The sequence below is a fragment of the Pseudomonas syringae pv. cilantro genome, assembly GCF_001293775.1.
In the GTDB taxonomy this organism is placed as follows: Bacteria; Pseudomonadota; Gammaproteobacteria; order Pseudomonadales; family Pseudomonadaceae; genus Aquipseudomonas; species Aquipseudomonas syringae_P.
Genome location: NZ_LGLN01000081.1, coordinates 1 through 57,671, shown reverse-complemented (window position 1 = coordinate 57,671; position 57,671 = coordinate 1). Strand labels below are relative to the sequence as shown.

Here is a 57,671-nt window from a genome sequence, read left to right as displayed (position 1 = left end):
GAAACTTACGGCAAGGACTGGACCAAACAATTCACCCCTGCGCCGCTGGCCATCGTGTTTCCCAAGACCACCGAACAGGTCCAGGCCATCGTGCACTGGGCCAACCAGCGGCGGGTTGCGCTGGTGCCATCTGGCGGGCGGACCGGGCTTTCAGCGGCAGCGGTGGCCGCCAATGGCGAAGTGGTCGTGTCATTCGATTACATGAACCAGGTGCTGGAGCTGAATATCACCGACCGCACGGCGGTCTGTCAGCCGGGTGTCATCACTCGCCAGTTGCAGGCACTGGCTGAAGAAAATGGCCTTTATTACCCGGTCGATTTCGCCTCTTCGGGTTCAAGTCAGATTGGCGGTAATATCGGCACCAATGCCGGCGGGATCAAGGTCATTCGCTACGGCATGACCCGCAACTGGGTGGCGGGACTCAAAGTGGTGACCGGCAAGGGCGACCTGCTTGAACTGAACAAGGACCTGATCAAGAACGCCACCGGCTACGATTTGCGACAGCTGTTCATCGGCGCCGAGGGTACGCTGGGGTTTGTGGTCGAAGCCACCATGCGCCTTGACCGCGCGCCGAAAAACCTCACCGCGATGGTGCTGGGCACTTCTGACTTCAACTCGATCATGCCGGTGCTGCATGCCTTTCATGGCAGGCTCGACCTCACAGCCTTTGAATTCTTCTCGGACAAATCCTTTGCACGGGTCATGGCGCGCGGTGATGTGCCGTCGCCTTTCGGCACACCGTGCCCGTTTTACGTGCTGCTGGAGTTCGAAGCGACCACCGAAGACGTCGCCGACCAGGCGCTGGCGACCTTCGAGCATTGCGTCGAGCAAGGTTGGGTGCTCGACGGCGTGATGAGCCAGAGCGAGCAGCAACTGCGCAACCTGTGGAAGCTGCGCGAATACATTTCCGAGACCATCTCGCATTTCACGCCCTACAAGAACGACATCTCGGTCACAGTCTCGAAAGTGCCGGAGTTTCTGGCCGAAATCGACGCGATTGTCGCCGAGCACTACCCGGACTTCGAAGTGCTGTGGTACGGCCACATCGGCGACGGCAACCTGCACCTGAACATCCTTAAGCCCGAAAGCCTCGACAAGGACGAGTTCTTCGTCAAATGTGCGCGGGTCAACAAGTGGGTGTTCGAGACGGTAGAAAAGTACAACGGCTCGATTTCCGCCGAACACGGGGTCGGGATGACCAAACGTGACTATTTGACGTACAGTCGCTCGCCAGTCGAAATCGAATACATGAAGGCACTGAAGGCGGTGTTCGACCCCAACGGGATCATGAATCCCGGGAAAATATTCGCCGTTTGATTCGCCACAATGACAAGCAGGCCACATCTATCAGCCTAAGGAGACGTCATGAGCTACCAGCACAAATATGTCGATGGAACGAGCATTCACTTCCCGCTGGGCAAAGTGGTGTGTATCGGCCGTAACTACGCCGAACACGCCAAGGAACTGGGCAACCCGGTGCCTACCGAGCCGCTGTTGTTCATGAAGCCTGGCAGCGCCGTGGTTGCGCCGGAAGACTGTTTCACCATCCCGGCCGACCGTGGCTCAGTACATTACGAAGCCGAAATCGTGGTGCTGATCGGCAAGCCGCTGAGCAAGAATCCTTCCCGCGAGGAAGTGCTCGACGCAATCAGCGGGTTTGCGCCCGGGCTGGACTTGACCCTGCGCGACGTTCAGTCGCGTCTGCGCGAAAAAGGCCTGCCGTGGGAACTGGCGAAGTGCTTCGACGGCGCAGCTGTCATCCCGCCGTTCGTTCCGGCCAGCACCTTTCCTGACCTGACCGACATCGGCATCCGCCTGACCATCAACGACAAAATTGTGCAGGATGGCAACAGCAGCCTGATGCTCAACCCGATCGTACCGATGATCCAGCACATGGCCGCCAACTTTTCGTTGCAGGCCGGCGACCTGATCATGACCGGCACGCCTGCTGGCGTGGGCCCGCTCGAAGCCGGTGACAAAATCGTTCTGGAACTGGTCGGGCAAATCCCGTTCAGCAGCGTCGTTCGCTGACCGGGTAGCCGTTTCACGTAATACCCAAGCCACGCGGGACCCTTCCCGGGTGGCTTTTGTCTGTGCGTTGGCTGATAGTTCAGTCGCTTTTTGCGTTTTTTTCACACCTGCTCTGGATAATCCTGCCGTCCCTTCAAGGGCACCAAGTCGTCATGAAGTCTCATCTGCTCAGGAACACTTGAATGGTCAGTCCCGCCTCAGCGCCACCTCGCGTCACTAAACGCTTCGCTTTCATACGCAAAATGCGCTGGTATTCGTGGTTGTTACTGGCTGTCCTGCTGGGCTATGGGCTGGCGTTCATCATGCATTGGGATGATCGCGCGCTGCTCTGGTTTCAGGAACGCTTCGAGACCAAGGCCGGTCGGCACGCCAGTATCTGGTTGCCGGACTATCATGTAGATATCGATGCCAAACCGTTGCAGGGCATGGAAAAGGACGAGGCGTCGGACCTGTCTTATGACCCGGTCAGCAAAACGTTGTTCGCGGTCATGGGCAAGAATGCCTTTCTGGCAGAGTTGACGCTCAAGGGCGATGTGCTGCGCAAGATTCCGCTGGTGGGCTGGAGCAATCCCGAAGGAGTTGCGGTCATGAAAAATGGCCTGATTGCCATCACTGATGAGCGTCAGCACAAATTGACCATCGTCAAAGTGACGGCGGACACCAAGACACTGAATATCGCGGACTTCCCCAAGTACGAGCTGGGCAAGTCGGATAACCCGAACAAAGGTTTCGAGGGCATTGCCTGGGACCCGCTGCGTCAGCAACTGATACTGGGTGAAGAGCGCCCACCGGCCTTGTACACCTGGAAAAGCGATGGCAGCGATGTGCTGACCGGCGACAAGCAGGCACTTCCGAGCCGTTCGCTGGACATGCGCAACCTGTCGTCACTGAGCATCGACCCGCGCACGGGCCACACGCTGGCGCTGTCGGCCGATTCGCACCTGCTGCTGGAAGTTGACGAGCAGGGCGAGCAGGTGAGTTTCATGACCCTGCTGGGCGGCATGAATGGTTTGAAAGACACGATTCCGCGTGCAGAAGGCGTGGCACTGGATGAGGCTGGAACGCTGTACATGGTCAGCGAGCCGAACCTGTTCTATTCGTTTCGCAAGCACTGAGCCAGGACGGCTGCGATAAAAACGGCCGATACATAATCGGTAAACAAACAGCACCACGCCATTAAGTTTGCTTTCAGAATGGCGTGGTATCAATTCCGCCCGCTCAATCCGTCCGAGTCACCCCCCCATGCGTCGCTCTACTCGCTCTTTAGTCCTGCTTCTCGCCCTTGTGCCACTGGTTGTGATCTTCGTGCTCGCCAACCAGAGATACCGCTATGTGGAAAGCGCCCTGTTTGACTGGCAAATGTTCTGGCAGGCCGATTCGCTTCATTCCATCGGTCTGGATCAGTACCGCGTCACGACAGAAGCCCACGTGCTCGACGGGCTCAAAGATGATGTCTCCGGCCTCAGTTATGACCCTGACCGCAAGAGCCTGTTTACGGTGACCAACCAGAATGCCCAACTGATCGAATTGAGCCTGGAAGGGCGAGTGCTGCGGCGCATTCCGCTGACAGGGTTTGGCGACGCAGAAGCCATCGAATACATCAGCCCCGGCACGTATGTCATCAGTGACGAGCGGCGGCTGCGGCTGATTCAGATTCACGTCGATGACAACACCCAAAGCCTGAATGCGGCCGAGGCCGAGTAACTGACGCTGGGCATCGATGCTGGCGGCAACAAAGGCTTTGAAGGGCTGGCTTACGATTCGGTCGGCAAGCGCCTGTTTGTCGCCAGAGAGCGTGACCCGGTACAGATCATCGAGGTGCGCGGCTTTCCCAGGACCAACCCCGACGGGCCCGGCAATCTGCAAGTGATCTCCAACAGCAAGCGCGATGGCAGGCTGTCCGTGCGCGATTTATCCAGTCTGCAATTCGATGAAACCAGCGGCCATTTGCTTGCGCTGTCCGATGAATCGAAGCGGATTCTCGAACTCGACACCAGCGGCCATCCGATTGGCAGCAGCTCGCTGGCGAAAGGGTCGATGGGGCTGAGCAAGGGCGTGCCGCAGGCTGAAGGGATGGCGATGGACGCAGAGGGCACGCTGTATCTGGTGAGCGAGCCAAACCTGTTTTACGTGTTCCGCAAGCCTTGAGGCCTCAAGACGGCGCATGCCCACGTGCAGTGGGCACGGCCGGTTCGCTTAGCGCGTCAGGGTTTTCACGCCATTCTCGGTGCCCAGCAGCAGCAAGTCTGCCGGACGGGCGGCGAACAGGCCATTGGTGACCACGCCGACGATGGCATTGATGCTCGCTTCCAGCCCCACCGGGTTGGTGATGCTCATGTTGTGCACGTCAATAATGATGTTGCCGTTATCGGTCAGCACGCCTTCGCGATAGACCGGATCGCCGCCCAGCTTCACCAGTTGCCGCGCAACATGGCTGCGCGCCATCGGGATGACCTCGACCGGCAGCGGGAACGCACCCAGCACCGGCACCAGCTTGCTGCCGTCGGCAATGCAGATGAAGGTCTTGGCCACCGCCGCGACGATTTTTTCGCGAGTCAACGCAGCGCCGCCGCCTTTGATCAGGTTCAGGTGCTCATCGCTTTCGTCCGCGCCATCGACGTAGAACTCAAGGTCGCTGACCGTGTTCAGCTCATAGACCGGAATACCATGGCCCTTGAGGCGTGCCGCAGTGGCTTCGGAGCTGGCGACCGCGCCGTCGAATGCACCCTTGTGCCTGGCCAGCGCATCGATGAAGCAATTGGCCGTGGAACCGGTGCCGATGCCGACAATGCTCTTGTCATCGAGCTTCGGAAGGATGAAATCGACAGCGGCTTGGGCGACTGCCTGTTTGAGTTGATCCTGGGTCATGCGGGCTCCACGGTGCCTGATGTAGGTGAAAAGGGGGGAAGGGGAAGCAAAACGGCCCGTATTATAGCGGCGACTGCGCCGCAAAGCCCTGTCATTCGTATGGTCGTCCTCCGGCACGCAGGGTAGACTTCCCGACCTTGCCCGCTTCGTCAGTGATGCTGCCCCGATGCTTGAACAGTACGTCAAGAAAATCCTCNATCCTCACCTCCCGCGTCTACGACGTCGCCATCGAAACGCCGCTGCAGGGCGCTCGTCAGCTGTCCGAGCGGCTGGGCAATCGGGTGTTGCTCAAGCGCGAAGACTTGCAGCCGGTGTTCTCGTTCAAGATTCGCGGCGCGTACAACAAGCTGGCGCAATTGACCGCCGAAGAAGCGGCACGTGGCGTGGTCACTGCTTCGGCGGGCAACCACGCGCAGGGCCTGGCGCTGGCGGCGAAAGAGCTGGGCATTCTGGCGACCATCGTCATGCCGCGCACCACACCGGAGATCAAGGTCGAAGGCGTGCGCTCACGCGGTGCCACGGTGGTGCTGCACGGCGATTCGTTCCCCGAAGCGCTGGCTTATTCACTGAAACTGGTCGACGAACAGGGCTTCGTCTACATCCACCCGTATGACGACCCCGACACGATTGCCGGGCAAGGCACCGTGGCGATGGAAATCCTCCGTCAGCAGCCGGGCCAACTGGACGCGATCTTTGTGCCGGTCGGCGGTGGCGGTCTGATTGCAGGTATTGCGGCGTATGTGAAATACCTGCGCCCGGAGATCAAGGTGATCGGTGTCGAGCCGGACGACTCTAACTGCCTGCAAGCGGCGATGGCGGCCGGGGAGCGAGTGGTGCTGAGCCAGGTCGGGCTGTTTGCCGATGGCGTGGCGGTGGCGCAGATCGGTTATCACACTTTTGAAGTGTGCCGTCACTACGTCGATGAAGTGATCACGGTCAGCACCGACGAGATCTGTGCGGCGATCAAGGACATCTACGACGACACCCGCTCAATCACCGAGCCGTCGGGTGCGCTGGGCGTCGCGGGCATCAAAAAGTATGTCGAACAGCGCGGCGTGAGTGGCCAGACGCTGGTGGCCATTGATTCCGGGGCCAACGTCAATTTTGATCGCCTGCGCCACGTGGCCGAGCGCGCCGAGCTGGGCGAAGGTCGTGAGGCGATCATTGCCGTGACCATTCCCGAACAGCCGGGCAGCTTCAAGGCGTTCTGCGAAGCCATCGGCAAACGGCAGATCACCGAATTCAACTACCGTTACCACACCGATCGTGAAGCGCACATTTTCGTCGGCGTGCAGACCCATCCGGAGAACGACCCGCGCAGCGCGCTGATCGCCAGCCTGACCGGGCAAGGCTTTCCGGTGCTGGACCTGACCGACAACGAGCTGGCCAAGCTGCACATCCGCCACATGGTCGGCGGGCATGCCGAGCGGGTCGAGGATGAAGTGGTGCTGCGTTTCGAATTCCCGGAGCGTCCGGGCGCATTGTTCAACTTCCTCAACCGCCTGGGCGGGCGCTGGACCATCTCGATGTTCCACTACCGCAACCATGGCGCAGCCGATGGCAGGGTGGTGGCCGGGCTGGTGGTGCCCGAGGAGGAGCGGCATCTGGTGAGCGCGGCGCTGGACGAGATTGGTTACCCGTATTGGGACGAGAGCGAGAACCCGGCGTACAGGCTGTTTCTGGGCTGATGCCTGGACGCGTTTCTGCCCAGAGGGCGTGGGACCGGACCGGGCGACGCTTCGCTTGTCCGCGAAGGGCTGCGAAGCGGCCTTGAAACCGGTAACCTCGGTTGCGTCTGATATACCGTGTGTACCGGCTTTGCTGCCGGTGCCCGGCAGTTCGCGGACAAGCGAAGCGTCGCCCGGTCCGCTTCTACATTTCGATTTAAAAGGAACACCCCGCAATGGAATCCATCACCGCCCTCACCACCCTGCACATCGCTGCCATCACGCTGCTGCTGATCAGTGCTCTGGTGCTGGCCAGCGGGGTGGTCAAGGTGCGCCTTGAAGGCGATACGACCATCCAGAATCGCCTGCTCAAGCGGCCTTTGGTGTTTTTCTGGGCGCTGATGGCCGTGTGTATGGCGACTCTGCCGTTAAGCGGCTGGTGGCTGGTGCACCTGAAAGGATTGTCGCTGGGCCAGACCTGGGTGCTCGGCAGCAGCGTGCTTTACACCCTGGGGCTGTGCAGCTGGGTCTGGCTGGTGCTCAGGCTCAATCGATTGCGCCTCGGGACGGTAAAGAGCAAGCGCGGATTCACCCTGGCGCTGAGCGTGATCAGTGCCTTGTGTTTTGTGGCGATGGCCGGCCTGATGGGCTTCAAGCCGGCCTGAATGTTCCCGCGATTCAGTGACGCAGGGTAATGACCGGCCAGCCGCGCTGCTCGGCTTCGGCGCGCAATCGGGCGTCCGGGTCGACCGCGACCGGGTTGGCTACTTGCTCCAGCAGCGGCAGGTCGTTCATCGAGTCACTGTAAAAATAGCTGTCTTCCAGGCTGAACGCATTGTCTTCCAGCCACTGGTTGAGACGTGTCACCTTGCCCTCGCGGAAGCATGGAACGCCCGTGGTGCGGCCGGTGTAGCGGCCTTCGACCATTTCGCACTCGGTCGCCAGCAGCGTATCGATGCCCAGGCGCGCCACAATCGGTGCGGTCACGAAACGATTGGTCGCGGTGATCACCACCAGCTTGTCGCCCGCATCGCGATGCTTGCCAATCAGCTCAAGCGCCTTGGGCAGGATCATGGGTTCGATGCAGTCACGCATGAACTCACGGTGCCATTCCTCAAGCTGCGCCCTATCGGTCTTGCCCAGAATTTCCAGCGAAAAATTCAGGTAGTCGGTCATGTTCAGTGTGCCAGCCACATAATCCTGATAAAACTCGTCGTTACGGGCTTTATGAGTAGCCGCATCGAGGATGCCGCGCTGGCACAGGTAATCGCCCCAGGCATGATCGCTGTCGCCGCCCAGAAGCGTGTTGTCGAGGTCGAATAAAGCCAGACGCATAGGGTTACTCGCTGAAATAGTTGAAAAAAGAGCCCCAGAATACGAGGTTTTCACAAGTCTTCACATAAGGTGATAAGCCTCGTTGCTGGTTTGATCGCCTTTGTGGAACAATGCGGCGACATGCGTTTGCGAGGTTGTTGCCGTGATCGACCCCGATGGTTTCCGTCCTAATGTCGGGATTATTCTGACAAACGATGCTGGTCAGGTCCTATGGGCTCGGCGTATTAACCAGGATGCCTGGCAGTTTCCTCAGGGGGGTATCAACCCGCAGGAGACGCCGGAAGACGCTCTTTATCGTGAATTGAACGAAGAAGTCGGGCTTGAACGACATGATGTGGAAATACTTGCCTGCACACGGGGCTGGTTGCGCTATCGTCTGCCGCAAAGACTGGTCCGTACCCACAGCCAGCCGCTGTGTATCGGTCAGAAGCAAAAATGGTTTCTCCTGCGCCTGATCTCCAACGAGCAGCGGGTGCGGATGGATTTGACCGGTAAACCGGAGTTCGATGGCTGGCGCTGGGTCAGCTATTGGTACCCGTTAGGTCAGGTGGTGACATTCAAGCGCGAGGTGTATCGACGCGCACTCAAAGAGCTTGCCCCGCGCCTTTTGTCGCGCGACTGACACGGAGTTCGACCCCGAGCCATGCTCAATACGCTGCGCAAGATCGTCCAGGAAGTTAACTCCGCCAAGGATCTCAAGGCGGCGTTGGGCATTATTGTGCTGCGCGTCAAGGAGGCCATGGGCAGCCAGGTCTGCTCGGTCTACCTGCTCGATGCCGAAGTGAACCGTTTTGTGCTGATGGCCTCCGAAGGCCTCAACAAGCGCTCCATCGGTAAAGTCAGCATGGCGCCGAACGAAGGCCTCGTCGGTCTGGTCGGTACGCGCGAAGAACCGCTGAACCTCGAAAACGCCGCTGATCACCCGCGTTATCGCTACTTCGCCGAGACGGGTGAAGAGCGTTACGCGTCTTTTCTGGGTGCGCCGATTATCCACCACCGTCGTGTGGTCGGCGTACTGGTCATCCAGCAAAAGGAGCGTCGTCAGTTCGACGAGGGCGAGGAAGCCTTTCTGGTCACCATGAGTGCGCAACTGGCGGGCGTTATCGCGCACGCCGAGGCGACTGGCTCGATTCGCGGTCTGGGTCGCCAGGGCAAGGGCATCCAGGAAGCCAAATTCGTTGGTGTGGCCGGTTCGCCGGGCGCAGCGGTCGGTGTGGCGGTGGTCATGCTGCCGCCCGCCGATCTGGAAGTGGTCCCGGACAAGACCGTCACTGACATCGCTGCCGAGCTGGCGCTGTTCCAGAACGCACTGGAAGGCGTGCGCAGTGACATGCGCACCCTGTCCGCCAAACTCGCTACGCAGCTGCGTCCTGAAGAGCGTGCGCTGTTCGATGTCTACCTGATGATGCTCGATGACGCCTCGCTGGGCAGCGAAGTGACCGATGTCATCAAGACCGGCCAGTGGGCGCAGGGTGCATTGCGCTCGGTGGTCAGCGAGCACGTAAAACGATTCGAACTGATGGACGATGCCTACCTGCGCGAGCGGGCTTCGGACGTCAAGGACCTGGGCCGCCGTCTGCTGGCCTATCTCCAGGAAGCGCGGGAACAGACGCTGGTTTATCCCGACAACACGATTCTGGTCAGTGAAGAATTGACCCCGGCCATGTTGGGCGAAGTGCCGGAAGGCAAACTGGTCGGTCTGGTGTCGGTGCAGGGCTCCGGTAACTCCCATGTCGCGATTCTGGCCCGCGCCATGGGCATACCGACGGTCATGGGGCTGGTGGATTTCCCGTATTCCAAGGTCGATGGCATCAGCCTGGTCGTTGATGGCTATCACGGCGAAGTCTTCACCAACCCCAGCGAAATCATGCGCAAGCAGTTCGGCAAGGTGGTTGAGGAGGAGCGTCAGCTTTCCCAAGGCCTGGATGCGCTGCGCGAACTGCCGTGCGTCACCCTCGACGGGCACCGCATGCCGCTGTGGGTCAACACCGGTTTGCTGGCTGACGTGGCTCGCGCCCAGCAGCGAGGTGCCGAAGGCGTCGGTCTGTACCGCACCGAAGTGCCGTTCATGATCAACCAGCGCTTCCCGAGTGAAAAGGAACAGCTGGCGATCTATCGCGAGCAACTGGCAGCCTTTCATCCACTGCCGGTGACCATGCGCAGCCTGGATATCGGCGGTGACAAGTCGCTGTCCTACTTCCCGATCAAGGAAGACAACCCGTTTCTCGGCTGGCGCGGTATTCGCGTCACCCTCGACCACCCGGAAATCTTCCTGGTCCAGACCCGCGCCATGCTCAAGGCCAGCGAGGGCCTGAATAACCTGCGCATTCTGTTGCCGATGATTTCCAGCACCCACGAAGTGGAAGAGGCACTGCACCTCATTCACCGGGCGTGGGGCGAAGTGCGCGACGAAGGCACCGACGTGCCGATGCCGCCTGTCGGCGTGATGATCGAAGTCCCCGCCGCGGTCTACCAGACCCGTGATCTGGCGCGTCAGGTGGACTTCCTCTCGGTGGGCTCCAACGATTTGACTCAATACCTGCTGGCGGTCGACCGCAACAACCCGCGAGTGGCCGATCTCTATGATTACCTGCACCCGGCGGTGCTTCAGGCGCTGCAAAGCGTGGTGCGTGACGCACATGCCGAGGGCAAGCCGGTGAGCATCTGCGGCGAAATGGCCGGCGACCCGGCTGCGGCAGTGCTGCTGATGGCTATGGGCTTCGACAGCCTGTCGATGAACGCCACTAACCTGCCGAAAGTGAAATGGATGCTGCGCCAGATCAACCTCAGCAAAGCCAAGGAACTGCTGGCACAACTGATGACCAACGACAACCCGCAAGTCATCAGCAGCTCCCTGCAACTGGCACTGAAAAACCTCGGCCTGTCGCGCATGATCAACCCGAGCTCGGTCAAAGGACACTAGTTCGCATCTGCCTATAAGTCCTGTGGGAGCGAACTTGTTCGCGAAGGCGGATTAATTGTTCAGCAAATCTTCATTGGCTATACCGGCCCCTTCGTGAGCAATGCGGATCGCCGCCCCGGTCACTCCCATAGGATGATGTTCACTTGTGGGAGCGAACTTGTTCGCGAAAGCAGGCTGACTGATCAGTGAATATTCAGCGGCTGCACCGACCTGTTTGTGAACAATGCGGATCGCCGCCCCGGTCACTCCCATCCACGCGCCGCCCGTTTCAAGACCGGACGCAGAGCGTCCAGAACGGCATGCCGACGCAGAGCGTCGCTCGATAGTTGAAAGTCAGACACATTACGTGCGTCTTTTTTCACTTCGTTCAGCCAGCTTCCATCCGTCGCCGCTAGAGCATCTGGCCGGGCTCCGGTAACATGCGCGCCTGATTCAGTCGCTCGCTAGGGCGTTCCAATTGAGGATTCGCAATGCTGCCTTACCCGCAGATTGACCCGGTAGCCGTCGCTATCGGCCCGCTGCAAATTCACTGGTACGGTTTGATGTACCTGGTCGGCATCGGTGGCGCCTGGCTGCTCGCGTCGCGTCGTCTGAACAAGTTCGACCCGACCTGGACCAAGGAAAAACTCTCCGATCTGATTTTCTGGCTGGCCATGGGCGTGATCGTCGGTGGGCGGCTGGGCTATGTGCTGTTCTACGACCTGTCTGCCTACATCGCCAATCCTCTGTTGATATTCGAGGTCTGGAAGGGTGGCATGGCGTTCCACGGCGGCTTTGTCGGGGTCATGATCGCGGCCTGGTGGTTCGGCAAGCGCAACGGCAAAAGCTTCTTCCAGTTGATGGATTTTGTCGCCCCATTGGTGCCAATCGGCCTGGGTGCCGGGCGCATTGGCAACTTCATCAACGCCGAACTGTGGGGTAAGCCGACCGACGTGCCGTGGGCCATGATTTTCCCGCCTTACAGCGACCCTGCGCAACTGGCGCGCCACCCGTCGCAGTTGTATCAGTTCGCACTGGAAGGCGTGGCACTGTTCATCATTCTCAATCTGTACGCTCGCAAGCCACGCCCGACCATGGCCGTATCCGGCATGTTCGCGCTGTTCTACGGGATCTTCCGCTTTGTGGTCGAGTTTGTCCGCGTTCCTGATGCCCAGTTGGGTTATCTGGCATGGGGCTGGGTCACTATGGGTCAGATTCTCAGCCTGCCGATGATCATCGCAGGCCTGTTCCTGATCTGGCTGGCCTACAAGCGCGACCCGGCTGCCAGCAAGGCAGCGGTTTAACACCGAAACGCCGGGTCACAATGCCCGGCGCGTTCAACAACGCAGGTGATTTATGAAGCAATATCTGGAACTGGTCGCTCATGTGATCAAGCACGGCACCTTGCAAGCCAACCGTACCGGCGTGAACACCATCAGCTTTCCGGGTGCCATGCTGCGTTACGACTTGCAGGAAGGTTTTCCGGCGATCACCACACGGCGTATGGCCTTCAAATCCGCCATCGGCGAGATGGTCGGCTTTCTGCGTGGCGTGAGCAATGCCGCCGAATTCCGCGAACTGGGCTGCAAGGTCTGGGACCAGAACGCTAACGAAAACGCTCAGTGGCTGAACAACCCGTTCCGCAAGGGCGAAGACGATCTGGGTGAAATCTACGGCGTGCAATGGCGTAAATGGCCTGCCTACAAGCGCATCGACGCGGGCAACGTGGCAGCCATCGAGCTGGCGCTCGGCCAGGGTTATCGTCAGATTGCCGAATCGGAAGAAGACGGCCAGTCGTTCGTGGTGCTGTACAAGGCCATCGACCAAATTCGCCAGTGCATCGACACCATCATCAATGACCCGGGCAGCCGCCGCATCCTGTTCCACGGCTGGAACTGCGCACAGCTCGATGAAATGGCCCTGCCGCCGTGCCACCTGCTGTACCAGCTGCACCCCAACCCGCAGACCCGCGAAATCTCCCTGACCCTGTACATCCGCTCCAACGACCTGGGCCTCGGCACACCGTTCAACCTGACCGAAGGCGCGGCACTGCTCAGCCTGATCGGCCGCCTGACCGGCTACACGCCGCGCTGGTTCACCTATTTCATCGGCGATGCCCATGTGTACGAGAACCACCTGGACATGCTCAACGAGCAAATGACCCGCGAGCCGTATCCGATGCCAAAACTGGTGATCTCCGACCGCGTGCCGGAATTTGCCAAGACCGGTGTTTATCAGCCTGAATGGCTGGAGCTGATCGAGCCCTCGGACTTTTCGCTGGAAGGCTATCAGCATCATCCGGCAATGACTGCGCCGATGGCGGTTTGAGCCCGTAAGAGAGCAAATTTAGCGCTGTGCTATAGTTTCAGCGCACACCCCCTGACCCTGTTCAATGGAATCGACTATGTTTTTCAATCGGATTGGACATCGTAGTGATACGAAGAAGGCTGAAGACGAGGCCCTCATGCAGGCAATCAAGAGCATCGATACTCTTGTGGTAAGGGATGGTCGCATGTCCATGGACGCCAAAGAAATCGAAGGCTTGGTTCGCTCCTCCCGCGATAAGGCTAAAAAACTGGTCACTGCGCAAGCAGAATCCTGATAAATGGCGTTTTTACTTCTTCTGCCGCTACTCGTCAGCGGCTTTTTGGTGTGCCTGAAGGATCCCACCGTTTACTGCAGATTGCATCGCTATGACAGTCGTTTACACGACCGATTATCCAAGCGATACACCGCTCAGGCCTATTGGTTTTCGGCAGGAAAATATCGTGTCGATCAGCGTATTCAGCGAAGAAGTACGCGAAGCGTTCAAGCGCGTTGATTCTGAGCGGGCGGGTGAAGAGGTTGCGAAAGAGAAAGCTGCCAAAGATCAGCTCGTAAAGGCGATCACTGAGCTTGTAGCGGCGGTGCAAGCTGCGCAGCGCTGAATCAGAGATCTCAAACCCACCTCAATGCCCATGACTCCTGCCCACATGTGAAGGCTCGCCCTCGGGCGCCGCAACGGCCCCCGTCACTTCCAGCCTCTCCAGTATCGCGCAGTGCTCTGCCACTCCATCGCTGCAGCGGCGGCGCAGGTCGAGCAGTTGTTCCTGGAGTGCTTGCAGGCTTGCGACGCGAGCGTTGACGTGTTCGATGTGTTCGTCGATCAGCGCATTGACGCTTTCGCACTGGTCCTGCGGGCTGTCGCGCAGGTTGAGCAGGTTTCGAATCTCTTCGAGGGTCATGTCCAGGCTGCGGCAGTTGCGGATGAACGACAGGCGTTCCATGTGCGCCTGGGTGTACAGCCGATAGTTGCCGTCACTGCGGGCGGGGGCGGGCAGCAGGCCTTCGCGTTCGTAATAACGGATGGTTTCGACCTGGGTATCGGTCAGTTTTGCCAGTTCGCCGATTTTCATATGGACTCATCTCGATTGAGTGCTTGACCCTATAGTGGCTACAGGGTGTTCACTTGGCAACAAGTAGAATCCTGGAGCGCAAAAAAATGGGCACGACCATCAAGAATCCACCCGCACATGACCACGCTCATGACCATGATCACGGGGCGCACGAACACGAGCATAAATCCCCAGAGCCTGCGCAGTCGTGCTGCTCCAGCGATGCGCAGCCTGCCCTGGTGACGTTCACCGACGCGCCAACATCCGGCAGCCGCTTGAGCAACTTCCGCATCGAAGCGATGGATTGCCCGACCGAGCAGACCCTGATCCAGAACAAGCTCGGCAAGCTGGCCGGTGTGCAGAAGCTCGAGTTCAATCTGATCAACCGCCTGCTGGGCGTCTGGCATGATCTGCCGTCCACCGACCCGATTCGCGAAGCCATCAGCTCGCTGGGCATGCAGGCCGATCCTGTAGAAGAGGGTGCTGCGCCTGCTGCATCGGTTCCTGCGCCGGCGAAACACTGGTGGCCATTGGCATTGTCCGGCGTGACAGCGCTGGGCGCCGAAGTGGTCCATCTGGCTTCGCTCGGGCCGACTTGGGTCGTTGCACTGCTGGCGTTGGTGTCGATCTTCAGTTGTGGGCTTACTACTTACAAGAAGGGCTGGATCGCACTCAAGAACTTCAACCTGAACATCAATGCCCTGATGAGCATTGCGGTGACTGGCGCGATTCTGATCGGTCAGTGGCCTGAAGCGGCGATGGTGATGTTTCTGTTTACCGTGGCCGAGTTGATCGAAGCCAAATCCCTGGACCGCGCCCGCAACGCGATCAGCGGCCTGATGCAACTGACGCCGGAACTGGCGACCGTCAAGCAGGCGGACGGCAGTTGGCAGGAAATTGAAGCCAAAAACGTCGAACTGGGCGCTATTGTCCGCATCAAACCGGGTGAGCGCGTCGGGCTGGACGGTGAGGTGGTGTCCGGGAACTCGACCATTGATCAGGCCTCTATCACGGGTGAAAGCCTGCCGGTCGAGAAAACCGTTGGCGATAAAGTCTTCGCGGGCACTATCAACCAGGCGGGATCGCTGGAGTATCGCGTCACCGCTGCGGCGAACAATTCGACGCTGGCGCGCATCATTCATGCGGTGGAAGCGGCTCAGGGTTCACGCGCGCCGACCCAGCGTTTTGTCGACAGCTTTTCGCGCATCTATACGCCGGTGGTGTTCGTTGTGGCCTTGGGCGTGGCGCTGATTGCGCCGCTGTTTTTTGGCGGCGAATGGTTTGACTGGATTTACCGGGCGCTGGTGTTGCTGGTCGTCGCGTGCCCATGTGCACTGGTGATTTCTACGCCGGTGACCATTGTCAGCGGGCTGGCAGCCGCAGCGCGCAAGGGCATTCTGATCAAGGGCGGTGTTTATCTGGAGATGGGCGAGAAGCTTGATTACCTGGCCCTCGACAAGACCGGCACCCTCACACATGGCAAGCCGGTGCAGACCGACTACGTGCCGCTGGACCCGACGGTCGCCGACAGTGCACCGGCCATCGCCGCGAGCCTTGCCGGTCGCTCCGATCACCCGGTTTCTCAGGCGATTGCCAAAGCCGCTGATGACAGTCTGACGCTGCATGAGGTGACTGCGTTTGAAGCTTTGGGCGGGCGCGGCGTGAAGGGCGAAGTGAACGGCCAGATGTATCACCTGGGCAACCACCGCTTGGTCGAAGAGCTGGGCTTGTGCTCGCCAGAGCTGGAGGCCAGGCTGGATGCGCTGGAAATGCAGGGCAAGACCGTGGTGCTGTTGCTGGATGCGTCCGGTCCGATCGCGCTGTTTGCGGTAGCCGACACCGTGAAGGAAACCAGCCGTGAAGCCATTGCTCAGTTGCATGAACTGGGCATCAAGACCGTCATGCTGACGGGTGATAACCCGCACACCGCCAAGGCGATTGCCGATCAGGTCGGTATCGATGAGGCGCAGGGCAACCTGCTGCCGGCCGACAAACTGAGTGCCATCGAAGCGCTTTACGCGCGCAACCATCGCGTGGGCATGGTGGGCGACGGCATCAATGACGCACCGGCACTGGCTCGGGCTGAAATTGGCTTTGCGATGGCGGCTGCGGGAACTGATACGGCAATTGAAACAGCCGATGTCGCCTTGATGGACGATGATCTGCGCAAGATTCCGACGTTCATTCGGCTGTCGCGCCAGACCTCTGCGGTGCTCAAACAGAACATCATTTTAGCCATCGCGACCAAAGTGCTGTTCATCGGCATCACCTTCGCGGGTCTGGCGACCATGTGGATGGCCGTGTTTGCGGACATGGGCGTGAGCCTGCTGGTGGTGTTCAACGGCTTGCGCTTGCTCAAGAAGTGATCAGTCAGGAACGTTGATGGGCGGACGCGGAGCGTCCAGAACGGCATTCCCACGCGGAGCCGTCATCGTTATACGCAAGTCTGCTTAAGGTCGTGGGAGTGGACTTGTCCACGATAAGGCCAGCACATTCCCCGAAAATGCATCGTCTGAACTGACGCCTTCNGGAGCCTGAAAGCCTTGTCTCCCACGCCCTGCGGGCAGGAGCCTGAAAGCCTTGTCTCCCACGCCCTGCGGGGAGGAGCCTGAGAGCCTTGTCTTTCGGGCTCTTCAGGGCCTATTTCTAACGCTCGGGCGATCAGCTAAAGCGCTCCTGCCCCCAGGCAATAAAGGTTTCCAGCAGTGGCTTGAGCACGGCGCGGGTCGGCTCGGCCAGATCCGGGCGGTAGTGGAAGGGGACGAATTCATCCATGTAGGTGCTTTGCGCCAGTTCCAGCTGCACGGCGTGGATGTTGTTGGCCGGGTTGCCGTAGTGGCGGGTGATGTGGCCGCCCTTGAAGCGTCCGTTCAGCACGTGGCTGTAATCCTTGGCCGTTGCGCAGACCTGCTCCATTCGGTTGGCGAGTTCCGGGTCGCAGCTGACGCCATTGAAGGTGCCCAGATTGAAGTCCGGCAGGCGGCCATCGAACAAGTGCGGAATGTGCCCGCGAATCGAGTGGGCGTCGAACAGCAGTGCATAGCCAAATTCATCGCGCATCCGCTGCAGTTCCTGTTCCAGCGTCTGATGATAGGGCGTCCAGATCTGCTCCAGGTACCGCGCGCGCTCTTCGGCACTCGGCGTCTGGCCTTCCTTGAACAGCGGCACACCGTCAAACAGGATCGACGGGAAGAGGCCGGTGGTTGCACCCACGTACATCGGCTTGTCGTCTGACGGCCGATTGAGGTCGATGACAAACCGCGAATACTCCGCGGCCAGGGTGCTCGCGCCCAGTTCGGCAGCAAAGTCATACAGGCGCGGGATGTGCCAGTCGGTGTCCGGCAGGCTCAGCGCCTCGTCCACCAAAGCCGCTTCGACCACCGGCGTCAGCTTCAGGCCGGCGTGCGGCATGCTGATCAGCAGCGGGACGCGCCCACGGTTGAATGTCAGAACGTTATCCACAGGGCTCTCCTTCAGATCGATGATTCGACGCCGTGGCGCACGATGCGTTTGTCCAGATCGCCGCCCAGCCAGTAGGCCAGGTCAGCCGGTCGTTCGATGTTCCAGGCAACGAAATCGGCCACCTTGCCGACCTCCAGCGAGCCGTGGGTCGCGCTCATGCCCAACGCCTTGGCGGCATTGAACGTCACCCCCGCCAGTGCTTCTTCGGGCGTCATGCGAAACAGCGTGCAGGCCATGTTCAGCATCAGGCGCAACGACAGGCCGGGCGAAGTGCCAGGGTTGAGGTCGGTGGAAATCGCAATCGGCACGCCGTGCTTGCGCAGCGCTTCCATCGGCGGCAGTTGAGTTTCACGCAGGAAGTAGAACGCTCCTGGCAGCAACACTGCGACGGTTCCGGCAGCGGCCATGGCAATGGCGTCGTCTTCGGTCATGAATTCCAGATGGTCCGCTGACAGCGCCTTGTAGCGCGCTGCCAGGCTCGACCCGCCCAGCGAAGAAAGCTGCTCGGCATGCAGTTTCACCGGCAGCGCCAGTTGCCCTGCCGTGATGAACACCTGCTCGACCTGCGCAGGCGAAAACGCCAGGTACTCGCAAAACGCATCCACCGCGTCCACCAGCCCTTCGGCTGCCAGCGCCGGGAGCATGTCGTTGCAGATGTGGCTGATGAAGTCATCGGCACGGTCAGCGTATTCCGGGGGAAGGGCGTGGGCGGCCAGGCAGGTGGCGCGCACGGTGACCGGCTGGGTGTTGCCCAGACGACGAATCACCCGCAGGATCTTGCGCTCGTTTTCCAGGTCCAGCCCGTAGCCCGATTTCATCTCCACCGTGGTCACGCCGTCTTTCAGTAAGTGCCGCAGACGACGCTCGGCGCTGGCGTACAGCTCATCCTCACTGGCGGCACGGGTCGCGCGCACGGTGCTGGCAATACCGCCGCCCGCTGCGGCGATCTCGGCATAACTCACACCTTGCAGGCGCTGTTCAAACTCGCCGCTGCGGTTGCCGCCAAACACCGTGTGCGTGTGGCAGTCGATCAGGCCGGGCGTGACCCACGCGCCGTCCAGATCGATGCAGTTGTCATGTTCCTGCTCGACCAGCTCAGCCTGAGGCCCGATCCACTCGATGAGCGCTCCGAAGGTCACGATGGCGGCGTCCTCGATGATCGAGTATTTGCCGTGTGCCATGCTTGCTATGTGACAGTTTTTCCAGAGCGTTTTCATTCCGGGCCTCTCGGTTCAATAGGTTTTGTTGAGCGCCTTTGGCTTGACCCACAACCCGTAGGCGATGAGCAGCAGCACAATCCAGATTGCGCCGACGATCAAGGCTGCACGGTTGTCCGGGAAATAGCCCAGCACGCCGAAGATGAACAACATGAAGACGATGGCGGCGGCGGGCCCGTAAGGCCAGAACGGCACGGCGAATTTCAGCTGTGCGGCTTCTTCGCGGTTCATCGAACGGCGCATGGCGACCTGGGTCAGCAGGATCATCAGCCAGACCCAGACTGTGGCGAAGGTTGCCAGCGAAGCAATCAGCAGGAACACGTCTTTGGGGATCAGGTAATTGAGCAGCACGCCGCCGAGCAGCGTCACGCCCATCACCAGCACGGTCATCCACGGCACGCCTTGACGCGACAGACGCGCAAAGCTCGCTGGCGCCTGACCGTCACGCGCCAGGCCGTACATCATGCGCCCGGCGCCGAAGATGTCGCTGTTGATGGCTGACACCGCCGCAGAGATCACCACGATATTGAGAATGGTCGCCGCCGAGGCAATGCCCAGGTTGTCGAAAATCTGCACGAACGGGCTGCCTTGGGTGCCGATCTGCGGCCAAGGGTAGATGCACATCAGCACAAACAGGGTCAGCACGTAGAACAGCAGAATGCGTAATGGCACGGCGTTGATCGCCTGTGGCAGGCTGCGCTGCGGGTCCTTAGCCTCACCGGCCGTAATACCGATGATCTCGATGCCGCCGAAAGCGAACATCACCACGGCGAACGAGGCGATCAGACCGGCCACTCCGTTGGGCATGAAGCCACCGTGCGCCCACAGGTTGCTGATGCCGATTTCAGTGCCGCTGGTCGAGCTGCCGATGCCGAAGATCATGATGCCGAAGCCTGCGACGATCATCGCCACGATGGCGCTGACCTTGAGGATCGACAGCCAGAACTCGGTTTCGCCAAAGACCTTCACGTTGCACAGGTTGAGCGCGCCGATCAGGAACACGATGCCCAGCACCCAGATCCAGCGTGGCACTTCCGGAAACCAGAAGCCCATGTAGATGCCGAAGGCGGTCACATCAGCGAGACAGACGATGATCATCTCGAACGCGTAGGTCCAGCCCAGCACGAAGCCGGCCAGCGGGCCCATATAGCGCGTGGCGTAATGGCTGAACGAACCGGACACCGGGTCGTGAACGGCCATTTCGCCGAGTGCGCGCATCACCATGTACACCGCCGCGCCGCCGATCAGGTAGGCCAGCAGTACGGCGGGACCGGCCTGCTGGATCGCCGAGGCCGAGCCGTAGAACAACCCTGTGCCGATGGCAGAGCCCAGGGCCATGAAGCGGATGTGGCGGGCGGATAACCCGCGTTTCAAACCATCTTGTGACGTCATTTCAGGTCCATTTCATTACAGGTATGGCAAAAGCCGCGAGAACGCCTGCATCCGGCTTCCCGCAGCTATGACCAAAGCGAGCCCTGCCAGGCTCGCGGTGCATCACAGACTCGGTAGCAGACGTGCAGGAACCAGCGGGTTCAGGCAAGTGGAAGACAACAGCTGACTGGCAGCTTCGATGTCCGGTGCAAAAAAGCGGTCCTTTTCATAGAACGGGACCTTGCTGCGCAACAGGCTGCGGGCTTGTTCCAGCTTCGGAGAGGTTTTCAGCCCCTCGCGCAAGTCCAGCCCCTGACAGGCAGCCAACCATTCTACGGCAAGAATCCCGCGAACGTTTTCTGCCATTTCCCATAACCGCTTGCCGGCAGCCGGAGCCATCGACACGTGGTCTTCCTGATTGGCGGAGGTCGGCAGGCTGTCGACACTGTGCGGATGGGCCAATGCCTTGTTTTCACTGGCCAGCGCGGCGGCGGTGACCTGCGCGATCATGAACCCGGAATTGACGCCTCCGTTGGCCACCAGGAAGGGCGGCAGTTGCGACATGTGCGTGTCCATCATCAGTGAAATGCGGCGCTCGCTGAGCGAGCCGATCTCGGCGATGGCCAGCGCCAGATTGTCCGCCGCCATGGCGACCGGCTCGGCGTGAAAATTGCCACCAGATATGACGTCGTTCTCGGCGGCGAATACCAGCGGGTTGTCGGACACCGCATTCGATTCGATTTCCAGCACCTCGGCGGCCTGACGCAACTGGGTCAGGCACGCGCCCATCACCTGTGGCTGGCAGCGTAGCGAGTAGGGGTCCTGAACCTTGTCGCAGTTGCGGTGCGACTCCGACACGCCACTGCTTTCGCCCAGCAGATCGCGGTAACAGGCAGCGGCATCGATCTGCCCGCGCTGACCGCGCGCGGCATGAATACGAGCATCGAACGGTGAGCGTGAGCCGAGCACCGCTTCGACCGTCAACGAACCGCAGGTCAAAGCGGCGGCAAACAGGTCTTCGCCCTCGAACAAGCCGCGCAGCGCGTAAGCGGTGGACACTTGCGTGCCGTTGAGCAGTGCCAGCCCTTCCTTGGCGGCGAGGGTCAGCGGTTGCAGGCCAGCAACGGCAAGTGCGTCGACAGCATTCAGCCATTCGCCCTTGTGGCGCGCCTTGCCTTCGCCCAGCAGCACCAGCGACATGTGCGCCAGCGGAGCCAGGTCGCCAGAAGCGCCGACCGAACCCTTGAGCGGAATATGCGGGTAGACCTCGGCATTGATCAACGCGATCAGCGCATCGATCACCACCCGCCGAATACCCGAGAAGCCGCGGCTCAGGCTGTTGACCTTGAGCACCATGATCAAGCGCACCAGATCATCGCTGATCGGTTTGCCGACACCGGCCGCATGCGACAGCACCAGCGAACGCTGCAGGTTTTCCAGGTCCTCGCTGGCGATTCGCGTCGAGGCCAGCAGGCCGAAACCGGTGTTGATGCCGTAGGCGGTGCGGTTCTCGGCCAGAATGCGCTCGACGCAGGCAACGCTGTCGTCGATCTGTCGGTCTGCGCTGCTGTCCAGCGTCAGGCTGACCGGCTGCTGATGGATGGCGCGCAATTGCGCGAGGGTCAACTGGCCGGGGATCAGGTTCAGCGTCTTGGCAGAGAAAGTGGTCACGATGCAGCTACTCCTTGATTGATGTCAGCGACGGTTTTTGGCCGTCAGCTGCTTTTTTATTGGTCTGCTGCATGATCGCGGCAGTGCTGAAAAACCTTTTCCAGCGATGTTTCGTCTGTGAGCAGGGCAGCACTGCTGGCGATGTCGGGGGCCAGCCAGCGGTCTTCGTCGTAGGCCGGAACCCGCTCGCGCAGCAGCCGCCAGGCCATGTCCGTACCGACGCCGAAACGCTGCGCCTTGAGAAATTCGAATGCCTGGGCTGCCAGTAAATATTCGATGGCCAGAATCTGCGTGGCATTGCCCAGCACCTTGTGCAGTTTGAGCGCGGCGCTGGTGCCCATGCTCAGGTGATCTTCCTGCAGGCCGGAAGTGACGTAGTTGTCGACCACTGCCGGTTGCGCCAACTGGCGGTTTTCTGCGCAGAGCGAGGCGGCGACGTACTGGACGATCATCATTCCCGAGTTGACCCCCGGCTGACTGACCAGAAACGCCGGCAGGCCGCTGACCATCGGGTTGATCAGGCGATCCAGCCGCCGCTCGGCGATAGATCCCAGTTCGGCCATCGCCATGCACAGTACATCCGCCGCCATCGCCACTGACTGGCCATGCGGGTTGGCCTGGGACACCACGCGCCAGGCATCGGGCGTGCCGAGCAGCATCGGGTTATCGGTGACCGAGTTCAGCTCCGTCTCGATCTGGCGAATGGCATGGGCCAACTGGTCGCGGGTTGCGCCGTGCACCTGGGGAATCGAGCGAATGCTCAGTGCATCCTGCGTGCGAATGCCCTGGCTGCTGGCCAGCACTTCGCTGCCCGCCAACATGCTGCGCAGGTTCTTGCCCACCTGCTGCATACCCGGATGCGGCTTGAGCGCGAGAATGCTTTCATCGAACGCATCGAGCTGGCCGCGCAGGGCTTCGAAGGTCATGGCGCCGATCACGTCGGCCCATTGGCTCAAACGCTCCGCATCGGCGATGGCCAGGCAGCTCAGGCCGGTCATGCACGGCGTGCCGTTGACCAGGCACAATCCGTCCTTGGCGCCGAGGGTTACCGGTGCCAGACCTTCTTCACTCAACGCCTGCACAGCCGGAACGATTTGCCCGCGATAACTCACTTGGCCGATGCCCAGCAACGCGACACCGACGTGCGCCATGTGCGTCAAGTAACCCACCGACCCCTGCGACGACACCTGTGGCGTAATGCCCCGGTTGAGCAAGGCCAGCAGCGCTTCGACTACTTGGCGATGGATGCCGGATTTGCCCTGGCTGTAGTTGAGAATGGCCGCGCAGATGATTGCGCGGGTCTGTTCGTCGGTCAGCGGTGTACCGACGCCGCAGGCATGACTGAGCAGGGTATTGCGCGACAGACGGCTGAGCTGTTCGCCTTCCAGCGACACGTTGCACAGCGCGCCGAGCCCGGTGTTCACGCCATACGCTCGCTCGCCGCTGACCACGATCTGCTGCACGATGGCCTGAGCGTTATCGATCCGTGCCCAGGCGGCGTCCGACAGCAACAATTGCGCGCCATGTCGGGCCACGGTGACGACGTCCTGCCAGCCCAACGGGGCTTCACCGATGACGATCTGTTCTGCTCGCGACATCTGCAACAGTCCTTAAAGGGTGGCCACGCGGCGCTGAACGAAACGGTCCACGTAATCGTCGGCGGGCGAGTGAAGGATTTCTTTTGGCGTACCGACCTGAATCAATCGCCCGTCCTTGAGAATCGCAATGCGATTGCCGATGCGCACCGCTTCGTCCAGATCGTGGGTGATGAACACGATGGTCTTGTGCAGGCTGGCTTGCAGTTCCAGCAACTGATCCTGCATCTCGGCGCGGATCAACGGGTCGAGGGCGCTGAACGCTTCGTCCATCAGGATGATGTCGGTGTCCGCTGCCAGTGCTCGCGCCAGGCCGACGCGCTGGCGCATGCCACCGGAAAGCTGGTGCGGGTATTTGTTCTCGTAGCCTTTCAGGCCCACTGTCGTGACCCAGTGCTGCGCGCGCTCCTGACACAGCGCTTTGCTCTCGCCGCGTACTTTCAGACCATAGGCGACGTTGGCCAGCACGGTCTTGTGCGGCAGCAGGCCGAAGCTTTGAAAGACCATGCTGATCTTGTGCCGCCGGAATTGGCGCAGGGCTTCCATGTCGTAGCGCAGGATGTCTTCGCCATCGACCAGAATTTCGCCGCTGGTCGGGTCGATCAGCCGATTGAAGTGCCGCACCAGCGTCGATTTTCCGGAGCCGGACAGGCCCATGATGACGAAAATCTCGCCGCTGCCGATCGACAGCGACAGGTCGTTGACGCCGACCACGCAGCCGGTCTGCGACAGAACCTGATCCTTGCTCTGGTTCTGTTTGATCAGCGCCAGCGCTTCCTTCGAGCGGTTGCCGAAAATCTTGAACACGTTTTTGACGACGATCTTGTTCGGTTCCACGCTGCTCATTTGTGCGCCTCATGCCGTGGGCGGCCGTAGGCCTGCGTGATTCGGTCGATGACGACCGCCAGAATGACGATGGCAAGTCCCGCTTCCAGCCCGCGTCCGACGTTGAGGGTCTGAATGCCCACCAGTACGTCTTCACCCAGCCCGCGTGCGCCGATCATCGAAGCGATGACCACCATCGACAGCGCCATCATGGTGGTCTGGTTGATACCCGCCATAATGCTCGGCATGGCCAGCGGCAGTTGCACGCCGAACAGTTGCTGCCAGCGATTGGCACCAAACGCATTGATCGCTTCCATCACTTCGCCATCGACCTGACGAATGCCCAGGTCGGTCAGGCGAATCAACGGCGGCGCGGCATAGATCACGGTGGCGAAGATGGCCGGGACCTTGCCCAGACCGAACAGCATCAGCACCGGGATCAGGTAAACGAAACTGGGCATGGTCTGCATGATGTCCAGCAGCGGCATCAGTACCGAGCGCAGGCGATTGCTGCGCGCCGAGAGAATGCCCAGCGGAATGCCGATCAGCACCGCAATGATCGTGGCGACCAGCATCAGCGCCAGGGTCTGCATCAGCTTGTCCCACAACCCGACCGCACCGACCAGAAACAGCAGGCCGACGATCACCACGGTAGTGATGATTTTGCGCGTTGCGTGCCAGGCGATACCGCCGACAATGATCAGCATCAGCCACCACGGGGCCATGCGCAGCAGGCTTTCGAGGTTGACGATGGCCCACAGCAGGGTGTCGGAGATGTGCCGGAACACATCGCCGTACTGGGTCACCAGCGAGTCGACCCCGTCGTTGACCCAGTTGGCGATCGAGAAAGTGAAGCTTTCAGGAAACATAAGCGGCTCTCAAATGAGGTGTGTCGGGTCAACGGTCAGGGCAGACGGCTTGTCAGGCTGGCCGCCCTGGCGTTTACAGCGAGGCGTCCACCTTTTTCGCGGCGTCTTCACTGACCCACTTGTGCCAGACTTCCGGGTGCTCTTTCAGAAAAATCTTCGCCAGCTTCGGCGATTCAATACGTTCCTTGGCCATGCGTCCCAGGTTCTGGTTGAGCAGGTCGATTGGCAGGTTGACCTTTTCCAGCACCGCAACCAGCTCAGGCGCCTGCTCGTGGAACACTTTGGACACACCGACCTTGATATCGATGGTCTTGTTGACCCCGGCCTTCTCTTCCAGACGCACCAGATCCACCTGGCCCATCAGCGGCGTCGGCGACCAGTAATAAGTCAGGATCGGCTCGCCACGTTTGTAGCTGGAGAGAATAGCCGCATCCAGCGCAGGGCCGGTGCCGGGGCGGAAGTTGGTGTATTTGCTTTCCAGGCCGTAGCTCTTGAGCATTTCGCTGTTTTCCAGCTCGCAGGTCCAGCCCGCCGGGCAATTGTAGAAACGGCCTTTGCCAGGCTCTTCCTGATCCTTGAACACCGCCGAATACTGGGCCAGATCACTGATGGATTTCAGGTTGGGTGCCTTGGCTTCCAGCTTGCGCTTGGCGTCGCCCTCGATCACGTAACGCGGCATGTACCAGCCTTCGACGGCACCGACGATAGGCGCACCGACACCGACCACTTTTCCGGCTGCGGCGGCCTTGTTCCAGACCTCACTGCGGCCGACCCATTCTTCGGCAAAAATCTGGATGTCGTTGGTGCTCAGGGCGTTTTCCATGGCGATGGAGTTGCCGGGCAGAGCATCTACAGCACAGCCGTAACCCTTGTCCAGAATGACCTGCAGCACGTCGGTCAACAGCATCGCGCTTTCCCAGTTCAGGCCGGCGAACTTCACCGGTTTGCCTGATTCGCACCAGCCGGCAGCCTGACTTGCGCCTGCACTGGCGAGCAAGCCTGCGGATACCAATGTGGTGTACAGGGCCTTTTTCATGTTCATTGTCGATGCTCCCAAGCTTGAAATGGATGACGGCAGCTTCAATCAGGCATCCGGCCCATGGGCATGCTTATGCCCGCTCCCGAGTTTGTCGGTTTGATCACCGCGAAACGCCTAACGTCCAATCATCGGCAGGTTCAAGCCCTGCTCTTTGGCACATTCGATTGCAATGTCGTAACCGGCATCGGCATGGCGCATCACGCCAGTGGCCGGGTCGTTATGCAGTACGCGGGCGATACGCTCGGCGGCCTCATCCGTACCGTCGCAGACGATTACCATGCCGGAGTGCTGTGAAAAGCCCATGCCAACGCCGCCGCCGTGGTGCAGCGACACCCAGGTCGCGCCGCTGGCGGTGTTGAGCAGGGCGTTGAGCAGCGGCCAGTCGGAGACTGCGTCCGAGCCGTCACGCATGGATTCGGTTTCGCGGTTGGGGCTGGCGACCGAGCCGGAGTCCAGATGATCACGACCGATCACCACCGGTGCCGACAGCTCGCCGCTGCGGACCATTTCGTTGAACGCCAGGCCCAGCTTGGCGCGTTGACCCAGGCCGACCCAGCAGATACGCGCCGGCAGGCCCTGGAAGCTGATGCGTTCGCGGGCCATGTCCAGCCAGTTGTGCAGGTGCTCGTCGTCCGGGATCAGCTCTTTGACCTTGGCGTCAGTCTTGTAGATGTCCTGCGGGTCACCCGACAGCGCGGCCCAGCGGAACGGGCCGATGCCACGGCAGAACAGCGGGCGGATGTAGGCGGGCACAAAACCCGGAAAATCGAAGGCATTGGTCACGCCGACTTCCTTGGCCATCTGACGAATGTTGTTGCCATAGTCGAAGGTCGGAATGCCGGCTTGCTGGAAGGCGAGCATGGCTTCGACGTGTTCGGCCATCGACTGCTTGGCCGCCTTGACCACACTGGCCGGCTCGCTCACCGAGCGGGCGCGGTACTCATCCCAGGTCCAGCCTTTAGGCAGATAGCCGTTGAGCGGGTCGTGGGCGCTGGTCTGGTCGGTGACCATGTCCGGGCGCACACCGCGACGGACCATTTCCGGCAGAATATCTGCCGCGTTACCACACAGGGCGATGGAGATGGCCTTGCCTTCGGCGGTGTACTTGGCGATGCGTGCCAGTGCGTCATCGAGATCAGCGGCCTGTTCGTCAACGTAGCGGGTCTTGATGCGGAAATCGATGCGGCTTTGCTGGCATTCGATGTTCAGCGAGCAGGCCCCGGCCAGTGTCGCGGCCAGCGGCTGCGCGCCACCCATGCCGCCCAGACCGGCGGTCAGCACCCAGCGGCCTTTGAGGTTGCCGTCATAGTGCTGACGACCGGCTTCGACGAAGGTTTCGTAAGTGCCCTGAACGATGCCCTGGCTGCCGATGTAGATCCAGCTGCCAGCAGTCATTTGGCCATACATCGCCAGGCCCTTGGCATCCAGCTCGTTGAAATGCTCCCAGCTGGCCCAGTGCGGCACCAGGTTGGAGTTGGCGATCAGCACGCGCGGGGCGTTGCTGTGGGTCTTGAACACACCGACCGGCTTGCCGGATTGCACCAGCAGGGTTTCGTCATCGTTGAGCCGGGTCAGGCTTTCGACGATCTTGTCGTAGCACTCCCAGTTGCGCGCTGCGCGACCGATACCACCGTAAACCACCAGTTCGCTGGGGTTCTCGGCAACTTCCGGGTCGAGGTTGTTCATCAACATGCGCAGCGGCGCTTCGGTCATCCAGCTCTTGGCCGTCAATTGAGTGCCGCGGGCAGCCCGTACGACGCCTTCGCGGTGGCGGGTCCAGTCCTGCTTCAGGTCTTGATTATTCTCGGTCACAAAAAAATCCTCGGCGATCAGTCCAGATCAGCCCCGTTAAGGGCGAGCAGTGCCTGGCGAAGCAGGCTGGTTCAGTCCGGTGGAGCACAGGTTGGCCGACCTGTCTCTACTTGTACATACAAGCATATGCAATCAAAAGACCAACTTTGCACCGGGCTGCTTTTTTGATCGTCCAGTGCTGTTAAAGCCCTGTAATCAGTGCCTCGGGAGAGATATTCCGGCCTGACGAAAATTTCCGACGCGCGATGGGTGACGTTACCCGGCGAGTGTTTTGCGCCGTTTTGAGGCGGCTGGTAACAGATTGGTGCAGAGAGTGTGCGCAGGGTTGCAAGGCCGGAAACGTTAGCGGCCAGGAGCGGCTTCAGGCTGCTTGATTGCCTCGCTCTGGCATGGGAACGAACGCGCTCTGCCGCACGTCATACCGTGGCCTGAGCCAGCGTTTACCGGCCTGCGATTGGTCTTCGCGGGCGCTTTCATGTTTAAATTGAACGTTCATTCAAGTTAAACCGGTGGTTCGCTGCCCGCTCACAACTGGAGGCTTACCCTTGCCGTATCCGTTTTTTGCAGTTGGTTTTATCAGTCTGGAGGTACGTTCTCGATGAGTGCCACGAGTACACCTCCCAGCGGAATGGTCCGCATGAATGCCCCAGTGTTCTACTTCGCTGCGAGCTTCATCCTGATCTTCGGCATCGTTGTCATCGCCTTCCCGCAAGCCAGCGGTGCATGGCTGCTGGCCGCACAAAACTGGGCGGCCAACACGGTCGGCTGGTATTACATGATGGTCATGACCTTGTATCTGGTCTTCGTGGTGGTCACCGCCTTGTCGGGCTTCGGCAAGATCAAGCTCGGTGCCGACCACGACGAACCCGAGTTCAGTTACCTGTCGTGGGCCGGCATGCTGTTCGCTGCCGGGATCAGCATCACGCTGTTCTTCTTCTGCGTTTCAGAACCCCTGACGCATTTGCTGCAACCGCCACAAGGCGAGGGCGGCACGGCTGAGGCTGCGCGCCAGGGCATGCAACTGCTGTTTTTGCACTGGGGTCTGCATGGCTGGGGCGTGTTTGCCTTCGTCGGCATGGCGCTGGCCTACTTCGCCTATCGCCACAACCTGCCGCTGGCCTTGCGTTCGGCGCTGTATCCGCTGATCGGCAAGCGTATCAACGGCCCTATCGGCTACGCCGTCGATGGCTTCGGCATCATCGCGACCATCTTCGGCCTGGGTGCGGACATGGGTTTCGGGGTGCTGCACCTTAACTCCGGTCTCGATTACCTGTTTGGCGTTCCGCACACGCAATGGATTCAGGTCGGCCTGATCACCCTGATGATGGGCGCGGCGATTCTGGTGGCCATCGCCGGGGTCGACAAGGGCGTGCGCGTCATGTCCGACATCAACATGCTGCTGGCCTGCGCGCTACTGCTGTTCGTGTTGTTTGCAGGCCCCACTCAGCACTTGCTCAACACGCTGGTGCAGAACATCGGTGACTACCTGGGCGCGCTGCCGAGCAAGAGTTTCGACGTCTATGCCTACAACGAGCCGAGTGACTGGCTGGGTGGCTGGACCGTGTTCTATTGGGCCTGGTGGATTGCCTGGGCACCGTTCGTGGGCCTGTTCATCGCGCGTATTTCCCGTGGCCGGACCATCCGGGAATTCGTTTTCGGTGTGCTGCTGATTCCGCTGGGCTTCACCCTGGCGTGGATGTCGATCTTCGGCAACAGCGCCATCGATCAAGTGCTTAACCACGGCATGGTCGCGTTGGGCCAGTCGGCGATCGATGACCCGTCGATGACGCTGTACCTGCTGCTGGAAACCTATCCGTGGAGCAAGACGGTCATCGCGGTCACGGTGTTCATCAGCTTCGTGTTCTTCGTCACCTCTGCCGATTCCGGCACCGTGGTGCTGTCGACGCTTTCGGCCAAAGGCGGCAACCCCGACGAAGACGGCCCGAAATGGCTGCGCGTGTTCTGGGGTGTAGCCACCGCGCTGATCACCAGCGGCCTGTTGTTCTCGGGCAGTATCGATGCGCTGAAATCGGCGGTGGTGCTGACTTCTCTGCCGTTCTCGCTGATCCTGCTGTTGATGATGTGGGGCCTGCACAAGGCGTTCGTCATGGAGTCCCAGCGCAAGATTGCGCAGTTGTATTCGCTGGCACCAGTGTCCGGTTCACGACGTGGCGGCTGGCGTCAGCGCCTGAGCCAGGCCGTGCATTACCCGTCGCGCGACGAGGTGTATCGCTTCCTCGACCAGACCGTGCGTCCGGCTATCGAAGAGGTAACGGCGGTGTTTGTCGAGAAGGGCTTGAGCGTCGTCAACGTGCCTGACCCGTCCAACGACTCGGTGACTTTGGAGATCGGCCATGGTGAAGAGCGCCCGTTCATCTACCAGGTGCAGATGAAAGGCTTCTTCACACCATCGTTCGCGCGCGGTGGCATGGGCTCCAAACAGCTGAACAACCGCCGCTACTATCGCGCCGAAGTTCACCTGAGCGAAGGCAGCCAGGATTACGACCTGGTGGGCTACACCAAGGAACAGGTGATCAACGACGTGCTCGACCAGTACGAGCGGCATATGCAGTTTCTGCATCTGGTGCGTTGATCGGGGCTGGAAGCACCTATCGTTCCTCACGCTCTGGTGGGAATGCCCTTCTTGGCGCTCCGCGTCACAAATCTGCGCCGCGCTGCCTGCTCAAGGCCGGACGCGGAGCGTCCAGAATGGCATGCGACGCGCAGCGTCGCACGATAGTCATTGTGTGGCCATAAGCGCGGAGCATGGGCACGAGATTGCGTCGGGCTCACGTACTCTCCCGCTCCACCAATCTGCAATCCAGCAGATTCAGCCGCTGTATTTCCTCCTCCACCTGCAACACCCCAAGGCTTTCAAGCACGCGCGTCGCGGCCATGACGCCGATCTCCAGCGCGGGCGGTTTGATGGTGGTCAGGCTGGGCAGCATCATTTCTGCGAAGGCATAGTCGCCAAAGCCCATGACGGCGCAGTCCTGCGGGATGTGCAGGCCGGCACGCTGGCTGGCGAGCAGGGCTCCGGCGGCCAGATTGTCGTTGGCGAAAAAGATGGCGTCGGGGCGTGGTGTCTGGCTCATCAGTGTTTCCATCGCCTGTTTACCCGCCTCGAATGGCGCTCGCCCGGCGTCCGGGACGAATACCCACGGTTTAAGGCCCAGCCCTTCCAGAGTGGCTGCGTATCCGTCGCGCCGCTCCAGCGCGCTGAAGTCGCCCGCGATGCTGTTCTGCACGAACGCGATGCGGCGATAGCCTTTGGCGTGCAGATAGCGGGCTGCGGTAACGCCGACGTCGAAGTGAGAGAAACCAATCTGGATCGGGCTGCGTTCGGGCTGGTGGTCCCAGGTTTCGATCACCGGGATATCGGTCTGCTCGATCATCTTTTCGGTCGCGGGGCTGTGAAAGCGACTGGTCAATACCAGTGCCGCCGGGGACCAGCCCAGAAACGCCCGCACGGCGCTTTCTTCCTGCTCGGCGGAAAAGTAGCTGGAGGCCAGCAACAACTGAAAGCCATGTCGGCTCAACGTGTCGCTGAAGCCCTGAATGGTGTTGGCGAAGATGGGACCGGAGATGTTGGGTATCACCATCGCCACCACCTTGCTGCGCGCCGACGCCAGACCACCCGCTACCAGATTGGGTACGTAGCCCAGCGCGCTGACTGCCGCTGCAATGCGTTCGCGCAACTTTGGTGATACTTGCTCGGGCTGATTGAAATAGCGCGACACAGTGATGGCCGACACCCCCGCCTGGCGTGCCACGGAGGTGATCGTCACCCGGCCTGCGCCTCGGCGTTTGCGTGTCGCAGTTTCTTCGTCGGCCATGATCGATCACTTCGTATAAAAGCAAAAAGAATATAAAACTAATTTTTCAGTATTGGACGATCTATCAGTCACTTCCTGATACTGGCGATGTTAGCGCTAACAAAGATGGTTTTCTGCTACTCGCCACCGCGAATGCCCGGACCCGGTTTAGCCAGCAAGAACACACGTCAGTGCGCATTGCACTGTCGGATCAGGGCATATTCAGGCAGGCACGCAGATGCACACAACACGTGGGGATGTCGTCGAACACACACTTCTGGCCCAATCCATCGATCAGGCTCATGCGGCGCGGTGGCGTCGTTATGGCTGGCTGTTGATGGGGCTGACGGCCTTGCCGTGGGTGCCGGCCATGGCGGATACCGATGCAGCGCAGAATACGGAAATCGTCGCGCTGGAAGCGGTCACCGTGACCGCCACACGCCGTGAAGAGTCGCTGCAAAAAGTGCCGGTCGCGGTCTCGGTGATTCAGGGCGAACAGCTGGAGCGGGACAACCGCAATGGCGTGGCCAGCATCGTGCAACAAGTGCCGTCGCTGAACTTCCGTACTGGCGCTTCCAACAAGGACACCTCGCTGTTCATTCGCGGTGTTGGCACCATTTCCACTTCGCCGGGCGTCGAGCCGACGGTGGCGACGGTGATCGATGGTGTGGTGTATGCGCGTCCGGGTCAGGCCACGCTAGACCTGCTCGATCTTGAGCGCATCGAAGTGCTGCGCGGCCCGCAAGGCACGCTGTTCGGCAAGAATGCGTCGGCCGGTGTGCTCAACGTTACCACCAAGGCGCCGACCGAAGAGACCCACGGTTATATCGATCAGTCGTATTACAGCGGCAACGAAAGCCGCACCCGTTTCGGCATTGGCGGCAGTCTGATTCCGCAGACCCTCAAGGGCTCGATCACCACGCTGTTCGGCAGCTACGACGGCAACGTCGACAACGAGCGCAATGGTCAGGAAGTCAACGGTTACAACCGCAAGGGCGCGCGCGGCAAGCTGGAATTCACGCCCAACGATGACATCACCTTTACCCTCGCTGCGGACTACATGCAATCCCACGATGACGCGCCCAATGGCGTGGTGACCAAGGCGCTGACCCCGGCGTTTGCCAGTGCGCTGGCACCGGCACGTGCTGACAGCGACAACCGTAACGTGCTCAGCGATTACCGCAGCCACGTCGAGGACGTCAACAAAGGTTTGTCCGGCCAGCTCGACTGGCAACTGGGCGATTACACGCTGACGTCCATCACCGCCTGGCGTGGTTGGGACAACACCCAGTATCAGGACGGCGACCGTCTTGGCACCATCACCGCCGCCTTTCCTGGCACAGAAGACAAAGGTGATCTTGAGTTCAACCAGTATTCCCAGGAGCTGCGTCTGGCGTCGCCGAAAGGCCGGTTTGTCGAGTACGTCGGCGGGCTGTTCTACATGCACGGCAAGAGTGACGAAACCTATCAGCGCACGCTCATTACGCCGACCACGCAAAACCGTGGCATCGCCGATTACAGCACCACCACCGACAGCTACTCGGTGTTTGGCGAAACCACCTTCAACTTCACGCCGGACTTCCGCGCTATTGCCGGTGCGCGCTGGACCCACGACGACCTGGAATACGATCACCGTCGCGTTTCGACATCAGCCACCACGGTCAGCGGCATTCAGCCTGCGACCCGCAGTTCCGGGTCGGTGGACGAGGACGGCAAGTCCGGGCGTCTCGGCTTGCAATACGACCTGAGCGACAGCGTGATGACCTACATCACCTACTCGCGTGGCTACAAAGGCCCGGCCTATAACGTGTTCTTCAACATGCAGCCGCGTGACACCGAAGCCCTCAAGCCGGAAACCTCCAACACTTGGGAAGTCGGCCTCAAGGCCACCACGTGGGACAATCGTTTGACCACCAACCTGGCGGTGTTCCACAGCGATTACGACAACTACCAGGCGAACTTCTTCGACAGCGTGGCCGGGCAGGTCGTAACACGGTTGATCAACGCAGGCAGCGTCAGCACCGAAGGCGTCGAGCTGGATTATGCCTTGCAGGCCACCCATAACCTTAAGCTTTCCGGCGCGCTGTCCTACACCCGTGCGCGCATCGACACGTTTGCCTGTCCGGCCGGTGCGGCGGCGTCGTGCAATGTCGATGGTAAAACCTTGCCCTACAGTCCGGACTGGAAAAGCTACGTTCGCGCCGATTACACCATCCCGCTGGACAACGGTCTGGATATCGAACTGGGCACCGATTACAGCTGGCAGAGCGAAGTGCAGTACGACATCAGCCAGAACCCGGACACCAAACAGGGTGCATACGGCATCTTGAACGCCAGCGTAGCACTGGCCGACTACAACAGCGGCTGGCGCGTGGCATTGCTCGGCAAGAATCTGGCGGACAAGTCTTATTCACCGATGCTGGCGACTGGCGGCAACTACGTTTACCGATCCGTGCCGCGTGATGACGAACGTTATTTCGGCGTGCAGCTGCGCAAGGATTTTTGAGTCGCTGCCCGCAGTAACACAGTAAGGAGTGAAGCATGAGCACGACTGCTCGACAGATGAAACTGGGCGCTTTCCTGATGGCCACCGGGCACCATGTTGCGGCCTGGCGTCACCCGGATGTGCCTGCGGATGCGGGGCTGAATTTCAAGCACTACCGGCATTTGGCCAAGGTCGCCGAGGCAGCGAAATTCGATACGTTGTTTGTGGCCGACAGTGTGGCTGCGGCGACCGGTGATATCGCCAGTCGCATGGCGCGCTCGGATCATTTCGAGCCGTTGACGTTGCTGTCAGCGCTGAGCGCGGTGACCGATCACATCGGCCTGATTGCAACGGCGACGACCACCTACAACGAGCCCTATCACGTCGCCCGCAAGTTCGCCTCGCTGGATCATCTGTCGGGCGGCAGGGCGGGCTGGAATCTGGTGACGTCGGATGCCGCCGCCGAAGCGCAGAATTTCGGTCGCGCCGAACATGTCGCCCATGCCGAGCGTTACAGCCGAGCGCGGGAGTTTCACCAGGTGGTGACCGGCCTGTGGGACAGCTGGACAGACGACGCTTTCACCCGCGACAAGGCCAGCGGCGAGTATTACGACCCGGCCAACGTGCATGTGCTGAATCATGTGGGCGAGCATTTCAGCGTCAAAGGCCCGCTGAACGTGGCGCGCTCGCCGCAGGGTCAGCCGGTGGTGGTGCAGGCCGGTTCCTCGGAAGTCGGACGTGATCTGGCGGCGCAGACGGCGGAAGTGGTGTTCACCGCGCAGACCTCGCTGGCCAGTGCCCAGGCGTTTTATGCCGACATCAAGGGGCGTTTGAGCGCTTACGGGCGTGACGCGGATTCACTGAAAGTCATGCCCGGCGTGTTCATCGTCGTGGCGGAGACCGAAGTGCTGGCGAAAGAGAAGTTCGAGTCGTTTCAGGCGCTGGTCGAGCCGCAGGTGGGCGTCGCTTTGTTGGGGCGCATGCTGGGCAATTTCGACCTTTCCGGCTATCCGCTGGATGGGCCATTGCCGGAACTGCCGTTGACCGACAGCGGCCAGCGCAGTCGGCAAAAGCTGCTCACCGAACTGGCCGATCAGGAAAACCTGACCCTTGCGCAACTGGGGCGGCGGATTGCCGGTGGGCGGGGGCACTACAGTCTGATCGGCACGCCTGCGCAGATCGCCGATGAGCTGCAAATCTGGTTCGAACACGGCGCGGCGGACGGCTTCAACGTGCTCGTGCCGCATCTGCCGGGCGGTCTGGAAGACGTCGCGCAATTGCTGGTGCCGGAGTTGCAGCGGCGGGGGCTGTTTCGTACTGAGTACGAAGGCACAACGTTGCGCGAGAACCTGGGGCTGCAGCGGCCTGCTTACAGGTTTTGATATTCCCCGCATGCAAGCCCTGGAGGACTCAGAAAACGGCGCGCTCAGGCTTCTGCCCGCAGGGCNCCGGCCCCTTCGCGAACAATGCGGATCGCCGCCCCGGTCGCTCCCACGGCCTTCGGCCAGAATCAAAAGCGGATTTTTTACAGCACAGAGATTGGGCATAGACCACTCAATTAAAGGATCACCCATGAAACCATTCACCTTCATCGCCGCCATTCTGGCTTTCAGCGGCTTGCTCAATACAGCCTCTGCCAACGATCCCGACACGCTGCGCATCGGCTATCAGAAAGGCTCGATAAACCTGGTGCTGGCCAAGGAGCACGCGCTGCTGGAGACGCGTTTTCCTGATACAAAAATCAAATGGATCGAGTTTCCGGCCGGGCCGCAGATGCTTGAGGCGTTGAACATCGGCAGCCTGGACATCGCTTCGACCGGCGACATTCCGCCGATCTTTGCTCAGGTCGCAGGTGCAGACCTGGTCTACATCGGTGCGGAGCCCGCCAAGCCGCAGGCGGAAACCCTGCTGGTGCGCAACGAAAGTCCGCTGCACAGTGTTGCTGACCTGAAAGGCCGCAAGGTCGCGCTGCAGAAGGGCTCAAGCTCCCATAACGTGGTGCTGCGTGCGCTTGACAAGGCCGGTTTGACGTTCAAGGATATCCAGCCGATCTACCTGACCCCGGCGGATGCCCGCGCCGCGTTTGAAAACGGCAGCGTCGACGCCTGGGCAATCTGGGACCCGTATTATTCAATCGCCATGACTGAAGGCCATAGCCGCCTGCTGGCCAATGGCGAAGGTCTTGGGCTGTCGGGGCCTTTCTATACCGCACGCCGGGCGTTTGCCGAGAAAAACGGGCAGTTCGTGCAGCAGATCCTCGACGAACTGACTGTGGCTGATGGCCTGTCCCGCAACCAGCGCGTCGAGAGTATTCAGATTCTGGCGCGCAGCATGGGGTTGTCCGAAGCGGTCATCACTCAGTATCTTGACCACCGGCCCGCATCGCCGAGCCTGCCGATCACCCCTGAGATCGTGCGTGCGCAGCAGGCGACCGCTGATCTGTTTTACGACAACCACTTGATACCCAAGCGGGTCGACATTCAGCAGGTCGTCTGGCAAAAGCCATGATTCCCGCGCGGCGAGCAGATGGTTCAAGTTCGCAAGCGCAGTCAAGATGACTCGAATATCCCCAGACAAGAGAGGATTCAATGACCTACATCGCTGCCGAAAATCGTTACAACGACATGCCTTATCGCCGCACCGGCCGCAGCGGGCTGGTGCTTCCGGCGCTGTCTTTGGGGCTGTGGCACAATTTCGGTGACAGCACGCCGATCGACACCCAGCGCGCCATGCTGCGCACTGCATTCGATCTGGGCATCAACCATTTCGACCTGGCCAACAACTATGGCCCGCCCTACGGCAGCGCCGAGATCAACTTCGGCCGTTTGTTGCGCGAAGACTTCAAGCATTACCGTGATGAACTGATCATCTCCAGCAAGGCAGGCTGGGACATGTGGCCGGGGCCTTACGGGCAAGGCGGTGGCTCGCGTAAATACGTGCTGGCCAGCCTGGATCAAAGCCTGCAACGCATGGGTCTGGATTACGTCGATATTTTCTACTCGCACCGCTTCGACCCGGACACCCCGCTGGAAGAAACCGCCAGCGCGCTGGCTACTGCCGTGCAGCAGGGCAAGGCGCTGTACATCGGCATTTCGTCGTATTCCGGGGCCAAGACCCGCGAAATCGCTGCGCTGTTGAAAGAGTGGAAAGTGCCGTTGCTGATTCATCAGCCGGCCTACAACCTGCTCAACCGCTGGGTCGAGAAAGACCTGCTCGATGCGACCGAGGAGCTGGGTGCGGGGGTGATCGCCTTCACTGCGCTGGCGCAGGGGTTGCTGTCGGACAAATACCTGAACGGCGTGCCCAAGGATGCGCGGGTCAATCGTCCGGGCGGCGGTTCGCTGCAGGCTTCGCACTTGTCCGAGCAGAACATCGCGCACGTACGCGCCCTCAACGAAATCGCCCAGCGTCGTGGCCAGAGTCTGGCGCAAATGGCCTTGGCCTGGACCCTGCGCGATCCGCGTGTGACTTCAGCGCTGATTGGCGCCAGCCGTCCGGAGCAGATCATCGAAAACGTTGGCGCGCTGCAAAACCTGGCGTTCAGCCCCGAAGAGCTGGCCGAAATCGACAGCTTTGCGGTGGAAGGCGGGATCAACCTGTGGGAAAAGCCATCGCTGGCTGAGTGACTGAAACAGGTCGCCCCGGTTGTGTCTGATACACCGAGGCGGTTGGTTTTGCTGCCGGTCCCCGGCAGTTCGCGGACAAGCGAAGCGTCGTCCGGTCAGCTCCCACAAAACCGGTATGTTGCAGACAACACACAACGAGCTTCTGCCCGGAGGGCGTGGGAGCTTCCGGAGGTTACGACGGCTGCGATGGGCTGCGAAGCGGCCCTGAAACAGGTCGCCCCGGTTGTGTCTGATACACCGAGGCGGCTGGTTTTGCTGCCGGTCCCCGGCAGTTCGCGGACAAGCGAAGCGTCGCCCGGTTCGCTCCTGTATCCACGCTCCGTGGGGTGCTTTTCAGCCCTCATCAGCCTCGTCGTCATCCCCGCCATCGACCTTCATGCCCAGTTCCTTGATCTTGCGGGTCAAGGTGTTGCGGCCCCAGCCCAGAAGCACAGCAGCGTCGCGGCGGCGGCCAGCGGTATGCTTGAGGGCGGTTTCGATCATGATTCGCTCGAAGGTCGGCACCGCGCTGTCCAGCAGGCTGGACTGACCACGCGACAACGCCTGATCGGCCCATTGACGCAGTGCCTGTTCCCAGTTGGTCACCGGGGCGGCGTCTTGCGGCAGGCTGAGCAATTCCGGCGGCAGATCGCTGATGTGCACCTCACGACCCGACGCCATGACGGTGATCCAGCGGCAGGTGTTTTCCAGCTGACGAACATTGCCCGGCCACGGCAGATGCTTGAGGTATTCCTCGGTCTCGGCCTTGAGCAGTTTGGGCTCGACGGACAGCTCCTGCGCCGCGCGGCTCAGGAAGTGCTTGGCCAGTGTTGGAATGTCTTCACGACGGTCCGACATGCGCGGGATGTGAATACGGATAACGTTCAGGCGGTGAAACAAGTCCTCACGGAACTTGCCGGCCTGCACCAGGGTTTCGAGGTTCTGGTGAGTCGCGGCGATGATCCGCACATCGACCTTGACCGGCGTGTGCCCGCCAACCCGATAGAACTCGCCATCCGCCAGTACCCGCAACAGACGGGTCTGTGTGTCAGCCGGCATGTCGCCGATTTCATCGAGGAACAGCGTGCCGCCGTCAGCCTGTTCAAAGCGACCGCGACGCAAATTGGCCGCGCCGGTAAACGCGCCTTTCTCGTGACCGAACAGTTCTGATTCCATCAAATCCTTGGGAATCGCCGCCATGTTCAGCGCAATGAACGGCGACGCCGAGCGCGGGCTGTGGCGGTGCAATGCGTGGGCGACCAGTTCTTTACCGGTCCCCGATTCACCGTTGATCAGCACGGTGATGTTGGAATGACTCAGACGTCCGATGGCACGAAACACTTCCTGCATCGCCGGCGCTTCGCCGATGATTTCAGGGGTACGGGTCAGCGTCGGCGCAACGTCCAGGCCTTGTTGTTCCTGAGCATGCTGATTGGCGCGTTTGACCAGCGAGACCGCTTCGTCGACGTCGAACGGCTTGGGCAAGTACTCGAAAGCGCCGCCCTGATACGAGGCCACGGCGCTGTCCAGGTCCGAATGGGCGGTCATGATGATCACCGGCAATCGCGGATGCTGCTCGCGAATCCGCGCCAGCAGGTCCAGACCACTGGCGCCGGGCATGCGAATGTCGGAAATGATTACGTCCGGTTGCTGACGGGCCAGACGGCTCATCACCCCGTCGGCGCTGTCGAAGCTTTGCGTGGTCATGCCTTCCTGTTGCAAGGCTTTTTCCAATACCCAGCGGATAGAACGATCGTCGTCTACGATCCAGACAGTTTCACTACGGCTCATGTCGAAGCTGCTCCTTGTTCCAGCGGCAGGAAGATCGAGAACGTGGTGTGGCCGGGATGGCTGTCACACTCGATCAGGCCCTGGTGCTGGCTGATGATGTTCTGGGTAATGGCAAGACCGAGCCCCGTACCATCCGGGCGGCCACTGACCATCGGGTAGAAAATGGTTTCCTGAAGCTCGGTCGGGATGCCCGGTCCGTTGTCGATGATTTCGATCTTGCTCACCAGTCGGTGCCGAACGTGGCCGATGGTGAACTGGCGCATGGCGCGGGTTCTCATGGTGATCCGGCCCAGGCGCAGTTCGTTCTGGCCGCTGATGGCCTGCATCGCGTTGCGCACGATATTGAGCACGGCCTGAATCATCTGCTCGCGGTCGATCAGTACATCGGGAATGCTCGGGTCATAGTCGCGCACCAGCGTGATGCAGCCCTGGCTTTCGGCCTCGACCAGGCTGCACACCCGTTCGAGCACTTCATGCACGTTGGTCATCGCCAGCGATGGCAACTTGTTGGAGCCCAGCATGCGGTCAACCAGATTGCGCAGGCGGTCGGCCTCTTCGATGATGACGTTGGTGTAATCCTTGAGGCTTTCTTCGGGCAGTTCGCGGGCCAGCAGTTGTGCGGCGCCACGAATCCCGCCCAATGGATTCTTTATTTCGTGGGCCAGGCCGCGCACCAGCATTTTGGTGGTTTCCTGCTTGGACAACTGCGCCTCTTCCTTGGTGATGCGCAACAGGCGGTCACGCGGGTGCACTTCGAGCAGCAGCAGGGTTTCGCCTTTGCTGAGGATTGGCGTCACAGCGTAGTCGACGGTCAGGGTCTGGCCGGCGAGGGCGGTGAGCATCGCTTCGCGTTTGGTAAACGGGTGGGCCTGTTCCACTGCTTGGCGCAGTGAACTCAGTGCTTCAGCCGACTCGGTGAACAGCTCGCTGATGAATTGCCCATGGCTGCGCTGCCCGCTAATCGCCAGCAGCATTTCCGCCGCCGGGTTCATGTACTCAAGCCGCAGGTCGGAATTGAGCAGAATGGTGGCAGTGGTCAGGTTATCCAGTAACAGTCTGTGCAGCGCGTCGCTGATAGTCATGAATCGTGTTGACCTCTTTTGGCACATTGCAGTCGCGCAATGCGGGTGCTGGGTGGTCTTCGCCAGCATGAGCAAAATCACCGGTCAGGTGCTTGATAGGTGCTGTATCGGTGAAGTTGCAAAAACCAAACCAAGGCTCCGAAAAGAAGCGTTTTATCTGCAAAATCTGGGCGTTTTTTGAAAGTGTGCCCGCATACGGCGCTATCCGGTGAGCATTTCTGAACCAGTTTGGGCTGTATTGTTGCGCAGGTAGCGTAAGTGCGCACCAAAAAGGTGCTTGCGAAGGCCGGTCATCAGAAGAACGGCAGAATGCTGCTTTTCGGCTCTGGCTTGTCCTTGAGCGGGCATTCCGGGCGGACACCGTATTGATCGTCCGTGCAGGGACGGGTCATGCGCTTTTGCGCGAGGGAAACACGCTGCACATGCAGCGGCTGATTCGGGGTCTTTTCCAGAACCCGCCCGAGCTCATCGAAAACCTCCACCGACAGTTGATGGGTGCCGCGATCGATATTGCTGACCGGAAATACCGGGCTGCGTCCGGGCTGGCCGACGGCGACACCATCCAGCAGCAGTCGATAGCTGTGCCCTGGCTGTAATGCCGGCTCGCTGGTCACCGTGACGATGAAATCACCGCTCGGGTTGTTCAGCGTCGCATCCGGCTCCGGGACCAGAATTCTCAGCAACTGATAGTGAAACATCGGTGTCGGCGGCGCTGGTCTGGCAGGACCGGCTTTCAAGGTTCTGGTGGGCGGCGTGCCGGTCATGTTGTTGCTGGGCGGGATGTCGACGCGTTTGGCGTTCTTGCGCGGTTGATCGGTAAAAACCCGATTACCCTGCGCATCGATGTAGGTGTAGACGTCGGCCACGGCAGGCAGCGTCGCCAGTAACAGCAGACAGATCAGCAGGCCGCGCATGTTCATGGTTTGCCGAGATGGACGCGTTGTACGGTTAGCGTGATCGTTTCGCTCTGCTGAATGATCCGTTCTCCATCCTTCACCACCACAGCGAAGCTGTGTTCGCCACGGTCGACATTGACCACCTGAAAACGTGGCAGGTTGGACGGCTGTCCGTAAAGATTACCGTCCAGCAGCAGTTGCAGGCGATGATTTTGCTGCAGGCGCGGCTGAACCTTCACGCCAATGATGAACGTGCCATTGTTGGCGCGTAAGGCCTCATCGGTTGGCAGGTCTGTGAGCTCCAGTACGTCGTAGGCCGTTTGTGGCTGAGATTGCGCTGGCGCTGGCGCTTGGGCCGGGGCCGATGGCGGAGCGCTGTTTACCGCCGGTCCCGATGGCGTCTGGGTTTCGATGCTGTTCAGCGGTGGCAACTCGACCACTTCGGTTTTGGTGCCATTGGGTGGCTGATTGCTGAACGCGGTGTTGCCGTTCGCATCGGTGTACTTATAGATCTGCGCCATGGCAGGCAGGCTGATCAACAGCAACAGGCAAATCAGGCTTTGACGCATGAGGCTCTCGACAGCAAGGGGCATGGGTGGCCGTCAGCATAGAACACATCGCCCTATGCTGCGCTACCTGCCTGCCATGTCAGCGTTTTGCAGCGCACAGGTCAGCGGTGGCCAGCACCAGCGCCTGATCATGAATCGGATCGCTTTGATAACGCTTCAGCGCGGTGTCGAGCTGAATCTTGCAGTCTTCGCTCGCACGCAGCGGCTGGAAGTCAGCGTAGGCCTGCAACAGTTGGGTCTGCAGACGGTCGAGTTTCGGGCGGATATCGTCCGTCAGGCTCAGCCTGACCGTATCAGGTGCCTTGCCCGCCGCGTGCCACTGGGCGAGCAGGGCATTCTGCACTTGCTTGTTGGCTTCGATCTGCGCACGGAACAGCCGTTGAACATCGTCGGGGTTCAGCTTGAACTCGGCCGCACGGGCCTGCGCGGCACTGATGACCTGCTGTTCGCGCGGCGGGTCCTCGACAGCCTTGCCGCTGTCCCATTTGCTCAGGGCGACTTGATCGGCAATGCTCAGACGCTCGCTGATCGCTTGCAGCAGCGGATCGATAACGGACGTTTTTTGCCCGGCGGCGAACGCAAAACCGGTGGACATGAATGTCAGAGTCAGCAGGGAAGTGGCCAGAAGCAGGCGCATATTCAACTCCATCTTGATCGGGGCGGGTGCAAAGTTAAGCCCAGTTCATGGGTATGCAGCCAGTGCCCGGTGGTGAAAAGAATTTCACGTTGCAAAGGCTGCATCCCGCGTGCGTGCTGCCACGAACTTATTGCGACAACGGCGTTGCCTCTGTCGCGGCGTAGAAGACGATCAGTTCGACTGGCATGTCACCCGTCTTGCCACGGTGCACGATATCAACCATCTCTGCGAGTGCGTCGCCTTGTTTCAGGCGGATTTCCTTGTTGCTGTCCCGTTTCTCGACGGTGATTTCGCCGGACGCTACGTAGGCGGCGTTGGGGATCGGGTGGCTATGCCATTTCAGCGCGGTATTTGCAGGAATGTTGATCTTCAGAACGGTCAGCTCGGGCTGGCCTTTGGGGTAGGCCATGTAAGGCGTACCGTCCCAGGATGTTTTGCTTTTCAGCAGAACGCGGGATTCGACGGTGGGGGCAGACTGTTGGGCGACGGCGCTGCCTGTCAGGGCGATCAGGGCGGCGGTGATCAGAAGTTTGTAGGGCATGTCGGGATGGCCTTGCTGGCTGAGATTCAAGCCAGAATTTTGCCCGGTATTTTTTTTCTGATGCGGTATCCCGTTATCGCACAAAAATAAAAAATCTGTTTTCAGAAACGAAGAGACCTCCCGAAGGAGGTCTCTTGTGACGCCGTCAACGCTGGCGCGACTGGATCAGCAGCTGTAGTACAGCTCGTATTCCAATGGGTGTACGAAGGTGCGAACCTTGATTTCTTCTTCGCTTTTCAACTCGATGTAGGCATCGATGAAGTCGTCGCTGAACACGCCGCCTTTGGTCAGGAACGCACGGCCCTTGTCCAGTTCTTCCAGGGCTTCTTTCAGGCTGCCGCAAACTTGTGGGATCTCTTTGGCCTCTTCAGGCGGTAGGTCATACAGGTTTTTGTCAGCTGCGTCGCCAGGGTGGATCTTGTTCTGGATGCCGTCCAGGCCAGCCATCAACAGAGCAGCGAATGCCAGGTACGGGTTGGCTGCCGGATCCGGGAAGCGTGCTTCGATACGACGGCCGCGCGGGCTGTTGACGTAAGGAATACGGATCGATGCGGAGCGGTTACGCGCCGAGTAGGCCAGCATGACAGGTGCTTCGAAGCCCGGCACCAGACGCTTGTAGGAGTTGGTCGACGGGTTGGTGAAGCCGTTCAGCGCCTTGCCGTGCTTGATGATGCCGCCGATGAAGAACAGGGCAGTATCGGACAGACCGGCATAGCCTTCACCGGCGAAAGTGTTCTTGCCATCTTTGGAGATGGACATGTGCACGTGCATGCCCGAACCGTTGTCACCGTACAGAGGCTTCGGCATGAAGGTCGCGGTACGGCCGTAGGCGTCGGCAACGTTGTGTACGCAGTACTTCAGGGTCTGAACTTCGTCAGCCTTTTTAACCAGCGTGTTGAATTTCACGCCGATTTCGTTCTGGCCGGCAGTGGCAACTTCGTGGTGGTGAACTTCCACGATCTGGCCCATTTCTTCCAGGGCGTTGCACATTGCGGTACGGATTTCGTGGTCGTGGTCGACCGGTGGCAGCGGGAAGTAGCCACCTTTGACGCCCGGACGGTGGCCCTTGTTGCCGCCATCGACGTCGCCGTCGGTCATCCACGAAGCCTGTTCGGAGAAGATCTTGAACATCGAGCCGGAGATGTCGGACTTGAACTTCACTTCGTCGAAGATGAAGAATTCTGGCTCAGGGCCAACGAATACGGTGTCGCCGATACCGGTCGACTTCAGGTATTCCTCGGCACGGTGGGCAATGGCGCGCGGGTCGCGGTCGTAGCCTTGCATGGTCGAAGGTTCGATGACGTCGCACACCAGAACCAGAGTCGGCTCTTCGGTGAACGGGTCGAGCAGGGCGGTTTCGTCATCCGGCAGGAGAATCATGTCGGACGCTTCGATGCCTTTCCAGCCAGCAATGGAGGAGCCGTCGAACATTTTGCCGACTTCGAAGAAGTCATCTTCAAGTGCATCACGCGCTGGCATGGTGACATGCTGCTGCTTGCCCTTGGTGTCCGTGAAGCGCAGATCAATCCATTTAACGTCATGATCTTTGATGAGTTGAACCGACTTCGACATGGTGTCCTCCGGGTGGCTAGAGACCGCCTTAATATAGGTGTGGTCCCTTGAATTTGGGTGATGCCGGCGCGAATATTCTGCCAAGGCAACCTGCCTCACAAGGGAGCAATTTGCATGCCAGTGCCCCGTGTTGGGTTTTTTGCTTCAAATGCAGGCTTTCACGGAGCGAAAACGCGTTAGTCGGGAAAAACACGCACCGTTATGGCGCTGCATTTTGGTGCGATGACTCTTTTTGGTGCTCGACTTAACGCGCGTACGATAACTGGTTAAACCTTGAGCAATTTCCGCTATAATCCGCGCCCCCCTTTTTTGGTCGGCACCTCACGCTCTGTTTCCATGAAACTAATCGTTAAAGTTTTCCCAGAAATCACCATCAAGAGCCCGCCGGTTCGCAAGAAGTTCATCCGGCAGCTGGGCAAGAACATTCGTACCGTGCTCCGGGAACTGGACGCGGACATTGTCGTGGGTGGTGTATGGGACAATCTTGAGGTCGAGACCCGCCAGACCGACCCCAAAGTGCTGCAGGGCATCAGGGATCGGCTGAGCTGCATGCCGGGCATTGCCAATTTTCTGCAGGTCGCCGAGTACCCGCTGGGTGACCTGGATGACGTCGTTGCCAAGTGCAAACTGCACTACGCCGACCTGTTGCCTGGCAAGATGTTTTCGGTGCGTTGCAAGCGTGCCGGGCGACACGATTTCAGTTCGATGGACGTCGAGAAGTACGTCGGCAGCAAGCTGCGCATGCAATGCGGCGCGGCCGGAATCGAGCTGAAAAAGCCCGATCTGGTGGTCCGGATGGAAATTCGCGACCAACGGTTGTTTGTCGTTCACGACCAGCACAAAGGCATGGGCGGCTACCCGCTCGGCGCGCTGGAGCAGACTCTGGTATTGATGTCCGGCGGTTTCGATTCGACCGTTGCGGCCTACCAGATCATGCGCCGCGGCCTGATGGCGCACTTCTGCTTCTTCAACCTGGGCGGACGCGCCCATGAGCTGGGCGTAATGGAAGTCGCGCATTTCATCTGGAAGAAGTACGGCAGTTCGCAGCGGGTGCTGTTCGTCAGCGTACCGTTCGAGGAAGTTCTCGGAGAAATTCTGCAGAAAGTCGATAACAGTCATATGGGTGTAGTTTTGAAGCGTATGATGTTACGCGCTGCATCTGCGGTGGCTGATCGTCTCGAAATCGACGTGCTGGTCACTGGCGAAGCGATTTCACAGGTTGCCAGCCAGACGCTGCCGAACCTGTCGCTGATCGACGCGGCGACTGACAAGCTGGTGTTGCGACCGCTGGTTGCAACCCACAAGCAGGACATCGTGGACCTGGCGACTGAAATCGGCACCGCCGATTTTGCCCGGCACATGCCTGAGTATTGCGGGGTGATTTCGGTCAACCCCAAGACCAACGCCAAGCGTAATCGCGTTGAGTACGAAGAAAAGCAGTTCGACATGGCGATTCTCGAGCAAGCGCTCGAACGCGCCAGGCTGGTTTCGATCGATCGGGTGATCGACGATCTGAGCCGCAATGTCGACATTGAAGAAGTGAGCCAGGCGCTGGCCGGCCAGGTCATCATCGACATCCGTCACCCGGATGCCCAGGAAGACCAGCCGTTGCAAGTGCCCGGCGTGGAGATACAGACGTTGCCGTTCTACGCATTGAATAGCCGCTTCAAGGCACTGGATGACACGCGCCAGTACCTGCTGTATTGCGACAAAGGCGTCATGAGTCGCCTGCATGCTCACCATTTGCTCAGTGAGGGGCATGCCAATGTGCGCGTTTATCGACCGAGCTAAGTGCCCGGGGCTGTTTGCCTGTGGCTTGCGTCACCGGCCCCCCGACACCAGTCGTCATGCCGTAACGGCTTTTGCCGACTCGAAATAGTAATCGCTGTCCTTAAACAGTCAGCAGACCGAATCCTCTGATCGAGATACACAAGTGATCGAAAATCTACGTAACATCGCCATCATTGCTCACGTTGACCATGGTAAGACCACTCTGGTAGACAAACTCCTGCGTCAATCCGGCACTCTGGAGCGCGGCGAGCTCAACGACGAGCGCGTGATGGACTCCAACGACCAGGAGAAAGAGCGCGGTATTACCATTCTCGCGAAGAACACCGCGATCAACTGGAATGGCTACCACATCAACATCGTGGACACCCCGGGCCACGCCGACTTCGGTGGTGAAGTAGAGCGCGTGATGTCGATGGTCGACTCCGTGCTGCTGCTGGTCGATGCCCAGGACGGCCCTATGCCGCAAACCCGTTTCGTGACCAAGAAGGCGTTCGAAGCCGGCCTGCGTCCGATCGTGGTCATCAACAAGGTTGACCGTCCAGGCGCGCGTCCTGACTGGGTTCTGGACCAGATCTTCGACTTGTTCGACAACCTGGGCGCTACCGAAGAACAGCTCGACTTCCAGGTCGTTTACGCTTCTGCGCTGAACGGTATTGCCGGTCTGGCTCATACCGACATGGCTGAAGACATGACCCCGCTGTACCAGGCGATTGTCGATCACGTCCCTGCTCCGCAGGTTGACCGTGACGGTCCGTTCCAGATGCAGATCTCGGCACTGGACTACAACAGCTTCCTGGGCGTCATCGGTGTTGGCCGTATCGCGCGTGGTCGCGTCAAGCCGAACACGCCGGTGGTTGCCATCGACGTCAACGGCAAGAAGCGTAACGGCCGTATCCTGAAACTGATGGGTCACCACGGTCTGCACCGCATCGACGTTGAAGAAGCAGCTGCCGGCGACATCGTCTGCATCAGCGGCTTCGACCAGCTGTTCATCTCCGACACCCTGTGCGACCCGCTGAACGTTGAAGCGATGAAGCCCCTGACCGTCGACGAGCCGACCGTTTCGATGACCTTCCAGGTTAACGATTCGCCGTTCTGCGGCAAGGAAGGCAAGTTCGTTACCAGCCGTAACATCAAGGAACGTCTGGACAAGGAACTGCTGTACAACGTTGCACTGCGCGTTGAAGAAGGCGACACCGCCGACAAGTTCAAAGTCTCCGGCCGTGGTGAGCTGCACCTCTCGGTACTGATCGAAACCATGCGTCGCGAAGGCTTCGAAATGGGTGTCGGTCGTCCTGAAGTGATCATCCGCATGGTTGATGGCGTCAAGCACGAACCGTACGAAAACGTCACCATCGACCTGCCTGAAGAAGCGCAGGGCGCGATCATGGAGCAAATGGGTAACCGTAAAGGCGACCTGACCAACATGGTTCCGGATGGCAAGGGCCGTGTGCGCCTTGAGTACAACATCCCGGCACGTGGCCTGATCGGTTTCCGTAACGAGTTCCTGACCCTGACTTCCGGCGCAGGCATTCTGACCAGCATCTTCGACCGTTACGACGTGATGAAGTCTGGCGATATGTCCGGCCGTCAGAACGGCGTTCTGGTTTCGGTTGCTACCGGCAAGGCGCTGACCTACTCCCTGGAAACACTGCAAGCCCGTGGCAAGCTGTTCCTGGGTCATGGCGAAGACGTGTACGAAGGTCAGATCGTCGGCATCAACAGCCGCGACAACGACCTGGGTGTAAACCCAACCAAAGGCAAGAAGCTCGACAACATGCGTGCTTCCGGTAAAGACGAAACCATCGCTCTGGTTCCGCCTATCCGTTTCACTCTGGAGCAAGCGCTGGAATTCGTACAAGAAGACGAACTCTGCGAAGTGACGCCAAAGTCGATCCGCCTGCGTAAGAAAATCCTTGGCGAAAGCGAGCGTACTCGTGCTGCCAAGAAGTCGGGCAACTGAGTCATCAGTTAATCGGCTAGACACAAAAAACCCGGTCGCGAGACCGGGTTTTTTTACGCGTGCGTTTTGTGGCCGCTGGCACTGGCCAGCTGGGTGGCAAGCTACTTCGAACGGCCGCCCACAGGCGCCAGCAGCAACTCGATGCGCTGCTTGCGAATCCCGTCGGCAGCCGCTTCGGCCAGCGCTGCGTCGGTGATGATGGTGTCGAATTGATCCAGCCCGGCCACCTTGTACATGCCGAAGGTGCCGTATTTGGAGCTGGTAGCGATCAATACGGTTTGTGAAGCGGACTGCATGGCGGCCTGCTTGACCTCGACCTTCAGTGCCGACGGTGTGGTGGTGCCGCGTTGCAGGTCCCACGAGCTGGTCGACATGAACGCCACGTCGGTTGCCAGTTGGCGCAGGGTGGCCGCAGCCAGGCCGCCTACGCTGGAGCGGTTAGGGTGATCGAGCAGCCCACCGGTGTGAATCACATCCACATGCGCAGCATCGGCCAGCGCGTTGACCACGCCGAAATCATTGGTCACCACGGTCATGCCTGACAACGCGACGATGTGCGGCACGATCTCCAGCGTGCTGGTGCCTGCGTCCAGATAAATCGTCATGTCCGGGTGCAGTAAACCGGCTGCCAGACGCGCCATGCCTTGCTTGTGCGGCAGCTCGACCACCGCTTTCGATTGATGGCTGGGTTCGCTGTGCACCTGGCTGGCGATGCGCACACCACCGGTCACCGAGTAGGCCCGGCCTTCCTGCTCCAGTACGGCGATGTCGCGGCGGATGGTCATGTGCGAGCAGTCGAACATCTCCATCAACTGATGAACGCTGAGCACTTGATGCTTGCGTAACTGACGCAGCATCAGCTCCCGGCGCTGATCGGGAATCATAGGTGTACCGCCGGAAATGGCGATCTCCTCTTCAGTGGACATTCGTGCTCCTTGATGAGCCGCCAAGACAACAAGCGGTTCGCGCATCTTAGCCAATCGCCTCGGCAATGTAAGCGACGACGGGTGTTTTTTGCGTGGTGCGGCTCATCTTGCAGCAGTCAGTGTTCAGCTCATCCAGTTGCCACCATCGACGTTATAGGTCTGCGCCACCACGTATTCGCTGTCGCTGGAGGCCAGGAAAATCGCCATGCCGGTCAGGTCATCCGCCGTGCCCATGCGCCCGTATGGCACCTGCTCGCCCACCAGCTTTTTCTTCTCGCCCAGCGGCCGGTTTTCATAGCGGGCGAACATCGCGTCGACCCCATCCCAATGCTCGCCATCGACCACGCCAGGGGCGATGGCATTCACATGGATGCCGTGCCGGATGAGGTCCAGGCCGGCCGATTGCGTCAGGCTGATCACCGCAGCCTTGGTCGCGCAATACACCGCCACCAGCGCTTCGCCCCGGCGCCCCGCCTGGCTGGCCATGTTGATGATCTTGCCGCCGTGGCCTTGGGCAATCATCTGCTTGGCCGCCGCCTGCAACGTAAACAGCGTGCCCGCGACATTGATCGAAAACAGCCGCTCGTAGCTGTCGCGGGTGATATCGGCAATCGGTGCCAGGTCGAACAACGCGGCGTTGTTGATCAGGATATCCAGCTTGCCGGTCTGCGCGACCACTGCGGCGACGGCCTGATCGATGGACGCTTGATCCGTGACGTCCATTTTTACGGCATAGGCGTTCGGGCCCAGTTCAGTGGCCGTGGCCTGCGCGCGCTGCAGATTGATGTCGGCAATCGCCACGCGGGCCCCTTCGCGAATATAGGCCTTGGCGAAAGACCGCCCGATGCCCCGCGCCGATCCGGTGATCAGCGCACTTTTACCTTCAAGTCGTTTCATAGGATTGTCGTCCGTTCAATACAGTTGAGGGCTGCCGGGTTCACTTCGGATAACCGGCACGTTTCATCTCGCGTTCGGTGACGGCCTGTGCGGCGATGAGCGCCTGTTCAGTGCTGGTCTGCCCGGTCACGGCGGCGGAGAACAGCTTGCCGACCGAGGTGCCGATGGCCTGAAACTCGGGAATGGTCACGTACTGGATGCCGACGTAAGGCACCGGTTTGGCCGAAGGCTGCGCGGGGTCGGCGTGTTGCATCATCTGCAAGGTGACTTTGGCGAACGGCGCGGCCTTGAGGTAAGCCTCGCTGTAGGTAGACGTGCGAGTGCCGGGCGGTACGTGAGTGGTGCCATCAGTCTTGGCGACCAGATCGATATAGTCCTTGGACGTTGCCCAAGTGATGAATGCTTTGGCGGCGTCCTTGTGCTTCGAGGTGGTCGGTATCGCCAGCGACCAGGCATAGAGCCATGACGAGCCCTTGTCGGTCACTTCAACCGGCGCAGGCGCGAAGCCGACGCTGTCGACGACCTTGCTTTGTTCCTTGTCGGTGGTGAAAGAACCGGCCACGCTGGCGTCCACCCACAACGCGCATTTGCCGCTGTTGAACAGCGCGAGGGTTTCGTTGAAACCGTTGCTCGACACACCCGGCGGGCCGTAGTTTTTGAGCGTATTGACGTAGAAATTCGCGGCGTTGGTCCATTCCGGGCTGGTCAGCTCGGGTTTCCACTGCTCATCGAACCAGCGCGCGCCGAACGCGTTGGCCATGGTGCTGAGCAGGGCGATGTTCTCGCCCCAACCGGCCTTGCCGCGCAGGCACATGCCGTAAATGCCTTTGTCGGGCTGATGCAGCTTTGCCGCGAACTGGCCCAATTGTGTCCAGGTCGGGCGCTCCGGCATGCTCAAGCCGGCCTGCTTGAACAGATCGGTGCGGTAGTAAGTGATCGTGCTTTCGCCGTAAAAGGGCAGGGCGTAGAGGGTGTCTTTAACCGACAGGCCCTGACGCACGGAGGGAAAGATGTCTTCCAGGTCGTATTCAGGTGCAAGTCCGGTGATCGGCTCCAGCCATTTTTTCGCGCCCCACAATGGCGTTTCATACGTGCCGATGGTCAACACGTCGAACTGGCCGCCTTGGGTGGCAATGTCGGTGGTCAGGCGCTGGCGCAAAACGTTTTCTTCCAGTACCACCCAGTTGAGCTTGATGTCGGGGTATTGCTGTTCAAAGATTTTCGACAGGCGCTGCATGCGGATCATGTCGCCGTTATTCACCGTGGCGATGGTCACGGTTTCGACGGCCTGAGCGGTCAGGTTGAAAAGGGCGGCGGACACGCCTGCGGACAGGAAAAGCGTTTTCCGAATGTTCATCGTAGTGCTCTCCACTCCGCGCCATGCTGGCGGGAGCTATTGTTTTTGTTGTTGACCATGGCTGAGCGGCCTTGGTGGACGTCCCGATTACAGCAGCCTGTGCAGCGCCGAACAAACGCAGCAGAAACACTGCGCTGATACTTTTTTAACCACGCAGCACCCGGTGGTCTGAAAGCAAAAAAGTATCAGTGTCGATTTGCGCCCGAGCTAGCCCTGGCCGAGCGCAAGGGCGTATGTTGAAGCGTCCATAGCGCATTCATAACGATAAAAGGGGCATCCAGTGCCTGACAGCCGAGCGGCCTTGTTCGAGCAGCGTCCCGCCGAGCTCGAGGTCATCCTCCCACAGCCCGACCACTGCTTTCGCTGGTATGAGCACGACTATCCCTACGCATTGGCGCGCTGGAACCATCATCCGGAATTCGAAATTCATCTGATTCGCCAGGGCAGTGGCAAGCTGGTGGCTGGCGATTACATCGGTGAATTCGCGGCCGGTCATGTGGCGTTGATCGGTCCGGATCTGCCACATGACTGGATCGGCGATCTGGCCCCTGGCGAGCACTTGGCCGGGCGGGATGTGGTGTTGCAGTTCGATGGTGCAGCGCTGCTGGCGTTACGCAATACATTGCCGGAAATGGGCGACTTGCAGCGGCTGTTCGAGCAGGCACGTCGCGGGCTGGAGTTCACGGGCGAGACAGCGGTGCAGGCCGCGCGCCTGCTGGAAGCAATCGGCCCGGCGCAAGGGCTGGAGCGGCTGATTCTGTTCCTGCAACTGGTCAATACGCTGACGAAAGCGCCTGCGCAGGAAGCTCGGCTGCTGGCCAGCGCCTGGTATGCACCGACCCTCGATGCACGCAGCGCTGAGCGGATCAACAAGGCGTTCGATTATCTGCTCACGGAATTGACCAGCGATATTCGCCTGTCGGTGATTGCCCGGCAGCTGGACATGAGCGATCCGGGGTTTTCACGCTTCTTCAAACGCACCACCGGTCATTGCTTTATCGACCTGATGCGCAAGCTGCGGATTCAGCGCGCGTGCCGGTTGCTGCTGCACAGTGAGATGTCAGTGTCGGACATCTGCTTTGAAGTCGGTTACGCCAACCTGTCCAACTTCAATCGGCACTTTCGTGTGGAAATGCAGCAGACGCCCAGTGAGTACCGGCGCGCTGCTGCAACCATCTGAATCAGTGCGGATCGTCCTTGGCCTGTGGCGCACGGGTGACGGCATTCACCAGCTTGCCAATGGTCAGGCCCTGCAAGAGGATCGACAGCAACACCACGATGTAGGTGATGCTCAGCAGCAGATCGCGTTCCGGGCCGGTGGGCAGTGCAAGCGCCAGTGCCACCGAGACGCCGCCGCGCAAGCCGCCCCAGGTCAAAATGCGGATCGTGCCGTGCGGCACCTTGCGCCAGCGACGCAGCAGCAGGATGGCCGGGGCTACGGTGACGAAGCGCGACAGCAGGATCGCCATGGCCAGCAGACTGGCGGCAATCAAGTGCTGCCACGAGAACGGCAGCAGCAATAGCTCCATGCCGATCAGCGCGAACAGCAACGCATTGAGCATGTCATCCAGCAACTCCCAGAAGCCGTCCATGTAGCGACGGGTCATGTCGTTCATGGCCAGATTACGCCCCAGGTTACCGATGATCAGCCCGGCCACGACCATCGCGATAGGGCCGGAAACGTGCAGTTCAGAAGCCATCGCCGAACCGCCGATCACCAGTGCCAGAGTCAGCATGACTTCGATCTGATACTGCTCGATGCTCTTGATCATCAAGTACACGGCGTAGCCGATCAGGCCGCCGAACAGCACGCCGCCGACCGCTTCATGGACAAACAGCAGCGCGGTTTCGCCGACCGTGGGCGTCTCGCCCAGTTGCGCAATGCCCAGCAAAACGGTGAACACCACGACAGCCGTGCCGTCGTTGAACAGCGACTCACCGACGATGGTGGTCTTCAGCGGCTTGGACGCATTGGCGGTCCGCAGCACGCCGAGCACCGCAATCGGGTCGGTGGGCGAGATCAGTGCGCCGAACAGCAGGCAGTAGAGCGGGCTGACGTGCCAGCCGAACAAGGCAAAAATCCAGTAGGCCAGCGCGCCAATGACGGTGGTTGCAATCAGCACACCAAACGTTGCCAGCAGGCCGATGGGCCAGCGGTAGTTCCTCAGGTCGCCAAGGTTGACATGCAACGCGCCTGCGAACAGCAGGAAGGACAGCATCCAGTTCATCAGCAGGTCGCCGAAATCGATCTGGCCGATCAGTTGCTGGACGCGATCTTCCAGGCCGGGATAGCCCAGGAAGCTCAGGCCTTGCAGCAGCAACGAGAACATCAGCGCGGTCACCATCACACCGATGGTGGGAGGCAGACCGATAAAACGATAATTCACGTAGGTCAGCAGTGCAGTGAGGCAGATAAAACCAGCAGCGAGTTCAAGCATCGGTCATTCCAAATCCGTAATTGCAGTTTCTCGATCACCGTAACCGAGCCTGTGTTTGATGGACCGCAGGGGCATGCAGACACATGGCGATACGACACAGCAGGGTCTGCGTTGACCACGCAGAGCCGGTGATGTTGCAAATAAGGCGGGAATAAGCCGTGAGGCGGGTTTCAGAGGGTGTTTTCAGCGGGCGAGAACGCAAAAAATCAGCCCGGAGGATGGTCCGGGCTGATGGGGGATTTAACACTGGGTGGCCTCCCTGGCAGGTTCAGAATCATTGGCTGTTTCTGCACCCGCCGAGGACCTGATACTGCACGGTGTTCAGCTTGCCTTTAGAGTCCTCGTAGGTCATCAGCTTGGGCATCACCGCACACGACTGCAGGTCCGGGGACTTGCGAATGACTTTGGCGACGTCGAGCTTCATTCCGTATTTGTACTCCTTGATCTCAGGCATCGGCTTGTTATGGATGGCGGCGTATTTCTGCACGCTTGCCTGGTGATCCTTGATGACCGTTGTCGCCTTGACTTCATCAGTCGTGTAAGCGAAAGCACTCAAGGGCGAAAGGATAACCAGGGCAAGCAACATCGATTTGGCAGTGCGCATTTCTTTTGTCTCCGTTTGAAGGTGACTTGAATCTACCAAGTGCGCGCTAACCAGAAAGTGACTGAAACATTACAAATCAGCAATCTTCAAGATGTCAGCTTTCTAACAGTATTGTCATTGTCTGCTCACCTTCCTGTTAGTTGCCCGGGCGTAAGCTTGTTTCATCCCTGACGAGCAACGAGCTTTTCAGGCACTCCTTTTCAACCAAGAGGTAATGATGATGAAACTGATCAAGTCGATGGTCTTCGCCGTAGCTGCCTTGTCCGCCACTGCAGCCTTCGCCGACGACGGTAACGAGTACGCAAGCACCGCCGCTGACAAGATGCGCCTGGCACAAGAGCTGCGCTTCAAGGAGCAGAACAGCCAGACGGCCGAGCGGTACGTCAACTCAGCCGACAAGAAGGCCGAGCAGACAACCAAGTCTGAAGGCTGATGCCTTTGATGCGCCACTCGCGGCACCCCATTCGCCCTTTGGCAGCTCCCAGCTCCTTTGGTCGGGGCGAATCTTTAAGCGTCCTTCGGGACGCTTTTTTTATTCCCTGAAAAAAGTCATTGTGGATGCTTTGCGTGCAATCTTGAAGGTCGGGTTGCGTCAGTCAATGCTTGTTTCTTTTTATTTGGGCCGTTGCCCCTCAAGCTCCCTGGAACTGCAACGTCGTTTTGGTCACTCAGTGAGCGCCCAAGAGTGGCGTTGATGCGCTGTCGATGCTCATTTGAAAATCAGTAACGGCGCTCAGTTGGAAGAGAAGGCTTAATGACGGTTACCAGAGCGGTCTTCACCGAAGGCTCGATGTTGCGGCACGTTATGTTTATGACGAGCACCAGTGCGACCAGCCTGTTGTCGATCTTTCTGATCGAAGTGCTGACGGTGGTCTACATCGCGATGCTGCGTGACGACAGTTTGCTGGCTGCCTTCGCGGTGGCCAAAACCCTGATGTTTTTCCTCATCGCGATGATCCTTGGTATCGCTGTGGCTGTCTCGACGGCCGTGTCGAGAGGCCTGGGCAGCGGCATGCCGGACAAGGCCAGACGCCTCGCCAGCAGTGGTTTGCTGCTTGGCGTCATGGCCACACTGGGCGCTGCTGCGCTTGAGCTGATAGTGCTCGAACCAGCCGTTCGAATGCTGGGCGGCGAGGGCAGCATTTTTGCGACGGCACGTGACTATCTGTGGATAAGCCTGCCTGCCTCGGTACTGGTAGCTGTAGAACAACTGTGTGTGCAGATTCTGCGCAGCGCAGGCTTCGGCAAACAGGCGATGTGGACCCTGCTGATTGCGACTGCCGCTGTAGCCATCGCTGATCCATTACTTATTATTGTGTTTGATCTGGGCCTGACTGGCGCCGGGATTGCCTATCTGATGTCGAGTATCGTATCGGCATTTCTGGGGTTTTATTACGTCCATCGAGTGGCCCGTCTGACCTGTCGAGTCAGCCTGACGTACCTGTCAGGGGACATCATTGACATCGGCCGAACAGCCATACCTGCGGTCGTCGGAAATTTGGCGACGCCAGTGGGCATGGCCTATGTAATGGCCGCAATGGCGCCGTTCGGGTCCCAGGCGCTGGCGGCTATCGGAGTGATCGATCGGGTCATTCAAGTCGCGTTTTGCGTGGTGTTCGCCCTGCCTGGTGCGCTGATCCCGATACTGGGGCAAAACCTCGGCGCCATGAATACCGCCCGTGTTTCGCAAGCCGTAAAAACGACCTACGTGCTGTTGATCTGCTACGGAGCAGCCACGTCGCTGCTGCTGATTCTGTTGGCTGAGCCTTTGGCCAGACTTTTCCATGTTTCCGGCGAAGGACTTGCAGTTTTCTCCGCGTTCTGCCGGTGGGGCGGCCTTTTCTGGACCTTGATCGGGCTCCAATTCATTGCCACATCCATCTTCATCAGCGTCGGTCGACCGGTTTATGTCACGCTGTTCGGCTGGCTGCGTGCCAGCTTGGGCACGGTGCCGTTCGTGTGGTACGGCGCGCAAGCCTTCGGCAGTGTCGGGGTAATGCTCGGACAATTGTTGGGCAATACCATAGTGGCGTTTTGTGCCTGCTGGCTGGCGTATCGGGTCATGAAAAAAGTGTTGAGCAGTGAGGTTATTGGAATAAGGAACTGATCTCACCATTGGTGCAACTCATAGCCCGCGTTCCGCCCGTCAGTCACGGCTGAGGGGGGGTAATTCGTACAGATAATCAAAAAAATGGACTATAGAGGACACGCATGACTGCCTACGATGTAGAAAAAGAATGGAGCAGAATTTCCAACACAGCCGCTAAAACCCACCAGAACAACGATTTTGAAGGATTCACCTACCAGGATTTCAGAACACATGTCCCGATCATGGACAAGGAAGGCTTCGCAGCGCAGACCGAACGCTGTCTGGAGCGCAACGAGCGAAACTGCCTGATCGGTTTTACCAGTGGCACCAGCGGCAATCTCAAGCGCTGTTATTACTACTACGACTGCGAAGTCGATGAAGACAGCTCACGCTCCAACGTCTTTCGCAGCAACGGCTTCATTCAACCCGGTGATCGCTGTGCCAATCTGTTCACCATCAACCTGTTTTCTGCGCTGAATAACATAACCACCATGATGGCCGGTAATTGCGGTGCTCATGTCGTGTCGGTGGGGGACATCACACTGCTGACCAACCCCCGGTGTCAGGATAGTTGT

The 57,671-nt window shown here is 59.7% G+C and carries 46 protein-coding genes and 4 pseudogenes (1 of these 50 running past the window's edge); 24 read left to right on the top strand and 26 right to left on the bottom strand.

The features are described from left to right. The 4 genes and pseudogenes from ABJ99_RS22725 to ABJ99_RS22710 form a co-directional block, all read left to right on the top strand. Window positions 1-1,317 carry the 3' portion of an FAD-binding oxidoreductase gene (locus ABJ99_RS22725; protein ID WP_054087731.1) on the top strand. It extends 78 nt beyond the left edge of the window, so 1,317 of the gene's 1,395 nt are visible here — the last part of the coding sequence; the start codon falls outside the window, past its left edge; it ends in the stop codon at window positions 1,315-1,317. 48 nt (window positions 1,318-1,365) lie between these two features. Further along, window positions 1,366-2,031, top strand: a complete 666-nt coding sequence (locus ABJ99_RS22720; RefSeq protein WP_054087730.1) for a fumarylacetoacetate hydrolase family protein — start codon at window positions 1,366-1,368, stop codon at window positions 2,029-2,031. A gap of 182 nt (window positions 2,032-2,213) precedes the next feature. Further along, a complete protein-coding gene (locus tag ABJ99_RS22715) occupies window positions 2,214-3,146 on the top strand; it encodes an SdiA-regulated domain-containing protein (RefSeq protein WP_054087729.1) in 933 nt (310 codons plus the stop codon). Window positions 3,147-3,273: 127 nt separating this feature from the next. After that, window positions 3,274-4,179 (top strand): annotated as a pseudogene (locus ABJ99_RS22710) (SdiA-regulated domain-containing protein). Window positions 4,180-4,227: 48 nt separating this feature from the next. Here the strand turns inward: ABJ99_RS22710 and rpiA are convergent. Further along, window positions 4,228-4,899, bottom strand: a complete 672-nt coding sequence (gene rpiA, locus ABJ99_RS22705; RefSeq protein ID WP_054087728.1) for a ribose-5-phosphate isomerase RpiA — start codon at window positions 4,897-4,899, stop codon at window positions 4,228-4,230. A 166-nt stretch (window positions 4,900-5,065) separates the two neighbouring features. Here rpiA and ilvA point away from each other — a divergent pair. Together ilvA and ABJ99_RS22695 are read left to right on the top strand one after the other, a co-directional pair. Beyond that, a pseudogene (gene ilvA / locus ABJ99_RS22700) lies at window positions 5,066-6,587 on the top strand (threonine ammonia-lyase, biosynthetic). Window positions 6,588-6,802: 215 nt separating this feature from the next. Continuing rightward, window positions 6,803-7,231, top strand: a complete 429-nt coding sequence (locus ABJ99_RS22695) for a DUF2269 family protein (RefSeq protein WP_054087727.1) — start codon at window positions 6,803-6,805, stop codon at window positions 7,229-7,231. A gap of 13 nt (window positions 7,232-7,244) precedes the next feature. Here the strand turns inward: ABJ99_RS22695 and ABJ99_RS22690 are convergent, their stop codons facing one another. Continuing rightward, the gene (locus ABJ99_RS22690; protein WP_054087726.1) at window positions 7,245-7,901 is read right to left on the bottom strand and encodes a histidinol-phosphatase; all 657 of its coding nucleotides are present in this window, start codon (window positions 7,899-7,901) and stop codon (window positions 7,245-7,247) included. 142 nt (window positions 7,902-8,043) lie between these two features. On the opposite strand from ABJ99_RS22690, the gene ABJ99_RS22685 reads away from it, so the two are divergent. Together ABJ99_RS22685 and ptsP are read left to right on the top strand one after the other, a co-directional pair. After that, window positions 8,044-8,523: an RNA pyrophosphohydrolase gene (locus ABJ99_RS22685; protein ID WP_007252747.1), complete on the top strand. Its 480-nt coding sequence runs from the start codon at window positions 8,044-8,046 to the stop codon at window positions 8,521-8,523. Between the two features lie 21 nt (window positions 8,524-8,544). Then, complete coding sequence (ptsP, locus tag ABJ99_RS22680; RefSeq protein WP_007252748.1) at window positions 8,545-10,824, top strand: phosphoenolpyruvate--protein phosphotransferase; 2,280 nt, start codon at window positions 8,545-8,547, stop codon at window positions 10,822-10,824. Between the two features lie 51 nt (window positions 10,825-10,875). Here ptsP and ABJ99_RS22675 read toward each other — a convergent pair whose 3' ends face one another. After that, complete coding sequence (locus tag ABJ99_RS22675; RefSeq protein WP_054087725.1) at window positions 10,876-11,076, bottom strand: hypothetical protein; 201 nt, start codon at window positions 11,074-11,076, stop codon at window positions 10,876-10,878. A gap of 218 nt (window positions 11,077-11,294) precedes the next feature. On the opposite strand from ABJ99_RS22675, the gene lgt reads away from it, so the two are divergent. From lgt to ABJ99_RS22655, 4 genes and pseudogenes are all read left to right on the top strand, one after another. After that, entirely contained in the window at window positions 11,295-12,107 is an 813-nt protein-coding gene (gene lgt, locus ABJ99_RS22670; RefSeq protein ID WP_054087724.1) for a prolipoprotein diacylglyceryl transferase, read from the top strand. A 52-nt stretch (window positions 12,108-12,159) separates the two neighbouring features. Beyond that, a complete protein-coding gene (locus tag ABJ99_RS22665; protein ID WP_054087723.1) occupies window positions 12,160-13,131 on the top strand; it encodes a thymidylate synthase in 972 nt (323 codons plus the stop codon). A gap of 76 nt (window positions 13,132-13,207) precedes the next feature. Then, the gene (locus tag ABJ99_RS22660; RefSeq protein WP_054087722.1) at window positions 13,208-13,405 is read left to right on the top strand and encodes a hypothetical protein; all 198 of its coding nucleotides are present in this window, start codon (window positions 13,208-13,210) and stop codon (window positions 13,403-13,405) included. A 91-nt stretch (window positions 13,406-13,496) separates the two neighbouring features. Then, window positions 13,497-13,730, top strand: a pseudogene (locus tag ABJ99_RS22655) (hypothetical protein); the annotation flags it as partial. Window positions 13,731-13,751: 21 nt separating this feature from the next. Here ABJ99_RS22655 and cadR read toward each other — a convergent pair. Beyond that, entirely contained in the window at window positions 13,752-14,198 is a 447-nt protein-coding gene (gene cadR, locus ABJ99_RS22650; RefSeq protein ID WP_007252751.1) for a Cd(II)/Pb(II)-responsive transcriptional regulator, read from the bottom strand. Window positions 14,199-14,284: 86 nt separating this feature from the next. Here cadR and ABJ99_RS22645 point away from each other — a divergent pair, with 86 nt between their 5' ends. Then, window positions 14,285-16,543 carry a heavy metal translocating P-type ATPase gene (locus tag ABJ99_RS22645; protein ID WP_054087720.1) on the top strand — a complete coding sequence of 753 codons (2,259 nt, stop codon included), beginning with the start codon at window positions 14,285-14,287 and terminating at the stop codon, window positions 16,541-16,543. A gap of 295 nt (window positions 16,544-16,838) precedes the next feature. On the opposite strand, the gene hutG is transcribed toward ABJ99_RS22645, so the two are convergent. From hutG to hutU, 9 genes are all read right to left on the bottom strand, one after another. Then, window positions 16,839-17,639, bottom strand: a complete 801-nt coding sequence (hutG, locus tag ABJ99_RS22640) for an N-formylglutamate deformylase (RefSeq protein ID WP_054087719.1) — start codon at window positions 17,637-17,639, stop codon at window positions 16,839-16,841. An 11-nt stretch (window positions 17,640-17,650) separates the two neighbouring features. After that, complete coding sequence (gene hutI / locus ABJ99_RS22635; protein ID WP_054087718.1) at window positions 17,651-18,856, bottom strand: imidazolonepropionase; 1,206 nt, start codon at window positions 18,854-18,856, stop codon at window positions 17,651-17,653. 15 nt (window positions 18,857-18,871) lie between these two features. Next, a complete protein-coding gene (locus tag ABJ99_RS22630; protein WP_054087717.1) occupies window positions 18,872-20,248 on the bottom strand; it encodes an amino acid permease in 1,377 nt (458 codons plus the stop codon). 102 nt (window positions 20,249-20,350) lie between these two features. After that, a complete protein-coding gene (gene hutH / locus ABJ99_RS22625) occupies window positions 20,351-21,898 on the bottom strand; it encodes a histidine ammonia-lyase (protein ID WP_054087716.1) in 1,548 nt (515 codons plus the stop codon). Window positions 21,899-21,954: 56 nt separating this feature from the next. After that, window positions 21,955-23,496, bottom strand: coding sequence for an HAL/PAL/TAL family ammonia-lyase (locus ABJ99_RS22620; RefSeq protein ID WP_054087715.1), 1,542 nt, complete (start codon window positions 23,494-23,496; stop codon window positions 21,955-21,957). A 12-nt stretch (window positions 23,497-23,508) separates the two neighbouring features. Next, window positions 23,509-24,339, bottom strand: a complete 831-nt coding sequence (locus tag ABJ99_RS22615) for a quaternary amine ABC transporter ATP-binding protein (protein WP_054087714.1) — start codon at window positions 24,337-24,339, stop codon at window positions 23,509-23,511. Continuing rightward, complete coding sequence (locus tag ABJ99_RS22610) at window positions 24,336-25,187, bottom strand: ABC transporter permease (protein ID WP_007252759.1); 852 nt, start codon at window positions 25,185-25,187, stop codon at window positions 24,336-24,338. The genes ABJ99_RS22615 and ABJ99_RS22610 overlap by 4 nt, the downstream gene beginning before the upstream one ends. Before the next feature lie 73 nt (window positions 25,188-25,260). Next, a complete protein-coding gene (locus tag ABJ99_RS22605; protein ID WP_054087713.1) occupies window positions 25,261-26,229 on the bottom strand; it encodes an ABC transporter substrate-binding protein in 969 nt (322 codons plus the stop codon). Window positions 26,230-26,340: 111 nt separating this feature from the next. Beyond that, window positions 26,341-28,038, bottom strand: a complete 1,698-nt coding sequence (gene hutU, locus ABJ99_RS22600; RefSeq protein ID WP_054087712.1) for a urocanate hydratase — start codon at window positions 28,036-28,038, stop codon at window positions 26,341-26,343. 637 nt (window positions 28,039-28,675) lie between these two features. Between hutU and betT the strand changes: the two genes are divergently transcribed. Then, window positions 28,676-30,631, top strand: coding sequence for a choline transporter BetT (betT, locus tag ABJ99_RS22595; protein ID WP_174518436.1), 1,956 nt, complete (start codon window positions 28,676-28,678; stop codon window positions 30,629-30,631). Between the two features lie 196 nt (window positions 30,632-30,827). On the opposite strand, the gene ABJ99_RS22590 is transcribed toward betT, so the two are convergent. Beyond that, window positions 30,828-31,874 (bottom strand): LacI family DNA-binding transcriptional regulator, encoded by a 1,047-nt coding sequence (locus ABJ99_RS22590; RefSeq protein WP_054087710.1) that lies wholly within the window; start codon window positions 31,872-31,874, stop codon window positions 30,828-30,830. Between the two features lie 316 nt (window positions 31,875-32,190). Here ABJ99_RS22590 and ABJ99_RS22585 point away from each other — a divergent pair, with 316 nt between their 5' ends. The 4 genes from ABJ99_RS22585 (at window position 32,191) to mgrA (ending at window position 37,964) form a co-directional block, all read left to right on the top strand. Further along, window positions 32,191-34,359, top strand: coding sequence for a TonB-dependent receptor (locus ABJ99_RS22585; protein ID WP_375232744.1), 2,169 nt, complete (start codon window positions 32,191-32,193; stop codon window positions 34,357-34,359). 35 nt (window positions 34,360-34,394) lie between these two features. Further along, window positions 34,395-35,720, top strand: coding sequence for an LLM class flavin-dependent oxidoreductase (locus ABJ99_RS22580; RefSeq protein WP_054087708.1), 1,326 nt, complete (start codon window positions 34,395-34,397; stop codon window positions 35,718-35,720). Window positions 35,721-35,910: 190 nt separating this feature from the next. Continuing rightward, on the top strand, window positions 35,911-36,846 hold the full coding sequence (locus ABJ99_RS22575) for a sulfonate ABC transporter substrate-binding protein (protein WP_080378278.1): 936 nt from the start codon (window positions 35,911-35,913) through the stop codon (window positions 36,844-36,846). Between the two features lie 80 nt (window positions 36,847-36,926). Then, window positions 36,927-37,964: an L-glyceraldehyde 3-phosphate reductase gene (mgrA, locus tag ABJ99_RS22570; protein ID WP_054087707.1), complete on the top strand. Its 1,038-nt coding sequence runs from the start codon at window positions 36,927-36,929 to the stop codon at window positions 37,962-37,964. Between the two features lie 333 nt (window positions 37,965-38,297). On the opposite strand, the gene ntrC is transcribed toward mgrA, so the two are convergent. The 7 genes from ntrC to glnA all read right to left on the bottom strand — a co-directional run bounded on the left by ntrC (window position 38,298) and on the right by glnA (window position 45,031). Then, a complete protein-coding gene (gene ntrC / locus ABJ99_RS22565; RefSeq protein WP_054087706.1) occupies window positions 38,298-39,734 on the bottom strand; it encodes a nitrogen regulation protein NR(I) in 1,437 nt (478 codons plus the stop codon). Then, on the bottom strand, window positions 39,731-40,816 hold the full coding sequence (gene glnL, locus ABJ99_RS22560) for a nitrogen regulation protein NR(II) (protein ID WP_054087705.1): 1,086 nt from the start codon (window positions 40,814-40,816) through the stop codon (window positions 39,731-39,733). The genes ntrC and glnL overlap by 4 nt, the downstream gene beginning before the upstream one ends. A gap of 293 nt (window positions 40,817-41,109) precedes the next feature. Beyond that, entirely contained in the window at window positions 41,110-41,730 is a 621-nt protein-coding gene (locus ABJ99_RS22555) for a DUF4124 domain-containing protein (protein ID WP_054087704.1), read from the bottom strand. Window positions 41,731-41,732: 2 nt separating this feature from the next. Beyond that, on the bottom strand, window positions 41,733-42,281 hold the full coding sequence (locus ABJ99_RS22550; RefSeq protein WP_054087703.1) for a DUF4124 domain-containing protein: 549 nt from the start codon (window positions 42,279-42,281) through the stop codon (window positions 41,733-41,735). 79 nt (window positions 42,282-42,360) lie between these two features. Beyond that, window positions 42,361-42,918 carry a chorismate mutase gene (locus tag ABJ99_RS22545; protein ID WP_054087702.1) on the bottom strand — a complete coding sequence of 186 codons (558 nt, stop codon included), beginning with the start codon at window positions 42,916-42,918 and terminating at the stop codon, window positions 42,361-42,363. A gap of 127 nt (window positions 42,919-43,045) precedes the next feature. Then, window positions 43,046-43,459 carry a cupin domain-containing protein gene (locus ABJ99_RS22540; RefSeq protein WP_054087701.1) on the bottom strand — a complete coding sequence of 138 codons (414 nt, stop codon included), beginning with the start codon at window positions 43,457-43,459 and terminating at the stop codon, window positions 43,046-43,048. Window positions 43,460-43,624: 165 nt separating this feature from the next. After that, window positions 43,625-45,031, bottom strand: coding sequence for a glutamate--ammonia ligase (glnA, locus tag ABJ99_RS22535; protein WP_054087700.1), 1,407 nt, complete (start codon window positions 45,029-45,031; stop codon window positions 43,625-43,627). Window positions 45,032-45,367: 336 nt separating this feature from the next. On the opposite strand from glnA, the gene thiI reads away from it, so the two are divergent. Then, window positions 45,368-46,822 (top strand): tRNA uracil 4-sulfurtransferase ThiI, encoded by a 1,455-nt coding sequence (gene thiI, locus ABJ99_RS22530; protein ID WP_054087699.1) that lies wholly within the window; start codon window positions 45,368-45,370, stop codon window positions 46,820-46,822. A 142-nt stretch (window positions 46,823-46,964) separates the two neighbouring features. After that, window positions 46,965-48,785 carry a translational GTPase TypA gene (gene typA / locus ABJ99_RS22525; RefSeq protein WP_007252777.1) on the top strand — a complete coding sequence of 607 codons (1,821 nt, stop codon included), beginning with the start codon at window positions 46,965-46,967 and terminating at the stop codon, window positions 48,783-48,785. Window positions 48,786-48,886: 101 nt separating this feature from the next. Here typA and ABJ99_RS22520 read toward each other — a convergent pair whose 3' ends face one another. The 3 genes from ABJ99_RS22520 to ABJ99_RS22510 all read right to left on the bottom strand — a co-directional run bounded on the left by ABJ99_RS22520 (window position 48,887) and on the right by ABJ99_RS22510 (window position 51,965). Further along, on the bottom strand, window positions 48,887-49,711 hold the full coding sequence (locus tag ABJ99_RS22520) for a DeoR/GlpR family DNA-binding transcription regulator (protein ID WP_054087698.1): 825 nt from the start codon (window positions 49,709-49,711) through the stop codon (window positions 48,887-48,889). Between the two features lie 123 nt (window positions 49,712-49,834). Further along, entirely contained in the window at window positions 49,835-50,608 is a 774-nt protein-coding gene (locus ABJ99_RS22515; RefSeq protein ID WP_054087697.1) for an L-iditol 2-dehydrogenase, read from the bottom strand. Between the two features lie 40 nt (window positions 50,609-50,648). Then, entirely contained in the window at window positions 50,649-51,965 is a 1,317-nt protein-coding gene (locus ABJ99_RS22510; RefSeq protein ID WP_054087696.1) for an ABC transporter substrate-binding protein, read from the bottom strand. Between the two features lie 280 nt (window positions 51,966-52,245). Between ABJ99_RS22510 and ABJ99_RS22505 the strand changes: the two genes are divergently transcribed. Further along, window positions 52,246-53,145, top strand: a complete 900-nt coding sequence (locus tag ABJ99_RS22505; protein WP_054087695.1) for an AraC family transcriptional regulator — start codon at window positions 52,246-52,248, stop codon at window positions 53,143-53,145. Window position 53,146: 1 nt separating this feature from the next. Here the strand turns inward: ABJ99_RS22505 and ABJ99_RS22500 are convergent, their stop codons facing one another. Continuing rightward, window positions 53,147-54,403 (bottom strand): cation:proton antiporter, encoded by a 1,257-nt coding sequence (locus ABJ99_RS22500; RefSeq protein WP_054087694.1) that lies wholly within the window; start codon window positions 54,401-54,403, stop codon window positions 53,147-53,149. 274 nt (window positions 54,404-54,677) lie between these two features. Then, on the bottom strand, window positions 54,678-55,007 hold the full coding sequence (locus ABJ99_RS22495; RefSeq protein ID WP_054087693.1) for a DUF2790 domain-containing protein: 330 nt from the start codon (window positions 55,005-55,007) through the stop codon (window positions 54,678-54,680). 214 nt (window positions 55,008-55,221) lie between these two features. Between ABJ99_RS22495 and ABJ99_RS28865 the strand changes: the two genes are divergently transcribed. The 3 genes and pseudogenes from ABJ99_RS28865 to ABJ99_RS22480 all read left to right on the top strand — a co-directional run. Continuing rightward, on the top strand, window positions 55,222-55,440 hold the full coding sequence (locus ABJ99_RS28865) for a hypothetical protein (RefSeq protein WP_054087692.1): 219 nt from the start codon (window positions 55,222-55,224) through the stop codon (window positions 55,438-55,440). Window positions 55,441-55,761: 321 nt separating this feature from the next. After that, window positions 55,762-57,114: an MATE family efflux transporter gene (locus ABJ99_RS22485; protein WP_054087691.1), complete on the top strand. Its 1,353-nt coding sequence runs from the start codon at window positions 55,762-55,764 to the stop codon at window positions 57,112-57,114. Window positions 57,115-57,218: 104 nt separating this feature from the next. Beyond that, window positions 57,219-57,671: pseudogene (locus ABJ99_RS22480) on the top strand (AMP-binding protein); the annotation flags it as partial.

Bases quoted from the DNA above. Each gene is read 5' to 3' on its own strand.
- ABJ99_RS22720 (WP_054087730.1), top strand. From the start codon at position 1,366: ATGAGCTACCAGCACAAATATGTCGATGGAACGAGCATTCACTTCCCG.
- ABJ99_RS22715 (WP_054087729.1), top strand. From the start codon at position 2,214: ATGGTCAGTCCCGCCTCAGCGCCACCTCGCGTCACTAAACGCTTCGCT.
- rpiA (WP_054087728.1), bottom strand. From the start codon at position 4,899: ATGACCCAGGATCAACTCAAACAGGCAGTCGCCCAAGCCGCTGTCGAT.
- ABJ99_RS22695 (WP_054087727.1), top strand. From the start codon at position 6,803: ATGGAATCCATCACCGCCCTCACCACCCTGCACATCGCTGCCATCACG.
- ABJ99_RS22690 (WP_054087726.1), bottom strand. From the start codon at position 7,901: ATGCGTCTGGCTTTATTCGACCTCGACAACACGCTTCTGGGCGGCGAC.
- ptsP (WP_007252748.1), top strand. From the start codon at position 8,545: ATGCTCAATACGCTGCGCAAGATCGTCCAGGAAGTTAACTCCGCCAAG.
- ABJ99_RS22675 (WP_054087725.1), bottom strand. From the start codon at position 11,076: ATGGGAGTGACCGGGGCGGCGATCCGCATTGTTCACAAACAGGTCGGT.
- lgt (WP_054087724.1), top strand. From the start codon at position 11,295: ATGCTGCCTTACCCGCAGATTGACCCGGTAGCCGTCGCTATCGGCCCG.
- ABJ99_RS22665 (WP_054087723.1), top strand. From the start codon at position 12,160: ATGAAGCAATATCTGGAACTGGTCGCTCATGTGATCAAGCACGGCACC.
- ABJ99_RS22660 (WP_054087722.1), top strand. From the start codon at position 13,208: ATGTTTTTCAATCGGATTGGACATCGTAGTGATACGAAGAAGGCTGAA.
- cadR (WP_007252751.1), bottom strand. From the start codon at position 14,198: ATGAAAATCGGCGAACTGGCAAAACTGACCGATACCCAGGTCGAAACC.
- ABJ99_RS22645 (WP_054087720.1), top strand. From the start codon at position 14,285: ATGGGCACGACCATCAAGAATCCACCCGCACATGACCACGCTCATGAC.
- hutI (WP_054087718.1), bottom strand. From the start codon at position 18,856: ATGAAAACGCTCTGGAAAAACTGTCACATAGCAAGCATGGCACACGGC.
- ABJ99_RS22630 (WP_054087717.1), bottom strand. From the start codon at position 20,248: ATGACGTCACAAGATGGTTTGAAACGCGGGTTATCCGCCCGCCACATC.
- ABJ99_RS22620 (WP_054087715.1), bottom strand. From the start codon at position 23,496: ATGTCGCGAGCAGAACAGATCGTCATCGGTGAAGCCCCGTTGGGCTGG.
- ABJ99_RS22615 (WP_054087714.1), bottom strand. From the start codon at position 24,339: ATGAGCAGCGTGGAACCGAACAAGATCGTCGTCAAAAACGTGTTCAAG.
- ABJ99_RS22610 (WP_007252759.1), bottom strand. From the start codon at position 25,187: ATGTTTCCTGAAAGCTTCACTTTCTCGATCGCCAACTGGGTCAACGAC.
- ABJ99_RS22605 (WP_054087713.1), bottom strand. From the start codon at position 26,229: ATGAACATGAAAAAGGCCCTGTACACCACATTGGTATCCGCAGGCTTG.
- betT (WP_174518436.1), top strand. From the start codon at position 28,676: ATGAATGCCCCAGTGTTCTACTTCGCTGCGAGCTTCATCCTGATCTTC.
- ABJ99_RS22590 (WP_054087710.1), bottom strand. From the start codon at position 31,874: ATGGCCGACGAAGAAACTGCGACACGCAAACGCCGAGGCGCAGGCCGG.
- ABJ99_RS22585 (WP_375232744.1), top strand. From the start codon at position 32,191: ATGGGGCTGACGGCCTTGCCGTGGGTGCCGGCCATGGCGGATACCGAT.
- ABJ99_RS22580 (WP_054087708.1), top strand. From the start codon at position 34,395: ATGAGCACGACTGCTCGACAGATGAAACTGGGCGCTTTCCTGATGGCC.
- ABJ99_RS22575 (WP_080378278.1), top strand. From the start codon at position 35,911: ATGAAACCATTCACCTTCATCGCCGCCATTCTGGCTTTCAGCGGCTTG.
- mgrA (WP_054087707.1), top strand. From the start codon at position 36,927: ATGACCTACATCGCTGCCGAAAATCGTTACAACGACATGCCTTATCGC.
- ntrC (WP_054087706.1), bottom strand. From the start codon at position 39,734: ATGAGCCGTAGTGAAACTGTCTGGATCGTAGACGACGATCGTTCTATC.
- glnL (WP_054087705.1), bottom strand. From the start codon at position 40,816: ATGACTATCAGCGACGCGCTGCACAGACTGTTACTGGATAACCTGACC.
- ABJ99_RS22555 (WP_054087704.1), bottom strand. From the start codon at position 41,730: ATGCGCGGCCTGCTGATCTGTCTGCTGTTACTGGCGACGCTGCCTGCC.
- ABJ99_RS22550 (WP_054087703.1), bottom strand. From the start codon at position 42,281: ATGCGTCAAAGCCTGATTTGCCTGTTGCTGTTGATCAGCCTGCCTGCC.
- ABJ99_RS22545 (WP_054087702.1), bottom strand. From the start codon at position 42,918: ATGCGCCTGCTTCTGGCCACTTCCCTGCTGACTCTGACATTCATGTCC.
- ABJ99_RS22540 (WP_054087701.1), bottom strand. From the start codon at position 43,459: ATGCCCTACAAACTTCTGATCACCGCCGCCCTGATCGCCCTGACAGGC.
- glnA (WP_054087700.1), bottom strand. From the start codon at position 45,031: ATGTCGAAGTCGGTTCAACTCATCAAAGATCATGACGTTAAATGGATT.
- thiI (WP_054087699.1), top strand. From the start codon at position 45,368: ATGAAACTAATCGTTAAAGTTTTCCCAGAAATCACCATCAAGAGCCCG.
- ABJ99_RS22520 (WP_054087698.1), bottom strand. From the start codon at position 49,711: ATGTCCACTGAAGAGGAGATCGCCATTTCCGGCGGTACACCTATGATT.
- ABJ99_RS22515 (WP_054087697.1), bottom strand. From the start codon at position 50,608: ATGAAACGACTTGAAGGTAAAAGTGCGCTGATCACCGGATCGGCGCGG.
- ABJ99_RS22510 (WP_054087696.1), bottom strand. From the start codon at position 51,965: ATGAACATTCGGAAAACGCTTTTCCTGTCCGCAGGCGTGTCCGCCGCC.
- ABJ99_RS22500 (WP_054087694.1), bottom strand. From the start codon at position 54,403: ATGCTTGAACTCGCTGCTGGTTTTATCTGCCTCACTGCACTGCTGACC.
- ABJ99_RS22495 (WP_054087693.1), bottom strand. From the start codon at position 55,007: ATGCGCACTGCCAAATCGATGTTGCTTGCCCTGGTTATCCTTTCGCCC.
- ABJ99_RS28865 (WP_054087692.1), top strand. From the start codon at position 55,222: ATGATGATGAAACTGATCAAGTCGATGGTCTTCGCCGTAGCTGCCTTG.
- ABJ99_RS22485 (WP_054087691.1), top strand. From the start codon at position 55,762: ATGACGGTTACCAGAGCGGTCTTCACCGAAGGCTCGATGTTGCGGCAC.